This window comes from Hymenobacter nivis (assembly GCF_003149515.1).
Classification (GTDB): Bacteria; Bacteroidota; Bacteroidia; order Cytophagales; family Hymenobacteraceae; genus Hymenobacter; species Hymenobacter nivis.
On the sequence record NZ_CP029145.1, the window covers coordinates 288,358 to 346,028 of the forward strand.

Genomic DNA, 57,671 nt, shown 5'->3' on the forward strand with positions numbered 1-57,671 from the left:
CGCTCGTGGAGGGCGACCCTACTGCCCCAACCCCCAACCCATATTCGGCTGCGGCCCCATTTGCAGCACCAGCGTCCCGCCTTTTACCAAATCAGCGTGAGCAAGCAGCGGGCGCGCCAGCAGTTGGCCGTTGAGGGTGGCCGATTGAATATAAATGTTGGTTTCGGAGTTGTCCTTGGCCTCGATAATGAAGGTGCGGCCGCCGTAATACTTCTTGTCGAGGTGTAGCACTATGCGGTTGAAGAGCGGGCTGCTGAGGTCGTAGGTGGGGCGCACGGCGGTGCCGCCGTCCATCTCGAACAGGCCCATCGCAAACAGTACGTAGAGGGACGACAGTTGGCCCTCGTCTTCCTCACCCACCCAGCCGCTCAGGGGCGAGGTGTTGTAGAACTTGCTCATCACGTAGCGGCTGTATTTCTGCGTGAGCCAGGGCTTGCCTGAGTAATTGAACAGGAACGGGGCCTGCATATTGGGCTGGTTGCTCAGGTCCACGTAGCCCCTGGCGAAGCCTTCTTCCAGACGCTGGTTGAAGCGCTTCTGGCCTACCATGCGCACCAGCTCAGGCACGTCCTGGGGTACGAAGAAGGAGTAAATCCAGGCAGTGCCCTCCATCCAGCCCGAGGAGTTCCAGTCGCCCACGGTGCCGAATTTATGGATGTTGACCGGCGATACCCAACTGCCGTCGCGCTTGCGGCGGCGCATGTAGCCGGTTTGCGGGTCGAACTGATTTTTATAGGACAGCGCCCGCTTGGCAAAGTAGGCCTGGTCGTCGGTTTTGCCCAGGGCCTGCGCAAACTGGCTGGCCACGTAGTCGTCGTAGGCGTATTCGAGGGTGTTGGACGAGGCCCCGTCCTCATCGGGCACGTAGCCATATTGCAGGTACGGGCCGAGCTGGCGGTTGCCCACGTAGCCCCCGCACGGCCCGGCCTGGCCGGGCGTGGTGAGGTCGTGCTTGGTGGCAGCCCAGGCTTTGTTCACGTCGAAACCCCGAATTCCTTTCTGATAGCTGCTTACTATCAAGGATTTGTGGTGCTGCGCGCCCATCACGGCCGAGTATTCCAGGCCCACCGGTGCGTCGGGAATCCAGCCGCCCGAGTCGTAGAGTGCCAGGAAGGAATTGACCCAGGAATTGGCCTTAGCGGGCGTAAGCAGCGTCATAAGTGGCGTCAGGTTCCACTGAGTGCCCCAGAATGAGTCGCTGCTGTACGTGGCATCGGCGGGGGCAGATAATTGCTGGGTTTTTTCGCAGGCATCGGTGTACTGCCCGTTCACGTCGCTCATAATGGCGCGGCCGGTATAGGCGCGGTAGAGGTTGGTGTAGAAGGTTTCCTTGTGGGCTTCGCTCCAGCCCGTGACTTCCACCCGGCCTAATAGCTCGCTCCACTCGCGGCGGCCGGCGGCGGCTACCGCGTCGAAATTGAAGCCGTAGGGCTTGGTTTCGGTTTCCAGGTTGAGCCGCGCCTGGGCCACGCTCACGAAGGAAATGCCCGACTTCATCACTACCTGCTCGCCCGCCTTGGTGTGAAACGAGAGCCATACGCCGCAGTCGTTCTTGCCCTCAAACTCCTTGATGTTGTTGCGGATAGTAGCTGGGTTGCGAAACGCGGTGCCATAAGTGGTAGCCGTGCCCGTGTAGGGCGGCGTCTGCCAGCTGCTGAGGCTGTCGGCGGCCTTGCTCAGTTGCGTCACGAAGTACACCGTATACTGGTCGGGGTAGCTACTTTTCTGCTGAATGGAACCTTCTAATTCCGTGGGGCTTACCTGACGCACCTGCACCTTCTGGATGGCCACCTGCTCCTCGGTCGGGAAGTCGAAATCGAACAGTATACGGGCCGGGCCGCTGCTGTTTTCGTCGCCCTGGCGGTTGCCGGTTTCGGGAAAGGTGAAGCGTAGCCAGCCGGTGCGGGTGGTGGCCGTTAGCTCGGCCTTGGTACGGGCATCGGTTAATTTCACGCCGTAGTAGCCGGGCGCGGCGTGCTCGGTGCGCTTGTCGAAGCGCGAGCGGTAGCCGGCGGTCCACATCGTGCCGAAGGGGCCGTCGGGTTCGCCGGGGTAGGTTTTGGTTTGGTTGAGGTTTTCGAGGTGGCCGGTGGCGGGCATCACGCTCAGACCACTCAGGCCGAAGGCGTGCAGGTGGCTGAAGCCCGAAATGCTGCTCACGGTGTACTCGTAGCCGGCCGTCCACACCTGGCCCTGATTGTCGGGGCTGAGCTTGACCATGCCAAACGGCACCGTCGGCCCTGGAAACAGCGCCCAGCGCGAGTTAGATGTGCCCGTGAATACGTTGACGTAATCGACGGGCTGCTTGGTCACCGCTTTAGTGGCTTTGGTTGCCGGCCCCTTCCGCCGCGCCTGGGCCGAAGCCAGCCGCGGCAACAGCAGCAAAGCCAGCAGGCAAGCCAGCATCATTTTGGCGGTATAATATTGATGGCCAATAGATTGGGTGGGATAAGCGCAGGCCGGTGTAGTCATGGGAAAGGGGAGTAAGGCTAGGGGCAACCAGCTGGCTCAACCCACTTTTTAAGCTGGAAGAGTGGTCAGCTGGCCTGGCTTTTTCTACTGAGGTAGTAGGATTAGGACAAAATAAGCTTCTTTTTAAGCCAAATAAAAATTATTTTGCTCGGTTTAATGATAAACAAACATTTTTAACATCAATATTTGCAGTAGCTAGCCAGTGTGGCCCTGCCTTGACTCTATGCGTTCCTCCAATTACGATAAATATCCCTTCGTGCCGGTAGCCACGGCGGCCGATGCCTGCCACCTCGGTTGGGCGGCCATTGGAGCGGTGTTGCAAGCGGCCCTCCCCGCGGCGGCCCCCGCGGTGCTGGCTATCGAGTGCTACCCCGGCACCGACCTGGCGCGCCTGCGCCAAGAGTTGAAGCCCGCCCTGCCGCCCGCCCGCTGGGTGGTGGCCGATGCGCTGTACCGCCCCCTCGCCGAGATTGACGCGATGGTAGCCGGCCCCCTCACCGACGACCCCGTATTTGGCCGGCTCAATGGGCTGACGGTAGCTGATTTCTTTGACTCCACTGAGCTGCAAGCAGCTCAGCAGCAGCTAAAAGCTGATAGTGGCTTGGTGGTAGTGCTGGGAACCGGGGCCACGCTGGTGTGCCCGAATCCTGACGTGCTGGTGTATGCCGACCTGGCCCGCTGGGAAATCCAATTGCGGCAGCGGCGCGGCGAAATCGCTAATCTGGGCAGTGAGAATTTTGCCGAAAAAGCTAGTTTGAAGTATAAGCGGGCCTATTTCGTGGATTGGCGGGCCGCCGACCGGCTCAAAAAGCAGGCTCTGCCCCGCGCCGATTTTCTGCTTGACACCCACGACCTCGCCCAACCCAAACTCATCACGGGGGCCGACTTGCGGGCCGGCCTGGCGGCGGCCGCACGGCGGCCGTTCCGGGTGGTGCCGTTTTTCGACCCCGGCCCCTGGGGCGGGCAGTGGATGCGCGAGGTGTGCGACCTGCCCGACGGCCCGGCCAACTACGCCTGGTGCTTCGACTGCGTGCCCGAGGAAAACAGCCTGTTGCTGGGTTTCGGCGCGGTGCGGGTCGAAATTCCGAGTATTGACCTCGTATTTGCCCACCCCCGCGAATTGCTGGGCGAGGCCGTGCACGCCCGCTTCGGTACCGAGTTTCCCATCCGCTTCGACCTGCTCGACACCGTGGGCGGCGGCAACCTCTCACTGCAAGTTCACCCGCTTACCGAGTACGCCTTCGACCACTTTGGCCTGCCTTATACCCAGGACGAAAGCTATTATATGCTGGATGCCGAGCCGGATGCCACGGTGTATCTGGGCTTGAAGGAAGATGCTGATTACCGTAACATGCTGACTGACTTGGAACAGGCCCAGCAGGACCCCGCCAAACCCTTTCCGGCCGAGCGCTACGCGCAGCAGTTTCCGGCCCGTAAGCATGACCACTTTCTGATTCCGGCCGGTACTATTCACTGCTCCGGGGCGGGCAGCATGGTGCTGGAAATTTCGGCTACCCCCTTCATTTTCACCTTTAAGCTTTGGGATTGGAACCGCCTGGGCCTGGATGGCCGGCCCCGCCCCATTCACCTCGCCCACGGCGCGGCCAACATTCAGCCCGAGCGCACCACCGCCTGGGTAGCGCGCCACCTGGTGAATGCAGTGGAGCCCGAGGCCCAGGGCGCGGGCTGGCGCGAGGAGCGCACCGGCCTGCACGGGCGCGAATTTATCGAAACGCGCCGCCACTGGTTTACCGGCCCCGTGCCGCACCATACCCACGGCGGCGTCAACGTGCTCAATCTGGTGCAGGGCGCGGAAGCCGTGGTGGAAAGCCCAACCGGCGCGTTTGAGCCGTTCGTCGTGCACTACGCCGAAACGTTTATCGTGCCGGCGGCGGTCGGGGCTTATACTGTTCGGCCTCATGGGCTCGCGGAGGGTACCGAGTGCGCCACGATGAAGGCGTATGTTCGGACCTAATGGGTGAGGCGCCCGCCAGAACAAATAATTAACTGATTATGAGTAATTTAACTCCCTCCGAAAATCCCGCCGCCACTCGCGCCCAAACCATCGTCGAAAAGCTGCTGCACACCGGTACCGTCACCGTGGATGAGCTAGCCGAGCAGTTCGATGTGTCGGTAGCCACCGTGCGGCGCGACCTCGTAGAGCTGGAGCAGCGCGGCCGCCTGCGGCGCACCCACGGCGGAGCCGTGCCCATCGAGCCGCTACTGTACGAGCCATTCCGCTACAACTCCAGCTTTCACGAGCAGATGGACCGTAACCTGGCCGAAAAGCGCCGTATCGGGCTGGCCGCGGCGGCGCTCATTGAGCCCGGTGAAACCATCTCGCTTACCGCCGGCACTACTACCACGCAGGTAACTCGCAGCCTGCGGCCGGGGGCCAACGTGACGGTGGTTACCAACACCGTGAACGTAGCGATGGAACTGAGCCAGCGCGACGACGTGCGGGTATTCGTGGCCGGAGGCTTCCTCACCGGGGGCTGGTTTTCGCTGGTAGGCGCGGCCACCGCGCAGGCGTTGAGCCAGTTTTTCGTGGATAAAGTCTTCATAGGCGTCAATGGTATTGACGCGCAAAAGGGCCTGACCTCGCTGCATCCTGAAGAAGCGGCTGTCATTCAGGTGATGCTGCGGCAGGCCCGGCGGCGCATCGTGGTGGCCGACCACACCAAGCTCGGCACCGTTGCCACCGCCCTCATCTGCCCCACCGCCGAGGTCCACCAACTCATCACCGACTCGGGTGCCACGGTGGCGCAGCTCGCGCCTTTTCGGGCAATGGGTATTGAGGTACTGGTAGTTTAATGGGGTTTCGAGATAACAAAAAGAACGGTCATGCTCATCTGGCGTCCGCTTGTCGAAGCATCTCTACCGCTCCATCCGCACCGTTCAACGAAGCGGTAGAGATGCTTCGACTGCGCTCCGCTTCGCTCAGCATGACCGTTCACTCAATCACTTAATCACTAACTCACCCATGCCCGCTCCTCATTCACCCGGCCCCCTGTTCCGCGAGCCTGCCTCGGCGGGGGGCCTTACAGCCGCGGCCGGCTCTACCCGCTACGTGTACCTGATTGCGGCGGTGGCGGCGCTGGGCGGGCTGCTGTTCGGCTTCGATACGGCCATCATCAACGGCGCACTGGTGTTTTTGAAGAAAGACTTTCACCTTAATGATGGGCAGACTGAGCTGGCGGCCAGCAGCATTCTGTTTGGAGCGGTGGCGGGAGCGGCCGCGGCCGGCTGGCTCACCGACCGCTACGGGCGGCGGCGGCTGCTGTTTGGCGCGGCGCTGCTATTCACGCTGTCCTCGCTGGCGGCAGCGGTGCCGCGTACGCTTACCGAGTTTGTATTGGCCCGGCTGGTGGGCGGCCTCGCCATTGGCGTGGCCTCGCTGCTGGCCCCGCTTTACATTGCCGAAGTCGCGCCCGCGCCAATTCGCGGCAAGCTAGTGACGCTCAATCAACTGGCTATCGTAACGGGAATTCTGCTGGCCTACGTCACCAGCTACTACCTGGCCGACCTGGGGCTGGCAGCGTGGCGCTGGATGTTCGCCTCGGCGGCGTTGCCCTCGGCGCTATTCATGTTTGCGCTGCTGCTCGTGCCCGAAAGCCCGCGCTGGCTGCTGGGCCAGGGCCGCGAAGCCGAAGCCCTGCGCACCCTCACCCGGCTCAACGGCCCGGTAGCCGCCGCCGCCGAGGCCACCGAAATTCACGCTGCGCTGGCCGCCGAGCGCGACGAAGCCACCAGCCTGTTTCAGCCGCGCCTGCGGCGGCCGTTGCGTATTGCGGTGGTACTGGCTGTTTTGCAGCAGGTTACGGGTATCAATACCATTCTGTACTACGGCTCTATCATTTTCACTGAGCACAGCGGGATGAGCGGGGCCTCGGCCATTGGAGCCAACGCTCTGATTGGCGGTATCAACTTCGCGGGCACCGTCGTGGCCCTGTTCGTGATTGATAAGGTCGGGCGCAAGCCGCTGCTGCTGCTGGCCTCGGGCGGCATGGCGCTGGCGCTGGGGGCGCTGGTAGTGGCCCTGCAATTGCACGCGCCGGGGCCGTGGCTGTTAGGATTGATTATGCTCTACGTGGCCTGCTTCGCCGTGGGGTTGGGGCCGGGCGTGTGGGTGGTCATCACCGAGATTTTCCCTACCGCCGTGCGCGGCCGGGCAGCCTCCGTGGCGACGGTGGCACTGTGGGTGGCCTGCACGGTCATTTCCTTCACCTTCCTGTCGCTGGTAAAAGCCGCCGGACTATCCGGCGCGTTCGGGCTCTACGCGGTGTTGTCGGTGCTAACGTTCGTGTTCGTGTGGCGCGGCGTGCCCGAAACCAAAGGCCGTACCTTGGAGGAGATTGAGCGCACCTGGCAGGGGGCGGGCTACGCCCTCAAATCATCTTCCTGATGTTACGCGCCATCCGAGCTAATTCGTTAGAAAGGGTGATTTTATCGACTGTAAGGGCCTGTTTCCAGTAAATCTATGATAAATCGTCTGCTGTTTATCGGGCTTTGGAGCCTACTGCTTAGCCGGGCCGGGGGGCTGAGCGGGGCCCCGCTGCCAGGGCCCCCCGCCGTATATGATATCCGGGATTATGGGGCCCAGCCCAGTCGGACGGGCAACGCGCAGGCCGCTATTCAGCGGGCCATTGAGGCATGCGCGGCGGCGGGCGGTGGGCAGGTGCTGGTGCCGGCCGGCGTGTTTGGCACGGCCACCATCTACCTGCGCAATAACGTGGAGCTGCGGCTGGCCAGCGGAGCAACCTTGCTCGCGCTCTCCGATTCGACCCTCTACCGCAACGACAAGGCCGGCCTGCTCGATGCGGGCGACAGCTTCATTCCGGCTCTGATTGTGGCTAAAAACGTGTCGAATGTCAGCCTGACCGGGCCGGGCACGGTGCTGGGCGAGCCCCGCTTTACTGCCTTCATCGTTAGCCCGCCGGATGCCTACCCCGGCTGGACGGCCAATGCCCTGGCCGCCGGCGTGGACATGCACGCCCTGCGGGTGCGCGACCCCAAGGTGTCGCTGGTCTACATTTCGGGCTGCCGCAACGTGGCCCTACGCGACATCCACATCGAAAATTCGCCCAACTGGAGCTGCCACCTGCAATGGAGCCAGGACGTGACCATTCGCGGCGTGCACATCAGCTCCAGTCTGGAACGGGGCGTGAACTCCGACGGACTCGACATCGACGGCTGCAAGCGGGTACTGGTGGCCGATTGCATCATCCGCACCGGCGACGACGCCATTTGCCTGAAAACCACCCGCCAGGGTGGCCGTTCCGAAACCTGCGAAGACATTAGCGTAACCAACTGCGTCCTGTCGTCGAGTTCCTGCGCCCTGAAAATCGGCACCGAAACCAACTCGGATTTTCGCCGCATTCTGTTCACCAACTGCACCATCAGCGACACTAATCGGGGGATGGGCATCATCGTGCGCGACGGGGCCGTGGTGTCCGACGTGGTATTCAGCAACATCGTGCTAGCCTGCCATCGTCGGCCCTTTTTCTGGTGGGGCAATGGCGAGGCTTTTCACCTCACCGTGCTCAAGCGCAACGATGGCTCGAAGGTGGGCCGCATCGAAAACGTGCGTATTCAGGGCATCTCGGGTAGGGTAGAGGGTACGAGTACCATCACCGGGTTTGCGGGGGTGGGGGAGGAGGCGTACACCTCCATCCACAACGTGACGCTAGCCGATATCGGCCTTACGATGCAGCCGGAGTCGGAGCGCGACAAGCGCGCAACCGACGGCCTGACAATCCGCAACGCCGAAGGGCTCGACCTACGCAATATCAGGGTGAGCTGGCAGGCGCAAGCCCCCGAAGCGAAGTGGGCGCACGGCCTGGCCCTGCACACCGTCCGGGATTTCCAAATCGCGCAATTCGACAGCCCACCATTTTCGCAAAGCCCCCAAGCTGCCGTATTGCTGGCCGATACGCAGCGGGGCGCCCTGGCGTGGCCCCTGCTGGCACCCATCGGGCCGTTCTATTGCCAGGTCACGGGCAGCCAGACGAAGGAGTTGCACGTTCAGACGCCGGACGCCAAAAAGATGCCGCAGCTCGTGGTGGAGCCGGCCGCCCGGAAAGCAGTTATTATAACAAACTGATATTAATGACTTTAACTAATCAATTGCGCCGCTCAATGCGAAATATGCTACGGCTGGTGCTGCTGGCGGTCGGCCTGCTGAGCAGCCTAGCGAGCGTCGCCCAACGCAAACCGATTAACCCCAAAGCCACTCCCGAGGCGCGGCAGCTCCTGAAATATTTGTACAAGCTGCGGGGCAAAAAGACGCTCTCGGGGATGCACAACGTGCTGGGCCGAATGTCAATCAACACCGACCGGGTGCAGCAGCTTACGGGCAAGTACCCGGCCATCTGGGGGGGCGATTTTGGTTTCGCCGACTCCACCCACGACATCGACAACATCAAGTACCGGCCGCTGCTGGTGCCCGAAATCAAGCGGCAGCACGCGCGCGGGGCCATCATCGTGATGAGCTACCACCAGGCCAACCCGGTCATCGGCGAGCCCTGCGATTTTAAGGGCGGCATCATCAGCAAGCTCACCGATGCACAGTGGCAGGAACTGCTCACGCCCGGCACGCCCCTCTACCAGAAATGGGCCACCCAGATGGACCTGCTGGCCGGCTACTTAACGCAATTGCAGGCGGCGCGCATTCCGGTCATTTTTCGGCCCTACCACGAAATGAACGGCGACTGGTTTTGGTGGGGTGGCCGGCCCGGTGCCACGGGCTACCTGGCCCTGTGGCAGCAGCTCTACGCCTACTACACCGAGCACCACCACCTCAACAATCTGCTCTGGGCCTGGACACCCGACAAGCCCAACCCAGGCGTGGAAACCTACTTCCCCGGCCGCGATAAAGTCGATTTACTTGGCACCGATATCTACCCGCGCAAGGACAGCGCCACCTACCCGCAGCGCTGGTACGATACCATGCACCGGCTGGCGGGCCGCAAGCCCGTGGGTCTTTCGGAGCACAGCCAGCTGGTGCCACCCGAGCAGCTGAAGCAGCAGCCCTACGTCTGGTTTATGTCGTGGGGCGAGATGCTGTTTAATGCCAATAGCGCGGAAGAAATAAAGCGCGTCTACGATTCGCCCCGCGTGCTGAGTGTTGAAGACGTGCCGAAGCGGCTATCGAAATGAGCCAAGTGTCCAGCTTATAAGAAGGTTGTCATGCTTAGACTGCGCGGACGCCAGATGAGCATGACGGATTATCTATGCCAACGCCTACTTCCCATGCTCATCACCTGCCTGCTTAGTCTTTTTACCTTCCTGGCTCCGCCCAAAAACCTGCTCACGGCGCTGTCGTCGCCAGTACTGTTTCGGGGTGATGAGCGCACGGCGTACCGCGATCCAGCCGTGCTCTATCAGAAGGATTCGCTCTTCGTATTCTTCACGCTGGTACGCACCGAGGCCGACAATAAGGTGTATTCCTACACGGCCATGAGCCAGACCAAGGACTTACAGCATTGGTCGCCGGTCCGTATCCTCACGCCCCGCGACCAGCGTCTCGACTACAGCAGCCCCGGCAATGTGGTGCGCTTCGGTAACGAGTGGGTACTGTGCCTGCAAACCTACCCGCGCCCCGACTACACCGCCGACCAGATGCCCCGCTTCGGTACCGGCGACGCCCGCCTATTCACTATGCGCAGCCGCGACCTGCATCATTGGGCGGCCCCCGAACTGCTGCGCGTGAAGGGCCCTGACGTGGACGAAAAGAGCCTGGGCCGCATGATTGACCCATATTTGCTCGAAGACAAAGACGAGCCCGGCAAGTGGTGGTGCTTCTACAAGCAGAACGGCGTGAGCATGTCCTTCTCGCGCGACCTGCGCAATTGGACCTACGCTGGCCACACCGAATCGGGCGAAAATGCCTGCGTGCTGGTCGAAAACAACGAATACGTGCTCCTGCATTCGCCCAAAAATGGCGTGGCCCTCAAGCGCTCCACCGATCTGCGCACCTGGCGCGACTGGGGCAGCCTCATCACCCTAGGCCAGGCAGAGTGGCCCTGGGCACAGGGTCGCCTCAGCGCCGGCGCTGTGCTCAACCTGAAGCAGAATCCCCGCTTTAGTAAGTATGTGATGCTCTTTCACGGCTCGGGGCCTAAGACGGAAGAAGCCGGCGACTTCGACAAAAATGCCTCTATTGGCATTGCCTGGAGTGATGACTTACTAACGTGGAGTTGGCCTGGCAAAGTACTAAAATAGCCGTAGTTTCCCGTGGTCGGCGCTGCGTCTTTCTTACCCTTTTTCTTTAATAGACATACTATTGTTTGGTAGACAGTAACTTGTGTGTTTTAAAGTTTGCGAGGCTTGCACATAACTCCATTGCCTCGTCTAATCGTTGTTTATTTGGCGGTGATCCAAAGTGGGGTGATATTCTATTTTCAGTTATTAGCGCGTTCTAATGGGAACCACTTGAATGGAGTCAGAAAAGCGGAAAATAGTGTGTCAAGAAGCAGAATTAAACGCTGGAATCACCCCGCTTTGGACCACCGCCAAAAATTTGATAGTGAGATTTTTAATTTATCATTTTTAATTCTGTGCATGAGTGCGGAAACTATTTTAGGCGCGTGAAGCGGTCCATTCAGCAAGGGCATTGACGAGCAGTTGGTTATCGGCCGGGCGGCGGGTGCACAGCCGGAAGTGGGCTGGCGTGAGGCCCCGGAAGTTGGCCGCGTCGCGGATGAGCAGGCCGTAGCGGTCCAGCAGCCCGCGCTTCAGGGCGGCGGCGGTGCCGTGGCGCAGGGCCCCCAGGAAGTAGTGCGTGTGGCTGGGGAAGATTTCCAGGCCCAGGTTTTCGGCCAGCTGGGCGGCGAAGGTGGCGCGGTCGGCCAGTAGCCGGGCGGTGGGTGGCTGCACGACGGCGAAGTGCTCAAAGATGAAGTGGCCGGCGGCGGCGGCCAGCGCGTTCACCGTCCAGGGGGCCCGGGCCCGGGTGAGCCGGGCAATAAGGGGCGCTGACGCCACCACGTAGCCCAGGCGCAGCCCCGGAATGGCGTAAGCCTTGGTCATCGAGCGCATAACCAGCAGGTTATCAAATCGCGCCAGCAGCGGCACGGCCGTTTCGGCGCTGGCAGTGAACTCGATAAACGCCTCGTCGAGCACGAACACCGTGCGCGGGTTGTTCGCCAGCAAGGTTTCGAGCACCCGGGGCCCCAGCACGCTGCCCGTAGGGTTATTAGGGCTGCACACGAACACCAAGTCGCTGTTTATCAGCGTATCCACGCGCAGGTCGTCCCAGGCCAGGAAGTCCTGCTGGTGGTCGTGCAGCCGGCCGGCGTCTTCGTACTCGGCGAAGGCAGGCGTGACGACCGTGCTGCGCCGCCGGGCCCAGGCCTGTGCCACGAGGTAGATGGTTTCGGTAGTGCCGCTGCTCATCAGCACCTGGCCGGGGGCCACGCCGTGGTGCGCCGCCGCGCGCGCGGCCAAGCTTTCGGCCAGCACTTCGGGGTAGCGGTTCACGCGGGGCCACTGGCTGAAAACGTACTCCTTCAGGCCCGCCGGCTCGCCGCCGTACCACACGTTAGTGCTGAAATCGGCTACGATTTCGGAAGGGTGACGGTAGCCGTCGTCGCCGTGGCCGTGCAGCATAGTGGGGGGAGTTTAGGGGAGAATTTTATGATCTCAGAACATCATGCAGCGCGCAGCAGGGTGCAGGGCTTGCCCCCGTCCATAGCTGCACGGAATCGTTGAAACGAGGCGAACGGCGGGCGGGGGCAAGCCCCGTACCCTACTGCGCGACGAGTATTAAACGAACCCGTTACGAACTCACATTTGCAGCGCTTTATATATCTGCGCCATGTCTACGTTTTCGCGGATGAGGGCGGCCAGGCGGTCGTACTGCTCGTTTTTGAACGCCGCAAAATCGAGCGGGACGGCGGCGGTTTCGGTGGTATGGGGCCCCAGCAGCGCGTCGATGACGGCTGGGTTGTCGAGGATGCCGTGCAGGTAGGTGCCCCAGCAGCGCGGGCCGGCGTAGTAGCCGTCGGGCGTGCCGTCGGCCAGGGTGGCCACGGGCTGCGGGGGCCCCTCGGCCACGGTGCGACCCATGTGGATTTCGTAGCCCTGGCAGTCGGCTGCGCCGCCGCCCAGAAATGCGAACCGGCGCTGCTGGGTGGTTTTTTCGCCTTCCAGCACGGTGCGTACGGGCAGCAGGCCCAGGCCGGCGGTGGCGGCCACGCGGCTCTCCACGCCGGCGGGGTCCTCCACCGAGCGGCCCAGCATCTGGTAGCCGCCACAGATGCCGACCACGGTTTTGCCGGCGCGGTGGGCCTGCACGATGGCGGCGGCCAGACCGTTATCTTTCAGCGCAATGAGGTCGTCAATCGTGTTCTTGCTACCGGGCAGGATGATGACGTCGGCCGCCTGGATTTCGGCCGCGTCGTGGGTGTAGAACAGGTGCGCCCGAGGGTCGTGGCCCAGGGCGTCGAAGTCGGTGAAGTTCGACATGCGGCCCAGCAGCACTACCGCTACCTGCACCCGGCCGGGGGCCCCGGGGGCCCGCTGCTTGCGGGCCAGCGCCACGGAATCTTCCTCCTCCACAAAAATGTCGCGGAAGTACGGCAACACCCCCACTACCGGCACGCCGGTCAGCGCCGCCAGTTGCCGGCGGCCGTCCTCAAACAGTCGCGCATCGCCCCGGAACTTATTGATAATAATGCCCTTGATGCACGCTTTCTCCTCAGGCTCCAACAAAGCCAGCGTGCCGTACACGCTCCCGAACACGCCGCCCTTGTCAATGTCGGCAATCAGGTACGTGGCGGTACCGGCGTGCCGGGCCATGCATAGGTTGGTGATGTCGCGGGCCTTCAGGTTCAGCTCCGAAATGCTGCCGGCGCCCTCCAGCACCACGGGCGAGTGGCGGGCGGCCAGTCGGTCGTAGGCCGCGGTGGCGGCCTCGAACAGGGCGTGGCGGTCGTTAGTGCGGAAGTATTCATAGGCCGACTGCGTGCCGATGGGCCGGCCGTTGACTACTACCTGCGCGGCTTGGTCGGAGGTGGGCTTGAGCAGCACGGGGTTCATGTCGACGTGGCACGGGATACCGGCGGCCTCGGCCTGCACCGCCTGGGCCCGGCCAATTTCGAGGCCCTCGGGCGTGGCGTAGCTGTTCAGGCTCATGTTCTGGGCCTTGAACGGGGCGGGCCGGTGGCCGTCCTGCAAAAAAATGCGGCAAAAACCGGCCGTGACGACGCTCTTGCCCACGTCGGACGCGGTGCCGACGAACATAATGGAACGGAGCATGGGGGAGAAAAAAGAGGGTCCGGGGCCCCAAAAGTATTCTCCGATTGACGGTGGCTGGTGGCAACCCCCGGCCTCGCGCCTGGCCAGCACGGAGCGCGGCCAACACCAGCGCCGGCTGCAAGCGGCAAATGAATAACTTGCCGCGCCGCGCGCATCACCAATTCGCTCTACTCCACCCCAAAAGCTTTTCAAAAAATGCAACCGAAAGTTTTACCTAATCAGCGAAATTCCACTATTGATATGTTCAGGCTGCTGGCCTGCTTTGGTGTTGTCGCCATTCACGTGCACAGCAGTACAGCGGCTGCCGAAAATACCGGGCGCTTTCTCAGCCTTTTTTGCGTCTCGTTTTTTTTCATCACCGCCCTAACCTATTTCGTTGCTAATTTAAATGAGAGCGCCGATGTCAACGGCATCGCCCTGAAAATCTGGAAAAGAATTGGGCGGCCCTTGCTGGCTTGGTCGGTTATTTACGCCGGATTACTCTTAGCAAAAAACATACTCACGCACGGCAACAGGACGTTTGATCTGGTGAAAATTTTCCTCTACGCCGACAGTGCCGAACACCTCTACTATTTGCCACAACTAATTGTAATGCAAGTAATTGCGTTGAGCGTTTTTTTATTGATTAACAACACGAAACACTTATTGGCCGTGGGGTTATTCGCCGGGGCCCTTGGCTACCTGGCCTGGGGCAGCTGGCACGATTGCTACGGCATCACAGACTACCGGGCCATTGCCGTTTACGTGGCCACGGCGTTTGGCTTCGCCCGCGTCCTGAAAAGCCCAGGCCGTGACTGGAGGTATTTAGTTCTGGGCCTCGTTTTAGCCGGACTGGCAGTTTCCGGGTTGCTGGTAGTGTACCCGGAGCCGGCCAGGAGTTTTGTGCTGGTACTGCCCATTGGTGGCCTTGGCTTGCTTTTGATTGCCCTGAGCCTGCCCAGTCTTGTGGTTCCCAAATGGCTGGCCACCTTGGCTGCCACGACCTACGGCGTTTATTTAAGCCACGTACTTTTTCTGGAGGCGCTGGAGTTTTTGCTTGAGAAAAAACACTACACGCTCCAGTACAACTTGCCAGCGAAACTGTTGGTCACGACGCTGATTTTTGCAATAAGCGTGGTTTTCACGTTGGTCGCGCGACGCATTCCGTTATTGCGGGCGCTGCTGCTGGGCGAAAAATAAACTGAGTCGTTTCAAAGCCAGTGGCATCGGTTGCCGCCCCCAAGCTGGTTGGCAACACCTGGCCCGAATCCGCGTTGGCAATAACGCGCTTCCGCTTAGCGGCCCCAAATTTGCGCAGCCGCTGCGCTACCAACACCAGCCACTATGCCCGCCCCCAACGTCCATCGCCTGCTGCGCCCGCTGCTGGTGTGGCGGGTCCGCCATATCAGCGAGCGGATGTACTTACTCATCCTCAGCGTATTGGTAGGCGCGGGCGCGGGCCTGGCGGCGGTGCTGCTCAAAACCAGCGTGCGCACCATGTCGCGGCTGCTGCAAGAAGCCGTGCCGGAGCCCCAGCGGGTGTTTGCGCTCTCGCTCTACCCCATTATCGGCATCACGCTCACGGCGCTGGTTACCAAATACTTCCTGCACGGCCACTTGGGCCGCGGCATCGCGCCCATCATCTACAACACGGCCCGCGAGGGCAGCGTGGTGCCGCGCTCCAAGCTATACTCGCAGCTGATTACGGCCTTTCTCACGGTGAGCTTCGGGGGCTCGGCAGGCACGGAAGCCCCAATTACCGTCACGGGCTCGGCCCTGGGCTCCAACGCCGGCCGGGTACTGCACCTGGACCGGCGGCGGCGGCGCTTGCTGACGGGCTGCGGGGCAGCGGCGGGCCTGGCGGCCATCTTCAACTCGCCCATCGCGGGGGTGTTGTTCGCGGTCGAAACCATTTTGCTGGAGCTGCCGGCGCAGTATTTTATTCCGCTGCTCATTTCCTCGGCTACGGCCACGGTGGTGTCGAAGGCGCTGTACGCGGGCCAGCCGTTCGTGCTCATCACCACGAGCTGGCCCGTGAACGCGGTGCCGTTTTACGTGCTGCTGGGCCTATTTACGGCGTTTTTCTCGGTCTACATGATTCGGACCTACTACTGGTTCGACCGCTTTTTTGCCCGCTGGCCCGGCCTTAACTGGCGCAAGGTGCTGCTGGGCGGCATGGCGCTGGGGGCCCTCATTTTCCTATTTCCGACGCTCTACGGCGAGGGCTACAACACGGTGGAGTTGCTGCTGGCCGGCAGGTCGAGCCACCTCACCGACGGCAGTATTTTCTCGGTATACGGCGACCAGAGCCCCTGGCTGCTGCTGGTACTGGTGGTATTCAGCCTACTGCTGAAGGTGGTGGCCACGAGCATTACGGTGGGGGCGGGCGGCAACGGCGGCATGTTCGGCTCGTCGCTATTCTCGGGGGCCCTGGTGGGGTTTCTCTTCGCCCGGCTGCTGAACATGAGCGGCCTGGTGCAGATTCCGGAAGTGCACTTCATTGTGCTGGGCATGGCCGGCACGCTGGCGGGCGTGGTGCACGCGCCGCTGACGGCCATATTCCTCATCGCCGAAATCACGGGCGGTTACGCGCTGTTCGTGCCGCTGATGGTGGTGAGCAGCTCGTCGTACCTGATTACCAAATACTTCGAGCCGTACTCGGTGTACACTAAAAAGCTCGTGCACCAGGGCGTGGACGTGTACGCCAACCGCGACCAGGGCCTGCTGGCCCAGCTCGACCCGCGCAAGCTGCTCGAAACCGATTTCGTGCCGGTGCGCCCCACCACCACGCTGGGCGAGCTGGTGGACATTTTCCGGCAAGCCTCGCGCAACCTGTTTCCGGTGGTGGCGGCCGGCGGGCGGCTGCTGGGCATCATCAGCCTCGACGCAGTGCGCGACGCGCTCTTCGACGAAAGCCACTACGCCACCACCCTGGCCCGCGACCTAATGGCCCCGCCCCTGGCCGTGGTGGGCCCCGCCGACGACCTTGAGCACACCCTGGCCCAGTTTGACCGCCACGGCGCCTATGCCCTGCCCGTGTGCGAGGAGGATGGCCGCTACCTGGGCTTCATTCTGAAATCGGCCATCCTCGCCCGCTACCGCCGGCAATTGATTCAGGACAGCCAAGTGTAGCGCAGACTTTATAGTCCGCGGCGCTCAGAGCCACTGGCCGCAGTTTAGCGCGGCACGCGCAACTGCTGGCTACCCAACGGGGTGAGTCTGCGACTCACGGCCGCGCAGCGGCCCGGCGGGTTGCGCCAATTGGCCGTTCTGCTTTGCGAGTTACGAACTCGCCCCGTTTATCGGCTAGCAGTTGCACGTGCCGTGCTAAACTGCGGCCAGCGGGACCGTTCAGCCGCACGGACTCGCAGCGCCCACGCTACACCTCTGCTTCGAGCGGCACACCTTTGGGCACAAGCTCTAGGCCCACCAGCATCAGCATGCCGGTGAGCGGGATGATGAGGAACATGAGGGTTTGGCTGACTTCGCTGACGGGCAGCGGGGCCGGGATGCTATAGAACAACAGCACGGAAATCAGACCTTTGGGCGCGATGAATAGCTCGGGCAGCAAATCGGCGCGGGCCACGAGGCGCAGGTATGGGTAGCGGATGAAGGTAAGCACGGCCACCACCAGCAGGCCCTACCACAGTAGGTGGCTGTTGAGCAGGTTAGTGAGGTCGATGGAAAACCCGAAGGCCGGTAAGAAGAACGTGCGCACCAGAAACGCCGACTCGGCGGTGAGGCTCTTGAGCTGGCCCAACTCGGAGGCCAGCTGGTCGGGGTGCAGCCAGCGTTGCAGGCGGGGGCCCCGCAGGAACAGGTCGGCGTTATTGACGGCCAGCCCGAACACCAGCACCAGCGAGGAAAGGTGCAGTTGCTTGGCCAGGCTGTACATCAGTACCAAAAAGGCGAAGAGCAGGAAAAACCTGATGTGCCCGCGCAGCCGCGCCAGCAAAAACGCCAACACCGCCGTGCTTAGCATCGCCGCCACCAGCACGGCCAGAATATCCACCCCAGACGTGACCAGCGACACACCCTGGGCAAAGTTTTCCTGCAAGGCGAAGCTGAAGAGCATGATACCCAGGATGTCGGAAAACGTGCTTTCGTAGACGATGAGCCCCTTTTTTCGACCGTGAGGCCCGCCACGCTGGAGATGGCCACCGCGCTGCTCACCACTGAGAGGACTACGGCGTTGGCCAAGCAGCTCTGCCAGCCGGCGCCGGTGTAGAAGTGCAGCAGCGCGGCAATGGCCGCGGACGCCGCCACCAAAACGGCCGCCGCCGCCAAAAACGAGCGCCGAATCAAGGGGCCCTTGTCGCGGGTCAGGCGCGGGTCGAGCGAGCCTTCGAGCACGATGAGGATGAAGCCCACGATGCCCAGAATCTGGAGTAGCACCGGCGGGAAGCGCACCGGCCACTGCCCGTAGGTGGTGGCCTACCCGAAGGCGATACCGGCCAGTAGCAGCAGCACCGACGGCACTTTGGTGCCCTTGGCGGCGAGGTCGAACAGGTACGACAGCACCACGGCTAGGCTCAGGCCAATCAGGATGGTTACGGGCTCATGGCCGGGCTTAACGGGCGGCTGCGGGCGCGGGTTGGGCCCCCGGGGCGGGGCGGGGCGTAGTTTTGGGCTTTGATTCCTAAGGCTGTAGCCGTAATGAGCGCCGATAATTCTTCGTTTGTGGCCGTGGTGGGCGGCGGCCCGGCCGGCCTGCTAGCCGCTCAGCGCCTGGCCGAGGCCGGCCACCGGGTGCGCGTATTCGAGGCCCAGGCCACGGTGGGGCGCAAGTTTCTGGTGGCCGGGCACGGCGGCTTCAACCTGAGCAATGCCGCCCCCGGCGCCGCCCGCTTCGCCACCCAGTACGGGCCCGCGGCGGGGCACTTTGGGAACCTACTGGCCCGTTTCGGGCCCGCCGAGCTGCGCGCCTGGGCCGCCGCGCTGGGCATCGAAACCTTCGTGGGCACCAGTGGGCGCATTTTCCCCGTGCCCGCCCACACGCCCGCCGATGTGCTGCGCGCCTGGCTGGCCCGCCTGGGGGCCCTGGGCGTGGAAATCCACACCCGCCACCGCTGGCTGGGCTTCGCGGGGCCCTGCGGCCTGCGCCTGCGCCGCGCGGCCACCGGCGAGGAGTTTGCTCTTGAGCCCGCCGCCACGGTACTGGCCCTGGGCGGGGCCAGCTGGGCCAAAACCGGCTCCGACGGCGCCTGGGCCCCGCTGCTGCGCGAAATCGGCGTGGAGGTGGTGCCGTTTGCGCCGGCCAACTGCGGGGCGGAAGTGGCGTGGTCGGCGTTTTTCCGGGATAAGGTGGGCCGCCAGCCACTCAAAAACATTGCCCTGCGCATGAACGAGGGCCCCGAAGTGCGCGGCGAAGTCATGCTGACAGATTACGGCCTGGAGGGTACGCCCGTGTACGCCCTTACGCCACAGGTGCGGGCCGCGCTGGCCGCCGGGGGCCCCGCCGTGTTCCACTTAAACCTGAAGCCTGACCTGCCCGCCGCCGCCCTGCTGCACAAGCTGGGGGCCCCGCGCGGCAAGGCCTCGTGGGCCGATTTCCTCAAGAAAACCCTCCACCTGGGGGCCCTCATCCCCACCCTGCTGCGCGAGGCCCGGCCCGACGCGGCCGCCCTGCCGCCCGATGGTTTAGCGCAACTCATCAGCCACTTGCCGCTGCCCGTGGCCGGCCTGCGCCCGCTCGACGAGGCCATTTCGACGGCCGGCGGCGTAGCCTGGGCCGAACTCGATGCGCACCTGATGCTACGCCGCCGCCCCGGCACCTACTTGGCTGGCGAAATGCTGGACTGGGAGGCCCCCACCGGCGGCTACCTGCTGCAAGGCTGCCTGGCCAGCGGGGCCGGCGCGGCGGCGGGCATCATCGCCGCTGGGGCCCCAGGTGGCGGCGTGTAGCGCGATGGCGGGGCCTTTGGCGATCATTAAAAGGCTATTCAGCAAACCTATTGAACGTCATGCTGAGCTTGTCGAAGCATCTCTGCTGCGCAAGTAATCCAGCCGATTGAATTAGTTACGCGGGAGAGATGCTTCGACAAGCTCAGCGTGACGTTCTGGTTATTTCCTGGCCAACTACACAGCGGCACCCACGGGCCCCGGAAACCGCCCTGACGCCCGCCCTGGGGCCCCTAAACCCCGGGAAAGGCCTGCGCCAACGACGCCATGACCTCAGCTGTGACCGCCGTGACCTCGCCCACGAGCCAGGCGGCGCGGTCTGGCGCGGGGGGCGTGGCCTCGCAGGCCTCCAGCTCGCGGATGGCCTCGAAGAGGGGCGCCACGCCCATGCCGTGAAGCGAACTTTTGAGGTGATGGGCCGCGTCGGCCAGGGCCGGCCAGTCGGCCTGCGTCAGGGCCTGCCGCAGGGCGGTAAGGATGGGCGGCGTGCTGGTGCAAAATACGCCCACCAGGTGGCGCACAAACAGTTCGTTATCGCCTACCATCCGGCGCACGGCGCTCAGGTCGTAGAGCGGACCGGGCTGGGCCTGGCGGGCCTGGCGGGCTACGGCCAGCGCCTGCCGCAGGGCAGCGGTGTCGAAGGGCTTGGCCAGGTAGGCGTCGAAGCCATTGGCGCGCAGGGCGGCGGCGTCGAGCTGGGCGTGGGCCGTGACGGCGAGCACGGGCGTGGCGGCCCGGGCCGGATCGGGGTGCTGGCGCAGGCGGGCGGTCACAGCCATGCCATCGAGGCCGGGCAGGCGCAGGTCCATCAGCACTACGTCGTAGCGATGTTGCTCGAACAGGGCTACCGCAGCGGGGCCGGTGGCGGCCGCATCCACGGCCCAGCCCCAGCCCCGCAGCAGGCTTTCGGCCAGCAGGCTACTCACGGGGTTGTCTTCCACCAGCAGGGCCCGGCCGGTGCTGCCGGGCACGGCCTTCTTCGCCGGGGCGGGGGCCCCGGGCGGCGGCGCGGCGGTGCGGTCGGCGGTGTCGAATTCGAGCACAAAATAGAATGTGCTGCCCGCTCCCGGCTCGCTAGTGGCGTGCAGCGTACCGCCGAGCACTTCCACCAGGCTGCGCGAAATGCTCAGGCCCAGGCCCGTGCCGCCGTAGTGCCGGCCGGTGGTTTCGCCGGCCTGCACGAAGGGCTCGAACACGACGTCGAGCTCGGCGGGCGCAATGCCGATGCCCGAGTCGTTCACGCTGAACGCCACCCGCACCCGGCCCGGCCCGGCCCCGGGCGGGCACTGCGCGCGCAACTCCACCCCGCCGCGCTCGGTGAACTTGAGTGCGTTGCCGAGCAGATTGAGTAGCACCTGGCGCAGGCGGTGGGCGTCGCCCACTACGCGGGGCAGCGCGGCGGGCGCGTCGAGGCGCAGGGCCAGGCCCCGGGCTTCGGCCTCGGGGGCAAACAGGGCTGTGCAGTCGCGCAGCAGGGCCCCAAGGTCGAAGGCTTCGGCGGCGGCGTGCAGGCGGCCGGCCCCGAGGCGGGCGGTGGTCAGCACATCGTTGAGCACGGCCAGCAGGTGCTGGGCGGAGGTGTGCAGCAGGCGCAGGTGCTCGGCCTGGGCGGGGGCCAGGGCCGAGGCAGCTAACATCTCGGCCAAGCCCAGGATGCCGTGCAGCGGCGTACGAATTTCGTGGCTCATATTGGCCAGGAATTCCTGCTTGGCCCGCACGTTAGCCTCGGCCGCATCAGTAGCGGCGCGCAGGTGGGCTTCGAGCTGCTTGGAGGCCGTCACGTCGAGCAGCAAGCCGCTGTAGGCTACACCGCGGGCGTCGCGGGTGGTGACGACCGCCGTGCCGCGGCACCAGCGCAGCGGCTGGCCCGGCACCACCACCCGCCCCTCGAACACCCAGGGCCCCTGGGCCTGCCCGGCCGCCGCCAGCGAGAGGCGAAACGGCAGCACATCGGCCGGGTGCAGGAACGTTTCGGCCTGGTTAATGTCGGCCGGGGCCACCCCGAAGCACTCTTGCACCCGGGGACTGATGTAAGTGACGTAGTACGCCCCGTCGCGCTCGACGCGCCCTTCAAACAGCACGCCCGGCACGTTTTCGGCCAGCATCTGGAAGCGGGCCTCGCTGGTAGCCAGTGCATTGGCAGCTTCGCGCCGGGCGCTGGTGTCGAGCAGGGCCAGGCGACAGCCGGGGCCCTGGGGCGGGGCCACCTCCTCGCGCACGGCCTCCAGCTGGGCATGAAACGCGGTACCGTCGGCGCGGCGCAGCTCCGTTTCGGTATGCTGGGGCCCCGGCGTGGCCAGCACCCGCGCCAGGAAACCGGCAAAGTCGGCGCGGTGCGCCGGGGCTACGAACAGCACGAACGGCCAGCCAGCCAGCGCCCCCCCCGCCGCGCCCAGCAGCTGGCTGGCCGTGCGGTTGAGCTGCACAATGCCCCCGTTAGGCCCCAGCGTGACGTAGCCCACGGGGGCCTGTTCATAGAGGTCTTCATACTGGGCGCGGTTGACTTCGGCGTCGGCCTGGGCCAGCAGCAGCGACTCGTACTGCATTTGCAGCTCGAGCTGGTGGGTTTGCAGCCCCTGCACCAGGTTTTGCAGCTGGTCGGGGGACGTGTTTTCGGCGGCTTGCGCGAGCAGTTGGTGGCGCGAGCCGGCCGGGTTAGGAGGTAGAGATTCAGCGGCGTTCATGGGGCACACGTAGCGTATTGCCTAGCAAGTTACTGGCTGCTCCCGCAACTTGCCCCCGGGGGCCCCACAACGGTGTTTATTCCTGGCCCTGCGCGGCGGCCCTGGCCTGTTCGGCGTCGCGCAAAATCAGGCGCGCATCGGCCAGCAGGCGGCGGCCGGGGTCGAGCTGCTCGCGCAGGATGAGGGCGGTAAGCAGAAAAAACGAGGCCAGCGGCAGCACCCAGCCCAGCACAAACCATAGCCAAAACGAGCGCCCGTAGTTGTAGGCGCAGTAGCCGGTGAGGATGGGAATGAACGAAATGGCCACCGCCATCACGAAGAGCATGTCGACGAAGAGCATAGGCGCGGGGGTGGAGGTAGCGTAGGGCGGGCCGTTCCAACCGGGGGGCCTCGGGTACCCCGAAGGTACGAAAAATCCTTGACTTTGGGCGCCCCCCGGCAGTTATTTTGCCGGGCTCGCCACCGCCGGGGCCAGTTTCCCGTACGAGTAAGCATAGCGCCGCCACCGCCCCGGCCCCTTTTTCTGCCCATGTGGGAACACCAAAGTTTATTCCGGGTTTCAGCCCAGTTGTTTGCCGAAGGCGTTTTTAACTTGTTGGACCGCAACCTGCGGCCGGAGGTTTTTTTGCTCGGCTTGGCCTCGGCCCGCGAAGCCGATGAGCCGGCGGGCGTCGTGCTCGAACCCCAGAGCACCCGCTACGGAGCCCACAGCTTTGCCGGCATTAAGGCCCGCGCCGCTGTCCTGGAGGCCGACGCGGGGCCCCGCGACGTAGTGTATCACCTGCACCCCAACGACCATGACCGCTACGAAAAGCAGCGCTGGTACGAGCTGGTGTGCCAGGCTACCGAAAGCACTTTGCGCGAACTCACCACCGAGCGCCAGGAAAACCGCCACTCGTTTTGCTCGGCGCCAGTGAACCTCCAGGGCTACCTTGTGACGGTAGTGCTACAAGTGGCCAGCGACTGCTACGACAGCTACTATGCCATTCCCAAGTCGGGAGGGCAGCGGCCGGCCAACTTGCCGCACGCCACGGTGCTGGAGTTTTTGCACGACTGCACCCGGGCCCTGCGCGAGGCCGACACTGCCGATAATGAGCGACCGGCCCTCGACCGCGACTACAATGAAGTGCTGCGCAGCGCCGGCCGCCGCCTGATGCTGCGCGCCGCCCCCGCCGGCACCCAGGGCCTGTATGACGCCTGCAACGGCGTGGCTGCCCTGCGCCACGAGGGCAGCGAAGGCGTGGGCACGCTGCTGGTGGCCCGCCGCCAGCACCCGGCCATCGTGCCGGTGCTCACCCTCGAAACGCCCGTGACCCTTCGCGACCACCGCTCCATCCGCAAGCTGCTGGAGCTGAGCGAGGACGCCACGGCCCTGGTGTCGGATGCCTCGCACGTGTTTGGGCTGGGCCAGCTAGTGAGCGAAAACGACCCGCGCTACGAAGCCCTGGTCACCGTCAACTTCACCCACCACTACAGCTGGGAGATGAGCCACGCTGGCCACGTGCTCATGCGCGTAGTGAGCAATACGCCGCGCCTGCCTCAGGGCCGCGTAGCTGCCGACAACTTCGGCCGCACAGTGCGCCGCGTGTTCCCGTCGCTCGACGCCGACAGCGTGGATTACCTCTGGGCCCTGACGGCCAGCGCCAGCACCCAGCCCACGGGCACCATCCTGGTGTTCAGCACCGGCGCCGCCCAGGAGGCCCAGCGCCTGAGCCGCCAGAGCTTCCGGGTGGCCCCGCGCATCATCACGCCCACGGTGCTGCGCCTGGTCACCAACATCGACGGGGCCGTGTTCATCGAGCCCACCGGCATGTGCCACTCCATCGGAGCCATCCTCGACGGCCTGGCCACCGAAAAAGGCGACCCGGCGCGCGGCTCGCGCTACAACTCAGCTGTGCGCTACGTCAATAGCAGCCAGTATCCGTGCCTGGTCGTCGTCGTCAGCGAAGACGGCTGGATTGACCTGCTGCCCACGCAGTAGGTCATTTAACAGTTATCATTTAACAGCAAGTCAGTTGGCTTAATCAAGAAGCTGTTTGAGTTAATAAAACGGTCATGCTGAGCGCAGTCGAAGCATCTCTACCGCTGAGTAATCCATGGTTAGTAAGCGGTAGAGATGCTTCGACTGCGCTCAGCATGACCGTCGTAAGAGCTTCTTAGTTAGGTCAAATACTTTCTAAGACTAATTAGTGTTAGTGCGGCAAATTTAGCTGCACTAATGCGTGCGGCGAGGTCGTATTTTGCGGCACGGATTACTTAGCTCTGCGCGAGCGGCCGACGCAGTTTTTGGCCTTGACCAGTCTGCTGCCCACCGAATTTGACGCGTTGCGCACCGATTTTACCCCCCGCTGGGAACGCTACCACCGCTACCACACCCTCGATGGCGAACGGCGGCGCATCCCGGCGCACGGGGAGCGTGCCAACGCCACCTTGCCCGGCACCGACACGAAGCTTTTCTTCTTGCTCACCTACCCCAAAACCAATTCCCTGCAGCAGCCCCAGGCCGCCAGCTTCGGCCTCTCGCCGACCCGCGTCAGCCGCCTGGCGGGTCCGTTGCTCGGCGTACTCAACCAGGCACTGGCCGCCCGGCACCTGTTGCCTGTGCGCGACGGGGCCCCGCTAGCCCAGCGCCTGGCCGCGTACCCCGACCAGGTTTTCACCTGCGACGGGGTGGCGCGCGGTATTCCCCGCAACGTGGATCGGGCCGGCCAGGAAGCGGAATACAGCGCCAAAAAAAAGTCCACGCCCTGAACAACACCTTGTGCGACGACACGCAGTACCCGCACTACCTCTCGCCCACCGAATCCGGGCGGACGCACGACAAAAAAATAGCCGCCGAGCACCCCTTGCACTTGCCGGTGGGCAGTGTGCTGCGGCAGGATTTGGGCTTTCCGGGCCCCGCCCCGGCCGGGGTCGTGGTGGGAATGCCCCACAAGAAGCCCCCGAAAGGGGGGTTGACGTTTTCACAACTTATTTACAACCAAATGTTAAGCCCCTTGCGGATGGTCATTGAACACGTTCACAGCGGCATCAAGCGCTTGCGCATGGTCCGCGACAAAGTGCGGGTGCGCGGCGACTGGTTTCGTGATACGGTCGTGGTGGTGGCCTGCGGCCTGCACAACCTGCGCGTGCGCAGCCCGTACCGGGCTCACCTCGCGCACGAGCGCACGAACCTTGAAAAGTAATCCGCACAAGCTTTAATAGAAGATATTTAAACGGGTGTAATTCAAAACTACGCGGTTGGTTTTTTTAAACAGGTCGGTGAGCAAGTGCCTTTGCGGGCTTTTGAGGGCAGAGCGTAAGCGTACGAGTCGGTCGAGTCCGTCGTTGGACCAGCGCTGGCCGCTGCGCTTGAGGCGTACCTGAAGCAAGGTGCGGTGGGCCGTCTCGACGGGTCCGCTGCCGCAGCGCAGCCCGCGTTGGCGGAACTGGTCATAGCGCAGGCGGAGGCGGTTGGTGCGCAGATAGGCGACGAGTTGCGTGGCCAGCAGGGCGGGCAGGCCCGGCAAGCGCATTAGGGCCTGTTCTCCGGCCGGGCTGTGCCCGGCCCAGAGGCGGGCGTACTGGGCCGGCAGCCACGCGGCGGGGGTGGCAGCGGCCTGAGCGGCGGCGGCCAGCTTTTCGGCCACGTGGTAGAAGTCGAGGATGTGCGTGGCGTGGGGGTAGCTTTTTTGCAGCCAGTGGTGAATCCACGGGGCTCCGTCCGTCACAAAGACCTGTTGGGCGTGCGTACCGGGCGGCAGCACCTGCTCGAAGCGCCGGGTGAAGGGGGCAAAGGGGCCGCGCTGGGCCACGTACGGCGACGGCCCCACCAGGCCAGCCGCTGAGCCAGCCGCTGGCGGGATGGCTTGGAACGCGCGCCCGACTTTGACTTCCTGCCAGCCCGCATCGGTGAAGATCATCGAGCCGTCGACCATGCCGTAGACGGGCCCCTGCCCGGCGCTCACCGCCGGGCAGGGGGCATCCAGCGCCGCGGCGGGCAGGGCCTGGGCCGCGGCCTGGGTGCGGCGGTAGACCTGGCTGGTGCTCACGCGAATGCCCAGCAGGGATTCGACCAGCGGCGGCACGGCCGCGAACACGTGCCCGGCCCCGAGCAGCACCAACTTGGCCTGCAAATAGGGGCTGGTGCGCGCACCCAGCACCGGGGCGCTGAACGGATTGGTTTTGGCGATGGCTACGCGCCCAAACCGAGTCTGGACGCTGTTTTTTTGCTTGTTGGCCGGCACCGGCCCCAGCGTCTGTTCCAGCACGGAGCGCCCCAAGGCGGTTCACAACTGGTCAAACTGCTCTTCCAGCGTGTAGAAGTCCGGCTCCTGGCCGATACGGCGCAACTCCTCGTACTGGGCGGCGGCTAACGCCAAGTAGGCTTCTTTGGTCATGGCCAGGGAAATAAGGAAGTACCCAAGTTACAACCTGCCGCGTAGTTTTGAATTACACCCGATATTATTTTAGCTTAAGCTAAGCTTACTTTGCCGCTGTTGAGAACTTGCGCAAGCGGATGCGCAACGACTACTCGGAGGTAATACTTCTGATTAGATGGCGGCTCCTGGCAATGGAACCTGCTGTTATAGTACAGCAGCAGTAGCAACCGGGTGGCTGCCGCGCAGTCCGTACCACAGAATGTAGGCGTAGCACAGCGCAGGTAGCACCAGGGCCCAGCGTAGGCCCGGACCGTCGGCTACGGCCCCGAATAGTAGCGGCACCACGGCCCCGCCCACAATGGCGGTGCAGAGCAGCCCGGAGGCCTCCTCAGTGTGCCGGCCCAGCCCAGCCACGGCCAGCGTGAAAATGGTTGAGAACATCAACGAATTCATCAGGCCCACGGCCAGCAGGCTCCACATGGCCAGCGCCCCGGTGCTGCTTACGGATATGAGTATTAGAACTATCGCACCCACGGCATTAAAGGCCAGCAGCTTGCCCGGAGAGAACTTATTGAGCAGGTAGGCCCCGGCGAAGCGGCCCACCATGGCCGCGCCCCAGTAGAAAGCCACTTTTTCGCCGGCTGCCTGCGGGGCCAGCCCCAGCACGCTAGGTAGCGCGAAGTAGCTGACCAGATGCGAGCCAATGGCTACTTCGGCCCCCACGTAGGCAAAGATGCCGAGGATGCCCAGGACTAGATGCCGGTAGTGCCAGGCCTGACTACGACTGGCAGCCGAAGTTTCGTCTTCGGCGGGCACGATTTGCGGCAGGTGCACCCGGCTCAGCAGTAGGCTGATGAGTAGCAGCGCCCCACCAATGGCCAGGTAGGGCAGCTGCAAGGCGCGGATATCGATGCTGGCCGCTGTGGTGGCATTATCAAGCTTGGGTAGCCGGCTCAGCAAAAACACACTACCCAGTAGCGGCCCCAACGTGGTGCCTACCGAATTGAAGGCCTGCGTGAGTGTGAGGCGCGACGAAGCCGATTGTGGTGGCCCGAGAATGGCCACGTAAGGGTTGGCGGCTACTTGCAGCAGCGTGATGCCCGAGGCCAGTACGAACAGTGCCCCTAGAAACAGGCCGTATGACCGCTGCTCGGCCGCCGGGTAGAACACGAAGGCCCCTAGCGCCGCCACCACGAAGCCCAGGAGCATCCCGCGCTTATAGCCCACCCGCGCTACCAACTTGCCCGCCGGGATGCTCATTAGGAAATACGCCCCAAAAAAGCACAGGTTAATGAGGTTGGCCTGGGTGTAGGTGAGCTGAAAAATAGCCTTCAGGTATGGAATCAGAATGTCGTTGAGGCTTGTGATAAAGCCCCACAGAAAGAACAGCGTAGTCACGGCGCTCAGGGCCGAAGTATAGCGTGGGGTAGGGGTGCCGTCGAGGAGCGTACTGGCCCCAGCGGCGGGCGAAACAGCGGAAAATGCCATGAGTAGGAAGGGGAATATCAAGGATTAAGATCCCAAGGTACCCAAATCTATAGATGCCGGTACTGAAATGTAGATCTTTAGGTTTTTGGTACGTGACTTTGATAAAATAATACCAGTTTTATTGGTCGACTTGCCCCGATCTTCGCTGGGATTTTTTACCTCTCCCTTTCCATCGTCATGGCTGCCCATTTCCGTCTGTCGCTTCTGTTGCTGCTAGCGTGCCTGACGGGCCACGTAGCGCGGGCTACTGTGCGCCTACCGGCGCTTGTGGGCTCCCACATGGTATTGAAGCGCGACCAGCCGCTGCGCCTGTGGGGCTGGGCCGGGCCGAGCGAGGCCGTACGTCTCACGTTTCGGGGCCGTAGCTATGCGGCGTCGGTCCCGGATGCCGGTGGGCGCTGGCAGGCCACGTTGCCAGCTATGCCCGCCGGCGGACCCTATATTCTCACGGTTGTCGGACAAAATACCATCGTTCTGAATGACGTTTTGGTAGGCGACGTCTGGCTGGCGGCCGGGCAGTCCAATATGCAGCTTCAGGTGAAGGATAGCAACCCGCGCGGCTACCAGCCCGTGCAGGATGCCGACCAGGAAATCGCTGCTGCTAATTACCCCGCCATTCGCCTGTTTACTGTGCGCCAATCAGCGGCCTCGCGCCCGGCCGCTGACGCGGCAGGCTCGGGCTGGCAGGTATGCAGCCCGGCCACGGTGGCCGGTTTTTCGGCAGTGGCCTACTTTTTCGGGCGGGAAATTCACCAGCGCTACCAGGTGCCCGTGGGCCTACTGGTGAGCAGTTGGGGCGGCACGCCCGCCGAGGCCTGGGTGAGTGCGGAGGGCCTGCGGGCTCTCCCCGAATTCGGGCCCCGAATTACCGGGTTTTCCCGGCGCGATTCCATCCGCCGCGATGACCACTGGCAACCCACGGCCCTATACAACAGCATGATTGCGCCGTTGCGGCCGGTGGCCCTCAAAGGCATCATCTGGTATCAGGGCGAATCCAACGCAAACCGGGCTGAGCAGTACTGCACCCTCTTCCCGGCCCTGATTGCGGACTGGCGGGCGCAGTGGGGTACGCCGCTGCCCTTCCTGTTCGTGCAGTTGGCCAACTACCAGGCAGCTAAGGCTGAGCCCGCCGAATCGGAGTGGGCCGAGCTACGCGAAGCTCAGGCCGGGGCGCTGGCGCTGCCCGGCACTGGCATGGCCACCGCCATTGACGTGGGCGATGCCGCCGATATTCATCCTCATAACAAGCAGGCAGTGGGCTACCGCTTAGCGCTGGTAGCCCGCCGCGTGGCATACGGCGAGAAGAAGCTCGTAACCAGCGGTCCCACCTACGCGGATATGGCCGTGACCGGCGCATCGGTTCGACTAATATTTACCAGCGTAGGGGGGCTGGTGGCTAAAAATGGCCTGCCGTTACAAGGCTTCGCGGTGGCCGGTGCCGACCGGGTATTTTATTGGGCCACGGCTCGCCTCGCTGGCGATAAAGTACTGGTGGAAAGTCCGCAGGTGCCCGCCCCGGTAGCCGTGCGTTACGACTGGGCCGATAACCCCGCCGGCAACCTGACCAATAAGGAGGACCTGCCGGCCGTGCCGTTCCGAACGGATACGTGGCCGGGCCTGACGGCTGGCCGAAAGTAAGCGAGTCAATATAAAAGTCTATCAACCAAATGCTTACTCTTGCTCAATGTCGGTGAAAAAGCTCCTCTGGGTTGTGCTGCTGGCGGCATGCATTAGCCAGCCGGCTGAAAGCCGTGCTATTCTCAAAACCAGGTTTTTCGCGGCCGATGATGCCCGCATTCAGTTCGCGGGCCGTATCGACTTCGCCGATGCGAAAAGGCCACGCTTCTGGGCGGCGGGCGTGTACCTCACGGTGCGCTTTCAGGGGCCGTCGTGCGAAGTGGATATGGCCGATGAAGTAAAGGATGGGACCAGCCATAACTACCTGGAAATCGTACTGGACGGCGTACGCGCGCGGCAGCAGCTGATCGGCAAAGCTAACACGCTGGTAGTGGCGAAGGGCCTGGGCAAGGGCCCACACATCCTCGTGATTTGCAAGGACACGGAAGCCCTGATTGGCTACCTCGAATTTACGGGTCTGCGCTGCGCCAACCTACTGCCGCCGCTGCCGCGGCCGGCCCGCCGCATCGAGTTTATCGGCAATTCCATTACCTCCGCGATGGGGGCCGACATGGCGGCCATTCCCTGCCACACCGGGCTATGGTACGACCAGCACAATGCCTACATGGGCTACGGACCGCGCACCGCCCGCGCTCTAAATACCGAGTGGCAGCTCACCTCCGAATCCGGTATCGGCCTGATGCACAGCTGCTGCGACAAGACTAACCTAATGCCGCAGGAGTTTGGCACCTTGGATTTGCGCATTGGCAAGCAGCCCTGGAATTTCAGTCGCTACCAGCCCGACGTAGTCACTATTTGTCTGGGGCAGAACGACGGTGTGCAGGACTCGGTGCAGTTTTGCGGCGCGTATCTGGATTTCCTGAAAACCCTGCGCACTGATTACCCCCGCGCCCGCCTCATGTGCCTGACCAGCCCGATGGCTGATGACCGCCTCACGGCCGTGCTACGCCGCTACCTGAGCGGCGTGGTAGCAGCCGCGAAGGCCGGCGGGGAGGCCAATGTCAGTTCGTTCTTCTTTGCCCGCCGGTATACCGGCGGCTGCGACGCGCGCCCCAGCCTGGCTGAGCAAGGGCTGATTGCCGACGAGCTAACGGCTTATTTGAAAACGACGCTGCACTGGTGAGTTGTTTGGTCTATCTTTTTTAACTACCAGAATCAGAACGTCATGCTGAGCGCAGTCGAAGTATCTCTACCGCAGGAGTAACCAAACCGCTGCAACGAAGCAGTAGAGATGCTCCGACTGCGCTCAGTATGACGTTCTTAATTCTGGCAATCAAATAAATAGCTATGTCCCAATTCTGCCCGTGGTTCCTCGCCCTGCTGCTGCTCACCGCAACTGTAGCCCCGGCCCAGCAATTGGAGCCGGCCGATTTGGTGAACCCGCTGGTGGGCACCGACTCGAAGCCGAGCTACTCGAACGGCAATACCTACCCCGCTATTACGCGGCCCTGGGGCATGAACTGCTGGATGCCCCAAACTGGCAAAATGGGCGACGGCTGGGCCTACCAGTACGGGGCCGACCGCATTCGGGGCTTCAAGCAAACCCACCAGCCCTCGCCCTGGATGAACGACTACGGGCAGTTTGCGCTGATGCCCGGCACCGGAAAAATCAAGCTGAATGAGGATGAGCGGGCCAGCTGGTTTTCGCACAAAAGCGAGGAGGCGCGGCCTTACTACTACCGCGTGTACCTGGCCGATTTCGACGTGACTACCGAACTGGCTCCCACCGAGCGAGCGGCGCGCTTCCGTTTCACCTTCCCCCAAACCGACAGTGCCTACGTGGTGCTCGACGCACTCGACAAGGGTTCTTATGTGAAAATTCTGCCGGCCGAGGGCAAAATCATTGGCTACACCATGAAGAACAACGGCGGCGTACCGGTCAACTTCAAGAACTATTTCGTGGTGGTGTTCGACCAGCCATTTACCGCCAGCAATGTGTACGACGACGGCAAGGAGGCAGCCGGCGTGCAGGAGCTGGCCGCCGGGCACGCCGGGGCGGCCGTCACGTTTCGCACCCGCCGGGGCGAGGCGGTACAGGCCCGCGTGGCCTCGTCGTTCATCAGCCCAGAGCAGGCCGAGCGCAACTTGCTGGAGATTAGCACGGCAGACTTTGAAACCGTGAAGCAGCAGGGCCGCGCGGCTTGGAATGCAGCCCTGGGCCGGATCGAAATCACAGGGGGCAGCGAGGCCCAGCAGCGCACGTTTTATTCATGCCTGTACCGCTCGCTGCTGTTTCCGCGCAGGTTTTACGAGCTGGACGCGGCCGGGCAGCCGGTGCACTACAGCCCCTACAATGGCCAGACAGTGCCCGGTTTTATGTATACTGACACTGGGTTCTGGGACACGTTTCGGGCGCAGTTTCCGCTGCTCGCGCTGCTTTATCCCACCGAAAACGCCCAAATGCAGGCCGGCTTGGCCAACGCCTACCGCGAAGGCGGCTGGCTGCCCGAATGGGCCAGCCCCGGCTACCGAAACGTGATGGTGGGCAATAATTCGGCCGCCGTGGTGGCCGATGCCTACCTCAAAGGCCTGAGCGGGGCCGATGCCAACACGCTCTACGAAGCCCTGCTGCACGGGGCCAATAATGTCGGCCCGCTCACGGCCGTGGGCCGCGCCGGGGTGGACTTCTACAACAAGCTGGGCTACGTGCCTGCCGATGTGAAGCTGAACGAAAGCGCTGCCCGCACCCTCGAATACGCCTACGACGACTTCGCTATCTACCAGATGGGCAAGCAGCTGGGCCGACCAAAAAAAGAAACCGACCTCTACGCCCGACGCAGCCAGAACTACCGCAAGCTCTTCGACAAGCAGGTGGGCCTGATGCGCGGGCGCAACCAGGATGGCTCCTGGCACTCACCCTATAACCCCTTTAAGTGGGGCGGCGACTTCACCGAGGGCAACGCCTGGCACTACACCTGGTCGGTGTTTCACGATGTGCAGGGCCTGATGAACCTGATGGGCGGCCCCGCCCGGTTTACAGCCACGCTGGACTCAGTTTTCACCCTGCCGCCGGTGTTCGATGCCTCCTATTACGGTGAGGTCATCCACGAAATCAAGGAGATGCAGGTGGCCGATATGGGGCAGTACGCCCACGGCAACCAACCGGCCCAGCACATCCCCTACCTCTACGCCTACGCCGGCCAGCCCTGGAAAACTCAGTACTGGGTGCGCGAAGTCCTCAACCGCCTTTATCTGCCTACGCCCGACGGCTACTGCGGTGACGAAGACAACGGCCAGACCTCGGCTTGGTACGTGTTTTCGGCCCTGGGCTTCTACCCCGTGTGCCCCGCCACCGACCAGTACGTGCTGGGTGCGCCACTCTTCCCCAAAGCCGTGCTGCACCTCGAAAACGGCCATGATGTGGTGCTGAACGCGCCCACCAACAGCGCCGCAAACCGCTACCTAAATAAGTTGACCCTGAACGGGCAGCCCGACGGCCGCAACTGGCTCAGCTACCCGGAGCTGCTGAAGGGCGCGACGCTGGATTTCGAGATGAGCGCCACGCCGAACAAAGCCCGTGGCAACAGCGCAGCGGATGCGCCTTTTTCAATGTCGAAGCCGGGAAAGCACTAAAACGAACAAGGTGATTGGCTCAATGTCAATATAAAAACATCAGCTTATGACTTTCAAGCCGTTATTCTTCACCCTGACGTTGGCCGCCGCTGCCCTGGCGCCCGCCCAAGGCCAGACGCTGCGCCCGCCAGCCTACCCGCTCATCACCCACAGCCCGTATTTCAGCGTGTGGTCGTTCAACGATGACCTCGCCGCCGGCTCCACCCGGCACTGGACCGGCGAGCCGCAGGCGCTGGAAGGCGTGGTGCGCGTCGATGGCAAAGCTTACCAATTTCTGGGCCGGCCCGCGCCGCGCTACCGCACCGTCATTCCCACGGCGGCCGAAGCGCCCTACTCGGCCCGTTATACTTTCACGGCCCCGGCCTCGGGCTGGGAAGACCCGAACTTTGCGCCCTCCACCGGCTGGCAAACCGGCCCCGCGCCCTTTACCAACTACAAGGAGAAACCCGGTACCCGCTGGCTTACCCGCAACCTATGGGTGCGCCGCACCCTCACTCTTACCGAGCCGCTGCCCACCGGCGAGCTGGTGCTGCTGCTGCTGCACGACGACGATGCCGAGGTGTATCTCAACGGTACCCTACTCCTCAAGCAAAGCGGGGCCAATGGCCTGTACGACAAGTTTCCGCTGGCCGCCACGGCCCGCGCCGCCCTGCGGCCGGGTAAGAACCTGCTGGCCATGCACTGCGCCAATCCCTACGGCGGGGCCGACCTCGATGCCGGTATGGCCGAGATAACGCCCCCGGTTGCCCCGCTGCTGCCTGCCCGCCAGACGGCCGCCACCGTTACGGCTACCCAAACGGCCTATGCATTTGAGGCCGGCCCGGTGCGCTTCACGGCTACGTTCTGCTCGCCGCTGCTGCTCGATGAGCTGGAAACCCTGGCCCGGCCCGTGAGCTACGTGAGCTTCCGGGCGTCGGCGGCCGATGGCAAAACCCATCAGGTGCAGGTATTTATGTCGGCGAGCGGGGCGCTGGCCACTAATACGCCAGTGCAGACGGTGACCACGCAGGCCGGCCGGGCGGGTACCATGGCCTGGCAGGCCGTGGGCACCACCGACCAAAAACTCCTGGGCCGGTCCGGCGACAACGTGCGCATCGATTGGGGCCACGCCTACCTGGCCGCGCCCGGCGGGGCCGCTCTCGCTACCGGCGTGCCCGCCGACCTCAAAACCGCGTTTGCCCGCACCGGTACCCTGCCCGTTACGGCTAAACTCCTCAGCGGTCCGGCCCAGCGCGTGGCCCTGGCCGCCGTACTGAACCTGGGTGCGGTGAGCAGCAGCGCCACCGAAAAGCACCTGCTGCTGGGCTACGACGAGGAATTCGCCGTGCAGTATTTCGGCCAGAACCTGCGGCCCTGGTGGCGCCGCGACCCCGACATGACCATGCCCAAGCTGCTCCAGGCCGCTGAGGCCGACTACACCCGCGTGCGCCAGAAGTGCGCGGCCTTCGACAAAACCCTTTATGACGATGCCCAGGCGGCCGGCGGCAAGGAATACGCCGACCTCTGCCAGCTGGCTTACCGCCAGGCCATTTCCGCCCATTCCATCGCGGCTAGCCCGAAAGGAGAAGTGCTGTTCATGTCGAAGGAGAATTTTTCTAACGGCTCCATTGGCACCGTGGACGTGACCTACCCCTCGGAGCCACTGTTTTTGCTGTATAACAACGAGCTGGCTAAGGGAATGCTGCGCTTTATTTTCGAATATAGCGAGTCGGGCCGCTGGACGAAAGACTTCCCGGCCCACGACGTGGGCACCTTCCCGCTGGCCAATGGCCAGACCTACGGCGAAGACATGCCGGTGGAAGAAGCCGGCAACATGCTCATCCTCACCGCCGCTGTCGTGAAGATGGACGGCAACACCGACTTCGCCCGCGCTCACTGGCCGGTACTTACCAAGTGGGTGGGCTTCTTGAAGCGCGACGGCCTGGACCCGGCCAACCAGCTCTGCACTGATGACTTTGCCGGCCACCTGGCCCGCAACGCCAACCTCTCGCTCAAGGCCATCATGGGCATTGCCTGCTACGGCCAGATGGCTCGGCAGCTCGGCGACACCAAAACCGCCGACGAATACACCGCCCTGGCCCGCGACTACGCCCAGCGCTGGATGCAAATGGCCAAGGACGGCGACCACTACGCCCTGACCTTCGACAAAACTCCTGGCTCGTGGAGCCAGAAATACAACCTGGTCTGGGACCAGCTACTGGGCCTGAACATCTTCCCCAAAGAGGTAGCGCAGCAGGAAATTGCTTTCTACCTCCAGCACCAGCAGCGCTACGGCCTGCCGCTCGACAGCCGCAAAACGTACACTAAATCGGATTGGACTCTTTGGACCGCCACGCTAGCTGAGCGCGAGGCCGACTTCCAGGCCTTGGTGCATCCCATCTGGCTGTTTGCTAACGAAACGCCCACCCGCGTGCCCCTCACCGACTGGCACGAAACCACCGATGCCCGCCAAGTCGGCTTCCAGGCCCGCTCGGTAGTAGGTGGGTACTTCATCAAAATGCTAGCGAAAAAGATGCTGGTGAAGTAGATGAGTATATGGAAAAGGTGGTCATGCTGAGCTTGTCGAAGTATCCCTACCGCTTCGTTGCACGAGCCAGACGAAGCGGTAGGGATGCTTCGACAAGCTCAGCATGACCGTCTAAATAGCCTGAATAATTCTGTCATTCCACCCAAGTACCCTTAATCCCACGCTTTCACCAAGGAAACTTATGAAAAAGCTTTTCCCCGCCGCCCTGCTGTCCGTGGGCATCCTGGCCGCCACCGTTACTCAGGCCCAAAAGGCCTCGACGGCATATCAAACCCAAGGCCAGACCGTCCGCATCAAGACCAAAGCGGCCGACTTGCAAATCCAGGTGTTCAGCCCGAATACCGTGCGTGTCCTGCGGTTTCCGGTGGGTAGTAAGGCCACTAAAACCAGTTTATCGGTGAACAAAGCGCCGGACAAAACCCCGTTTGAAACGGCTGAAGCGGGCGGGGTAATTACCGTGAAAACGGCCCTGCTGACGGTTAGTCTGAACCGACAAACCGGCCTCGTCAGCTTCGCCACCCGGGGCGGAAAATCTCTATTGCAGGAAGGGGCGCAGGATTCCCTGTTTGTCCCGACGACCGACAATGGCCAGCCGGCCTACCGCGTGCAACAGCGATTCAAGCTGAGTGCGCCGGAGGGGATTTATGGCCTGGGGCAATTCCAGGACGGTATTATGAACTGGCGCAACCACGCAGTGAAGCTGCGGCAGCTCAACCAGTATGTGGCCAACCCCTTCCTGGTATCGACGGCAGGCTACGGCATTTTGTGGGATAACTACTCGGCCACGGTATTCCGCGACAACGCGGCGGGGGCCTCGTTTTCAGCGGCTCTCGGCGATTGCAGCGACTATTATTTCGTGTACGGCCAGACCATGGATGGCACCGTGGCCGGCTACCGCACCCTCACCGGTGCGGCCCCCATGTTCGGCAAATGGGTGTTTGGCTTCTGGCAGAGCCGGGAGCGCTATAAGAGCCAGGACGAGCTGCTGGATGTGGTGAAAAAATACCGCGCCCTGCGCGTGCCGCTCGATAACATTGTGCAGGACTGGCAGTACTGGGGCACCGACAACCACTACTGGAACTCGACCGAGTTTGGCAATCCCAACTTCCCGCATCCTCAGGCGATGGTCGATGCCGTGCACGCCCTGAACGCCCACCTCATGATTTCAGTCTGGCCTTCGTTTGGCGATAAAACGGCCATTTTTAAGGATTTGAACCAGGCTGGTCTGCTCTACGATTTCAAGAACTGGCCCACTGACGGCGGCGTGCGCGTGTACGATGCCTTCAGCCCCAAGGCCCGCGATATTCTCTGGGGCTACATGGATAAAAACCTGTTTTCATTAGGCATGGATGCCTGGTGGCTGGATGCGTCGGAGCCGGAACAGTTCGACCGGGAGGGCAAGATGGATTCGACCCAGACCGCCCTGGGCACCTACCGGCGGGTGCGCAACGCCTTCCCGCTACAACACAACAAGGGCGTGTTTGAGCACCAGCGGGCGGCTTCAAGCGCAAAGCGGGTGTTCATTCTGACGCGCTCGGCCTTCGCGGGGCAGCAGCGCTATGGCGCGGCCACCTGGTCGGGCGACATTCAGGGTAGCTGGGAGGTATTGCGCAAGCAGATTTCAGGCGGCCTGAACTTCAGCCTGGCCGGCATCCCGTACTGGACCACGGACATCGGCGGCTTCTTTACCGGCAAAACCTACCCGCTGGGCGTGGCCGACCCCGCGTTTCAGGAGCTGTACGTACGCTGGTTCCAGTTTGGGGCCTTTTCGCCGCTGTTCCGCTCGCACGGTACCGACACGCCCCGCGAGATTTACCAGTTCGGCAACAAGGGCGACTGGGCTTTCGATGCGCAGGTCAAATTCATAGACCTGCGCTACCGACTGCTACCCTATATTTACTCGCTTTCCTCGAAAGTCACGCGCCAGGGTTACACCCTCATGCGCGGCCTACCGATGGATTTTAACGCCGACCCCAAGGTTTTCAGTATCGACAACCAGTTCATGTTTGGTCCCTCGGTGCTGGTGAGCCCGGTTACCACCGCCCAATACAGCACGAAAGGCGCCGACGCCACCCAAAAAGGCAGCACCGATTTCAGCACCATCAAAAGCCAGTCGTTGTACCTGCCGCAAAGCGCCGGCTGGTACGATTTCTGGACCGGCGAAAAGCTCACTGGCGGCCAAACTATCAGCCGCCCCACACCCATCGACGTAATGCCGCTGCACATCCGGGCCGGGGCCATTCTGCCGCTGGGCCCGGTAGTGCAATACGCTGCCGAGAAATTCACCGCCCCCTTGGAACTGCGCGTGTACCCCGGTGCCAATGCCGAATTCACGCTTTACGAGGACGAAAACGACTCTTACAACTACGAAAAAGGCGCTTTTGCTACCATCCCGCTGCGTTGGAACGAGAAAACCCAGCAGCTCAGCATCGGTAAGCGCACGGGCACCTTCCCCGGCATGGCCGCTACCCGTTCTTTCCATGTGGTGTTCGTGAAAGGCACGCACGGCGCGGGCCTAGGTACTACCATCAAGGCCGACCGTGTGGTGCAGTATAATGGCAGTGCGTTGACCGTGAGTAAGTAGCGCCGATTTTTAGTCCGCGAGTGAGTGGGGCGAAAACCAGTTCACTTGTGGACTGTAAGTCCGCGCTACGGCGCTTCCGCGTAGCTGGGCGGCGCAGCTGATGCTGCCGTACCCCAGCTTTTGTTCGGCGTGGGGCCCATCTCGAAATCCAGCGTGCCGCCCTCGTGCTGGGCGGGCCAGTCGGGCTAGAGACGGGTGTGCGGCTGGCCGTTCACCCGCAAGCTTTGGATGTAGGGCGCGCCGGACGTGGCCCCTTTGCCGTTGATGATGAGTAGCTTGCCGTTGGGCCGGCGCAGAGCCACTTTCTCAAATAGTGGGCCGGTGGGGGTGAAGCCGCTTTCGCCCGGCACGAAGGGGTAGAGGCCGAGGGCCGAAAATACGTAGAGCGCCGACATGGCCCCGCCGTCGTCGTCGCCGGGCAGGCCGTCGGGCGTGTTGTTGAAGTAGTCGTGGGCAATGCGGCGGGTGTGGAACTGCGCTTTCCAGGGTGCTTGCAAGTAGTTGTAGGCGCACACCGCGCCTAAGCAGGGCTCGTTGCCGAGCCAGTAGCGCGGCTGCTCGGGGGCCCAGCCGGTGGCAATGGTGGTCAGAAACCGGTCGAGGCGCTTTTCCACGGCGGCGCGGCCCCCGGCCAGGCCCACCAGCCGGGGGAAGCTGTGCGGCACGCTCCAGAAATACTGCGTGGCATTGCCCTCGTTGTAGCCCTTAGTGGTGGTGCTGTCGAAGGATGCGGAGAAGCTGCCGTCGGCATTTTTGCTCTGCAGAAACCCGGTTTGGGGGTTGAATAAGCTGAACACGTTCTGCGACCGGTGCCGGTAGAAGGCCGCGCCGGGCGCGTCGCCGGCCGCCTGGCAGAGTTGGGCGATGCTGTAGTCATCGACGCCGTATTCCAGCGTCATGGAGGTACCCAGGCCATTTTTATCGACTGGCACGTAGCCCAGGCGCTGGTATTCGTCGAGGTTTAGCCAGCCGTGCCGGCCCTGGCAGCCAATGTACTGGGTCGATACCTTTTTCATCATCGCCACCATCGCCGGCAGGTCGAAATCCGTCGCGCCCATCGCATAAAGGTTGGCGATGAAGGGAAAAGGAGAGTAGCCGTTTATCACGCCGTACTCGCGGTTGTTCATGCTCCAGTTGGGAAACGCGCCGCCTTGCTGGGCATCGAACAGTAGCGAGCGGGCCATATCGGACGCCTCGTGCGGGGCCAGCAGCGCCTGCAAGTGGGCGGTGGTGCGGTAGGTATCCCAGAGCGAGAAGTTGACGTACTTGCTGTGGCCCTTTTCGATGCGGTGGGTCTGGAAATCGAAGCCCTAGTACTCGCCGTTCATGTCCTCGAACACGTTGGGCTGCAACAGGTTGTGGTAGATGGTAATGTAGAACGTGGCGCGCTCATCGGGGATGCCGCCGGCCTGCACCGTGAGCTGGCCCAGGCGCTGCGCCTACTCGGCCTGGGCCTGGCGCATCACCTGCTTCAACTTCCAGCCCGGAATCTCGGTGCGCAGGTTCAGCCGGGCATTTGCTGCGCTCACGAACGAAATGGCCGTTCGCATGCGCACCGGGCTGCCTTTGGTGGGGCCAAAGGTGAGGTAGGCCCCAAAATCCTTGCCCGAAACGGTGTCCGCGTCCGGTCGTTTCAGCGCGTCTTTCCACACGCCATGCGCGGTAATCGGCGTATCAAACTCCACCACAAAATACACCGTGTAGGGCAGGTAGGCCGGGTCGCGCCAGCAGAAGCCGCCGGTGGTTATCTGCCCGCTGAGCGTGCGGCGGGCGGCGTCAATCCGCACCCGGCCGGCGCTGATGCCGTTGGCGCTGTTGGTGGGCTCGAACACGAAGCTGGACGGCCCACCGCCGGCAAATTGCAGTTCGCCCAGCGCCGCCCGGGTCCGCGCTGCAAACCGGGCCGTTACGTGCTGCGCCGGCAGGGCCACCTCGTAGAAGCCCGGTTCGGCCCGTTCCTGGGCGTGCGAAAACGTGCTCACGTACGCCTCGCGTGCCCCACCGGCGAAGCGTCCAGCGTCCCGCTCACCGGCATAAACAGCAAATCCTGCATGGCGTGGCAGCCCACGCCGCTGAAGTGCGTGAGGCCGAAGCCCCGGATTTTCGTTCCGGCGTACTTGTAGCCGGGCCGCGCCACCGCATCATCGTAGTCTTTGAACGTGGTGTTGGGGCTGACGGAAACCATGCCGAACGGGGCCTGTGCGCCGGGATAGGTATTTCCCTCCCGGCCCGTGCCGATGAAGGGGTTGACGCAGGCGATGGGGGCTTGCTGTGCTACGCTGGCTAAACCAGGAAAAAGTAGCGTGGCCAGGGTAAGAAGCGCTTGGCAGTAGTTTCGACGCATCAGCTTGGTAAATAGGGTCGGCAGGACTTGATTTTCTGGCAGGGATGACCTTATTCTCTGCAAAATGCCGCGCCTGCTGCCGGACTAAATAAAAATGCGAGTGCCTGAGAAATTCTGCCGAAACTCCTTGGGCGTACAGTTTTTCTTCTTTTTGAAGATGCGATTGAAATTGGACAGATTGTTGAAACCGCATTTGTAAGCCACTTCGGCCACTTTGTGGGTGGTATCGATGAGCAAGCGGGTGGCGTGGCCGAGGCGGATTTCGTTCAGGCTGTCGATAAACGTGCTGCCGCTGCGCTTTTTAATAAAGCGGCTGAACGAAACCTCCGGCATATTAGCAATTTTGGCTACTTCGGCCAGCGTGATCTGTCGGCCGTAGTTGGCATTCAGGTACTCAAACACCTTCTCGACGCGGCGGCTGTTGTAGTTGAACTTCTCGTTGTTGAATGTAGAGTCGGAGAGGACGCGCAAGTTGCGTGAGGTTGAGAGGTCGTGCAGGATGGATAGCAACTCCAGCACCGAATCGAAGCCCGTTTTTTGCTCCAGCGACAAGAGGCGACCGCGCAGGCGCTCCGTGGTTTCGCGGGAGAACAGGATGCCGCGCTGCGCATTGTCAAACATTTTGCGGATAAAGCTGAGCTGATTGCGCCGCAGAAACCGGTCCTCCAGCAAGTCCCGATGAAATTGGATGGTGACTTCCCGTATTTCCTTGCTCTCGCACTGATGCGTGAACCAAGCGTGGCTTAGGTTGGGCCCCACCAGCACCAGTTCTAAATTCTCAATCGTTTCGATATGGTCGCCGACGATGCGCTTAGCTCCTGGGGCATTGATAATCAGGTTCAACTCATATTCCTCGTGGTAATGCAGGGGAAAATTGAATTCTTTCTTAGAGCGCGAAAAGAGCGTGAAGCAGTCGCTTTGGGTTAGCGGGGTAATTTCCCGCATCAGGTTCTGTTGCATTGTGAAGAATAGAGGGAATATGGCGAAAGTTACGCTTTTTTGCTAAAAAAGTATTGCTTGGGCGCCGGTAAATTATAGTACTTGAAATAACTTGCATATCACTGAGAACGAGTTTTCGCTTGCATAAATGGCTTTCCCGCTAAATTAATACAAAAAAAAGTTAAGATAACATTACTATTTGGCATACGTGTCGGGTACTTTTGGGTGTCAGATTCCCATCTAAAAAGCCCAGGCAGTATGAGTCTAACTATATTCCCAGTCAGACTGAGCCGAGCGGTGCTCTGCCTAAGTTGGTCGGCCTGTGGAGCCGTGGCCTTGCCGCTGGCAGGCGGGCTGCTGTTGCCAACGCGTACCCTGGCCCAGGCCAGCCAAATCATAACGCCGATAAACGAGATTTCGGCCAGCCCCGCCATTGTGCAAAACCCAGGGTATTAAGGCCGGAGTTGGGCCGGGCCACGACATCGCCGCTCGGCCCAGCTAAGTATCTCAAAGGATTCTTGGGCCGCCATGCGCTTGGTTGCTGGTGGGACAATACCCAGGCCCGGGCGGCCCCTGAACTCCTTTAAATGTGCTCATTCTAATTCTGTCAACGGCTTGTCGTCGGCACTTCTATCTGGTAGGGCTCGCCGCTTCACCGATGCCTATTGCTCTTATGAAACACTTCCTTTTGTTTTTATTTTTCCTGCTTGCGCTGCCCGGCTTTTCCCAGTCGGGCTTCGTGCGGCGGCAGGGCACCGGCTTCACCCTCCAGGGCAAGCCCTACCGCTACATCGGGGTCAACTATTGGTACGGGGGCTTGCTGGCTACCCAGGGTAAGGCTGGCAAAGCGCGACTAATCAAAGAGCTGGATTTTTTGAAGAAGCAGGGTGTTACCAACCTGCGCGTGATGGTGGGAGCCGAGGGCCTGAACCACGGCTACAAGTACCGCGTGCCGCAGCCCCTGCAAACCGAGCCGGGTAAGTTTGACGAGAATATGGCCGTGGGGCTCGACTACCTGCTGGCCGAGCTGGACAAACGCAACATGAAGGCAGTGCTGCACTTTACCAATACCTGGGAGTGGAGCGGCGGCCTTACCCAGTACCTAGAGTGGAATGGCTACCCCGCCACGCCGCTGCCCAAAGATCCGGATTTTGTTTGGAATAAGTTTCAGGAGTACGTCGCGCAGTTTTTCACCTGCGAGCCCTGCAAGCAGCAGGTAGATACCTATATCCGCTACGTGCTAGCCCGCACCAACACCATCACCAAAAAGCCTTACTTGCAGGACCCGGCCATCATGGCTTGGGAAATCATGAACGAGCCCCGGCCCATGACCCTGGCCGCTACCCCCGCCTTCGAAAATTGGATGCGGCATACCTCGGCCCTCATTAAGTCTTTGGATAAAAGCCACCTGGTAACCACTGGTAGCGAGGGCGACGCCGCTTCGGATAGAAAAATGGACGTGTTCGAGCGCGTCCACTCCGACCCCAACATTGACTACCTTACCATTCACATCTGGCCCAAGAACTGGGGCTGGTTCCGCGACACGGCCACGGCTAAGGGCATGCCCGTTGTGATTGCCAAAGCCAAAGCCTATGTAGATAGCCACGTGGCCGTAGCCCAAAAGCTGGGCAAGCCGCTGGTGATAGAGGAGTTTGGCCTGCCGCGCGACGGGCAGGTATTTACGCTATCCTCCAGCACCAAGATGCGCGACGAGTACTTCGCTGCCCTGTTCGGGATGATGAAGGACCACCCCATTATTGCGGGCTATAACTTCTGGGCCTTTGGCGGCACGGCGCGGCCGGTGCCGGGCCAGGTGTTCTGGAAGAAGGGCGATGCCTACATGGGCGACCCCGGCGGCGAGGAGCAGGGCCTGAACTCGGTATTTGATGCTGACAAGTCGACATGGGCCGTGATTGGTAAGTGCCTAAAAACTATTAAGTAAGCTATGAATTTTCGTAACCTCACGCTGGGCCTGACGCTGGCCGCCGCCCTGCTGGCCGGTCGCGCCCAAGCTCAGTCGGCCCCCGCCGACCCCGCCGCCACCCCCGAAACCAAGCGCCTGCTCAGCAACCTGCACAAGCTGCTTGATAAAGGCGTAATGTTTGGCCACCAGGACGATATGGCCTACGGCCTCACGCCCGAAGGCCAGCGCTGGATAGGGGAGCCCGGCCGCTCCGACGTGAAATCGGTCACGGGTTCCTACCCCGCCGTATTCGGCTGGGAGCTGGGCCACGTGGAGCTGGACAGCGCCCGCAGCCTCGACGCGGTGCCGTTTGCCAAAATCCGCGAGTACATCAAGCAGGTATACGCGCAGGGCGGCGTCAACACTATCAGCTGGCACCTCGACAACCCGCACGACGGCAAAAGTGCCTGGGACACCACGCGTACCGTGTCGTATATCTTGCCCGGCGGCGAGGACCACGCCAAGTACGTGACCTATCTCGACCGGCTGGGTACCTTCCTGGCTACGCTCAAAGGGACGAAAGGGGAGGCTATTCCGGTTATTTTTCGGCCTTTCCACGAGCACACTGGCTCGTGGTTCTGGTGGGGCGAGAAGAACTGCACCCCAGCCCAGTATAAGCAGCTCTACGAGTTCACTATTAACTACCTGCGCGATACCAAGAAGCTGCACAACCTGCTCATTGCCTACTCGCCCTCCGACGTTGAAACCCCGGCGCATTACCTGGAGCGATACCCCGGCGACGGCTACGTGGACGTGCTGGGCTTCGATGTCTACTACCACGGTGATGGCTCGGCCTTTAAAAAGACGATGGCGACCAACCTGACCATCCTGACCGAGGTGGCCCGCGAGCACCACAAGCTGCCCGCCCTCACCGAAACCGGCCTAGAGCGCCTACCCGACGCCAATTGGTGGACTAAAACCCTGCTGCCCACCATCGCGGGCTACAAGCTGAGCTACGTGCTGGTGTGGCGCAACGGCCGCCCCGACCACTACTACGCGCCCTACCCCGGCCAGGCCAGCGCAGCCGACTTTAAAACCTTTGCTAAGGATAAAAAGGTGCTGCTGGAAAAGCAGTTAGCACCCCTGAAAATCTATTCTAAGACGTTATAGTAATCGTTCTCCGCGTCGCCTTACGGGTCGCCTCACAAGACCCCTTTGGGGCCGGTCCCCTCTCCGAAAAGGATACGGAGAGGCTGACGAGTAACGCCGTTTGATTGAATTATATAGTCTGTCTACGCCGCCGTGGCTCCCCTCTCCTTTTTGGAGAGGGGACCGGCCCCAAAGGGGGCTCGTGAAGTGACCCGTAAGCCATTCCCTACCCCCCGCATGAAGCTTCACCCCATAGACTTTCTCATTATTGCCACCTACCTACTGGCAACAGTGGGCATTGGCCTATATTACCGCAAAAAATCGAGTCAGGACAAGGATAGCTACATGCTGGGCGGTCGCACGCTGCCTTGGTACAAGCTCGGGCTGAGCGACGCCTCCGACATGTTCGACATCAGCGGCACCATGTGGATGGTGAGCCTCTGCTTCGTGTATGGTATGAAAAGCATCTGGATTCCCTGGCTCTGGCCGGTTTTCAACCAGGTGTTCTTGATGATGTACCTCTCGCGCTGGCTGCGGCGCTCAGGCGCCAGCACCGGGGCCGAGTGGCTGGCCACGCGCTTTGGGCAGAAGGGACCGGGTGTGTGGGCCTCGCACCAGGTCGTCATCGCGTTTGCGCTGCTGAGCTGCCTGGGTTTCCTGGCCTATGGCTTCGTAGGGCTGGGCAAGTTCATTGAGATATTCATTCCCTGGAACCTTGTAAGCGGCTACATTCCCTTCCACGTGGCGCCGCAATACGTGCCGCACGTCTACGGCATCGTGTTCACGCTCTTCGCCATGTTCTACTCCATCATTGGCGGCATGCACAGCATTGTGCTGGGCGATATTATCAAGTATTGCATCATGACGGTGGCCTGCATTGCCATTGCCATCATCGCCTACATCAATCTGCAAGGCCACGAGCTGGCGGTGCCGAAGGACTGGTTCAACCCGTTTTTTGGTTGGCGACTGGGGCTCGACTGGTCTAAACTCATTCCCGAGGTCAATAGTAAAATCTCCAGCGATGGGTATTCGCTGTTCGGTATTTTCTTCATGATGATGGCCTTCAAGGGCATTTTTGCCTCGCTGGCCGGCCCCGCGCCGAACTACGACATGCAGAAAATTCTGAGCACCCGCTCGCCCGAGGAAGCCAGCAAGATGAGCGGCTTCGTTTCGATTATTCTGCTGCCCATCCGCTACGCGCTCATCATCGGCCTCACCATTCTGGGCCTGCTCTACTACCACCAGATGGACTTGCGCACAGCCACCGGGTCCATCGACTTTGAGCGCATTCTGCCCGCGACTATCAACAACTTTCTGCCGGCCGGGCTGGCCGGGCTGGTGCTTACCGGCCTGCTGGGTGCATTTATGGGCACTTTCAGTGGCACCGTGAACGCGGCGCAGGCTTACGTGGTGAATGACATCTATCTCAAATACGTGAATCCGCAGGCCAGCACCAGCCGCATCATGTCCATGAACTACGTGGTGGGGGTATTGGTCGTGGCTACCGGGGTAGTGCTGGGTTTCCTGGCCAAGGACGTGAACACAGTGTTGCAATTCATTGTGTCAGCGCTCTACGGCGGCTACATCGCCTCCAACGTGCTCAAGTGGCATTGGTGGCGTTTCAACGCCACGGGTTTTTTTGTGGGTATGACCACGGGCATCGTAGCGGCGGGGTTTTTCGGCTTTTTCATCGAGTCGGGTAATCTGCTCTATTGGTTTCCGCTGCTGTTCGGCATCTCGCTGGCGGGGTCCATCATCGGCACCTACCTCTCGCCGCCCACCGAGGCGGCGGTGCTTCACAACTTCTACCGCACGGTGCGGCCCTGGGGCTTTTGGGGCCCGGTGCTGGCCGAGGTGCAGGCCCAGGACCCCACGTTTCAGCCCAACCGTAACTTCAAGCGCAATATGTTCAACATTGTACTGGGCATTATTGCACAGCTCTGCCTCACCATCCTGCCCATGTACCTGCTGCTGAGCCAGCACGCGCCGCTGGCCGTGGTGGTGGTCATTCTGCTTATCGTGGGCTTCATCCTCAAGAAAACCTGGTGGAACCGGCTTAGCGATGACTAACCGCTTAGCCGTTAGCTACCAGCGTTTTGCTCAACAGTCCCTTATCCCTTTGTATTACCCTAAAAAGCTAATGGCTAGCAGCCACCAGCTAGCAGCTAAAACTATGGCTTCTGTATTTCATCACCGCCTGCACCTGCTGCAAACCAAACACGACCAGCTGCTTCACCTACCCAACGAAAAGGAAGAGGTTGGCAACGGTATTTTCGACCGCTATGCGCGCCCGGTGCTCACGGCCGCCCATGCCCCGCTGGCCTGGAAATATGACCTCAACCCCGCCACCAATCCCTTTCTGATGGAGCGCATTGGCGTCAATGCCACGCTTAACGCCGGGGCCATCAAGTGGCAGGGCCGGTACGCGCTGGTGGTACGGGTGGAGGGCAACGACCGCAAGTCATTTTTTGCGGTGGCCGAAAGCGCCAATGGCATCGACGGCTTCCAGTTTCACGAGCGCCCCATTACGCTACCCGAAACCGAGGACCCCGATACCAACGTGTACGACATGCGCCTGGTGGAGCACGAAGACGGCTGGATTTACGGCCTTTTTTGCACCGAGCGCCGCGACCCCGCCGCCTCCGACGCTGACCAGTCGGCCGCGCTGGCCAAGTGCGGCATCGCCCGCACCAAGGACCTGGTGGCCTGGGAGCGCCTCGCCGACCTCACCACCGGCTCGGCCCAGCAGCGCAACGTGGTGCTTCACCCCGAGTTTGTGGATGGCCAGTACGCCTTCTACACCCGCCCGCAGGATGGCTTCATTGATGCCGGTAAAGGGGGCGGTATCGGCTTCGGCTTGTCGGAAAGCATTAACCCGGCGCAGGTTACGCAGGAAGTTATTATTGACAAAAAGCAGTACCACACGATTGCGGAAGTGAAAAACGGCCTCGGTCCTGGTCCCATCAAGACGGAGAAAGGCTGGCTGCACTTGGCCCACGGTGTGCGAAATACCGCCGCTGGCCTGCGCTATGTGCTCTACATGTTCATGACGGACCTGCACGACCTCACCAAAATAATCCATAAGCCGGCCGGCTATTTCCTGGCCCCGGAAGGGGAGGAGCGCGTAGGCGACGTGTCGAACGTAGCCTTTGGCAACGGCTGGATTGCTGACGACGACGGCAAGGTGTTCATCTACTATGCCTCGTCCGACACGCGGATGCACGTGGCCACGTCCACAATTACCCAACTGATTGATTACGTAGTAAATACGCCGGAAGATGGCCTGCGCTCGGCCGCATCGGTGCAAGCCATCAATGCGCTTATTGACCGCAACCACGCCGTGCCCGCCCCCACAGTTAGCGAGCGAGTGACTAACGGGGTGGAGCGCTAACTGAAAAACGATGCGCCCCTTCTCCTGCATCATCCTGACGATCTTGCTGTTAACGGCCGGCCTGGCCGGAGCCATCGGGCGGAAACGGCCGCCTGGCCGGCCCAACGTTGTGCTGATTCTGACCGATGACCAGGGCTGGGGCGACCTCAGCGCCAACAAAAACCCGTGGCTGAAGACGCCCAATATGGACCGGCTGGCCCAGCAAGGCACCAGCTTCGAGCATTTTTACGTGAGCCCGCTGTGCGCGCCCACGCGGGCCAGTCTGCTCACCGGGCGCTACCACCTAAGCACGGGCGTGGTGTCGGTATCGAAGGGCCTGGAGACGATGGATAGCGAAGAAACCACGCTGGCCGAGCTGTTCCGGGCCAACGGCTACCAAACCGGCATGTTTGGCAAGTGGCACAGCGGGCAGCACTATCCCAACCGGCCCAACGACCAGGGTTTCGATGAGTTCCTGGGCTTTTGCGCGGGGCACTGGTCGAACTACTTCGACACGAAACTCGACCACAACGGCGAGCTAGTGCAAACTACCGGCTACATCACGGACGTGCTGACCGACGCGGCGCTCAAGTTCATCGGTGCGAACCAGGACAAACCCTTTTTCTGCTACATCCCTTACAACGCGCCCCACAGCCCGTTTCAGGTGCCCGATGCCTACTTCAACAAGTTCAAAGCCAAGGGCCGGAGCAACGAGCTGGCCTGCGTGTACGGCATGGTGAGCAACCTCGACGACAACGTGGGCCGGGTGCTGGCTTTTCTAAAAAAGCGTAAGCTGAAGAAAAATACCATCGTCATTTTCATGACCGACAACGGCCCCAACGGTACCCGCTACAACGGCGACATGCGCGGCATCAAAGGCAGCGTGAAGGGGGCATGCGGGTACCGTTCTTCATCCGCTGGCCCAATAAAATCCCCGAGCTGCCGGGTGGGCCAAGTCGAGCATAGCGTGACCATCAGCCAACCCTTCCAGGCCGCCCAGCTACCGAGCCCCGACCGGGTGCCCCGCAAGGAAGCGTACGAAATGGCCGACTGGGGCCACCTGGTCATCGACACGTTCCGGGTGCCGGCCGGCAAAACCAGTATTCGATTGAAAGCCCTAAAAATAGCTGGCTCATCGGCGGCCGAAATCGATGGTCTGCGGCTGAGTTTTGTGGGGAACTAGCCGATTTATGACCAGCCGATTTTCCGTTTATCTTCCAGCAACTTCCTATGAACTTAGCTGATTCCTTCCAGCAAGAACTTGACCGCATCCTCACGTATTGGCGCACCCATGCGCCGGACGAAGCCCAGGGCGGTTTCCTGGGGAAAATTGACAACGACAACCGCCCCGACCCCACCGCGCCGAAGGGGGCCGTACTGCACGCCCGCATCCTGTGGACCTTCGCGGCGGCCTGCAACCAGCAGCCCAATGCCGAAAACCTGGCCGTGGCCCGACGGGCTTACGAGTACATCACGGCACATTTTCTGGATGCGGAGCACGGCGGCGTGTACTGGTCGGTGGATTACCAGGGCCGACCGCTCGATACCAAGAAGCAGATTTATGCCCTGGCCTTCACTATCTACGGGCTGGCCGAATACCACCGCGCCAGCGGCGACGCAGCGGCCTTAGCGCACGCGCAAGACCTTTTTCGCACCATCGAGGCGCATAGTTTTGACCCCGCGGCAGGCGGCTACCTAGAGGCTTTCGCCCGCGACTGGCAGCCCCTCGGCGACCTGCGCCTGAGCGCCAAGGATGCCAATGAGAAGAAGACGATGAACACGCACCTCCACATTCTGGAGGCGTATGCCAATCTCTACCGCGAGTGGCCCGACGCGCGGCTGCGCCAGCAAATCAAGGCCCTGCTGCTGGATTTTACCGACCATTTCATCGACCCCAAAACCGGCCACCTCATCCTGTTTCTGGATGAGTACTGGCAGCCCCGGCTCGATGCCATTTCCTACGGCCACGACATTGAGGCGGCTTGGCTGCTATTGGAGGCTGCCGAGGTGCTGCATGAGCCGGGGCTCGTTACCCAGTTTCAGCAAACGGCCGTGCAGCTGGCCCGCGCCGCCGCCGAGGGGCTGGCCACCGATGGGGCCCTCACCTACGAGTTGCACCCCGACGGCTACCTCGACGCTGACCGCCACTGGTGGGTGCAGGCCGAGGCCGTGGTGGGTTTCTACAACGCCTACCAGGTAAGCGGCGACGCGCAGTTTATGGCGATGGCGGAGGGTGCGTGGCGCTTCACGCAGCAGCATATTTTAGATAAGCAAAACGGCGAGTGGTTCTGGGGCGTGCATGCCGACAACTCGCTGATGGCCGGCGAAGACAAGGCTGGTTTCTGGAAATGCCCTTACCATAATGGCCGGGCCTGCCTCGAAATGCTGGCCCGGCTGGCTCAGCCGCACCCCGCAGCTTCCACCGCAGAGTAGCCCCGCCACTCCACTTTGCCCTCCCCTTATGCGCCACCAACTACTTTCCCTGCTTCGCCCCGCCAGCTTGCTTGTGCTACTGGCCCTGCTGCTGCCCACCCGTAGCCATGCCCAGAACCCGCTACTGCCCGGTTACTTCGCCGACCCCAGCATCAAGAAGTTTGGCGATACCTACTACCTCTACGTCACCACCGATGGCTACCCGCCCTATGGCAACGATGGCCTGACCTTCGTCTGGACCTCGACCAACCTCACCGACTGGCAGCCTCAGGTGCTCGACGGCATGCCGTATAAATCGGTTTGGGCCCCGGCCGTCATCAAAGGTAAAAATGGCAAATACTACCTGTATTGCCAGAATTCGGTCGATTACAAGGGCTACGTGTACGTGGCTGATTCGCCCACCGGGCACTACGCCCGGGTGGCCCACATTGGGGGCTTCGACATTGAGCCCTTCGAAGACCCGGTGTCGAAGAAGATTTACGTGGTGTCGGCGTCCCAGGAAATTTTCGAGATGGACAACGACCCGGCCTCGCCCACCTACCTCACCAAAATTGCGCGCACCATCTCCGTCAAGGGCCATTTCGATTTCACCGAAGCACCCTACCTGTTCTATCGCAAGGGCCTCTACTACCTGATGTGGGCCGGGGGGCGCTGCTGGCAGAAAAGCTACAACGTGCGCTACGCCGTGGCCAAAAGCCTCGAAGGCCCCTACGTGGACGCTAAGGCCCCGCTGCTCGAAAACGACGAGGCCCACGGCGTCATTGGTCCCGGCCATAACTCCATGCTGGAAGTCGAGGGCCGCACTTTCCTGCTCTATCACCGTCAGGACCCCGCTAAAGCGCCCACCTGCGGCTTCCGCTTCACCTGCGCCAGCGAGCTCACGTTCGGGGCCGACGGCAGCCTGAAGCTGGGGGCTTACGTCAACGACTTGGGCCAGCTGCTAGGTGCTAAAAATCCGGTCGTGAACCTGGCGCTCAACAAGCCGGTGTTCGCCAATACCGAGCTGCCCACCAACCGGGCCATCCACGCCGTGGACGGCCGCCACGACACCCGCTGGACCACCAGCCCCAATGAGAAAGGCACCCTTACCGTAGACCTGCAGCGCGAAGAACCCATCCGGCGCGTGGAAGTCGACTTCGAGTACCCTGACAAGCAGGTGACCTTTCGGGTAGAGTATTCAACGGATAACGAAAACTGGGTGACGCTGGTCGACCACAGTAACGAAGCCATTCCGGCCTACCGTGCCATGGCCATCGACAAGGATTTTCGCGCCCGCTACGTACGCCTGGCCGTTACCAATTCTGAAGACCGCAACGCCTCGGTATGGGAGCTTAAAGTGCTGGGCCCTGGGTTCGCCCGCTAACCCCTGATATCCCCAGTCTTATGCTTCTAACCCGGTTTTTCCTGCTGCTGAGCGCTCTGTGCATCGCCCGTTTCAACGGTCGTGCCCAAACATACGCCATCACCAACTACGGGGCCGTGGCCGACGGCAAAACCCTGGCCACGGCCGCCATCCAAAAGGCCGTTGACGTGTGCAACCGCACCGGCGGTGGCACCGTGGACGTGCCACCCGGCACTTTTCTTACGGGAACTATCAGCCTGAAAAGCAACGTGAATCTGCACCTGGAAAGCGGAGCCGTTCTTTTGGGCAGCCCCAACATCAACGATTACCGGGCCTATACGCTGCCCAAGTACCCCGAATACGGCACCAACCACTACGGCATCCTCTACACCGAACTGGCCGAAAACGTGGCTCTCACCGGCCTGGGTACTATCGACGGCAACGACCCGGCTTACTTCGACGTGACGCGCGCCAAGAAAATTGATACCGTCACCACCCGCTACACTCGCCAGAAAAATAACTTTCGCCACGTTGCTACCGGTATTGGCGACGGCCCGTGGGAACCCCGCGAACCCCGGCCCCGGCAGATGGTGATTTTTGCGCAGTGCCGAAACGTGCGCCTCGCCGACGTTTCGCTGTTGCGCTCTCCGTTCTGGACGCTGCATTTTTCCGACTGCGACGCCGTACGGGTGAGCGGCGTGCGAATATGGTCGTCGCTGCTGGCTCCGAACGCCGACGGCATCGACATCACGAGTTCCAGCAACGTCACTATCACGGGCTGCGACATCCGGGCAGGCGACGACGCCATCGCCATCACCGGCTACGACCACCACTTCGAGATTCCCGGGTTCAGCGGGCAGCGCCACGTTTCGGAGAACATCATCGTGAGCAACTGCAACCTGCAATCGTACTCCAGCGGCGTTCGCATTGGTTTTCTGGACCAGAACACGGTGCGCAACGTCACGGTCAGCAACGTCAATATCACCAATTCCACCCGCGGCATCGGCATCTTCCTGCGGGACGAGGGCTCGCTGGAAAACCTCACGTTTACCAACATCAACATTGACACTCACTTGCGCACCGGCGATTGGTGGGGCAACGGCGAACCCATTCACATTTCGGCCATTCGCGGCAAGGAAAACGTGAAGCTGGGTCGCATCAAAAACGTGCGTTTCGAGAACATTACTTGCCGAGGCGAAAACGGTATTCTGGTCTATGGTACGCCGGAAAGCGTGATTGAAGACCTATCCTTCCGCCACGTCACCTTCGACTTTATCGATAGCCCACTCAATGGCGTGGCCGGTGGCAACGTGGATTTACGCGGCATAATGAGCGAAAAAAACCAACTATTTGCCCGCGATATTCCCGGCATTCTGGCCCAATACGTCATCGGGCTGATCATCGACGATTTTGCCTTGCGCTGGCTAAACCCGCGCAGCTCCTTCCTTTCCCATGGTATCGAAACCGACCATGTAACCGGCCTGCGGGTGAGTCATTTTCAAGGTACCGGCGCCCCCAACAACCCGAATGCGCAACGGCTATACCTGCAGAATAGTCCGGGAGCAATACTGGCCGAAGAAGAGAAAGCGGGGGCCAGTACGCCGGGCCGTGGCCGGCGCACCCGCTAGTCAAGCTAGGCCCTGATGACTTCTTGACAACTAATTCCTTCCGTCTGGCTTTCTGTGCCAACTACCCCAACATACTTATCATGCATTCATTAGAAGCCAAAAAGCCGCAGCTTTTTACTCATACGGCCGCGCAGCTACAGGCCGCCGGCCTCCGCATCGAGCGGTAGGATGCCACCCGCCCCTGGGGCGGTTTTTTCGTCATCGACGAAAGCCAGGCGCAGCAGTTTGCCAACCAGTATTTTGATGGGCTGCCGATAGACCAGCTTATGATTTCGGGTAAGCTGACCCCGAAAATCCTGTTGGTTGCCCTGCATTAGCTGCTGTCGTGGCAGTACCACCATCGGCGGGCCGAGGTTTAGCGCGTGGTGCAGGGGCCAGTGGGCGTCGCCGTTAGCGCTTCCGACGAATAGGGCGAAGTAGTGGCTTATAATGTGGGTAACTAGACTGCCCTGCAACAGGGGGAGCGGCACCGCCTAGTGGGGCTTGGGGGCTGCTGGCCGAAACATGGCAGCATACCAGTGCCGTGCAGCCCTCCGATGAAGAAGATATTGTGCGGGTGCAGGACGATTTCAGGCGCTAAACAACCATAACATGGCCTTAATGGATGTGCATTATTCGAACCGCCTGAACGGACTGTGGCTCCGGTGGCTTACGCTGGGCTTGGCCGCCTTGCTCGGCACCGCCGGTTGCGGGCCGGCCCGCCGCCTCACAGTGGGCCGGCAGGGGGTGCACTGGGCACCGCGCTTCCGCGAGCCAATAACTATTGTGGCGGTGGTCCAAAGCAGGATGATACCGGACCTTTAGTTTGTTAATTAAGTCAGCTTAAAAACACGTCAGGAAAGCTGGAAGGACGAATATTCAGACATCATAAATTGAGTGAAATACCGAAATCATCTCGCTTTGGACCACCGCCCTTTTTTTAATTGCTCCACGAGCGTATTCCCATCCTTTTCCTTTCGTGAAACACCTGTTTCTTTTCGTACTGCTCCTGCTGGCTTCGGGCAGTGGCTACGCCCAAAAAACCAAAACCACCGGTGGCGCTGCCACCAGCGCCGCGATGGCGGGCCAGCGCTGGCCGATCGGCAAAGCCAAAGCCAATGCTTGGTACAAAGCCCATTCCTGGATGTCAGGGGCCAATTTTATTCCCAGTACGGCCATCAACCAGCTCGAAATGTGGCAGGCCGCCACGTTCGACCTCACCACCATCGACCGGGAACTGGGCTACGCCGAGGGCATTGGGTTCAATACCATGCGCGTGTTTCTGCACAGCTTGGCGTATCAGGAAGACCCGGCGGGCTTCAAAAAGCGCGTCGACCAGTACCTGGGCCTGGCCGTCAAGCACCACATTCAGACGCTGTTTGTGTTTTTGGACGACTGCTGGAACAAGGAGGCCAAGCCCAGCCCCCAGCCGGCCCCCAAAACGGGCGTACATAATTCGGGCTGGGCACAGGGCCCCGGCGACCCGGCCTCGCGCGACTCGGCCACCTTCAGCAAGCTCCAACCGTATGTGACCGACGTACTCCGTACGTTTGCCCACGACAAGCGCGGCCTGCTCTGGGACTTATCGGACTTACGCACAGGGCGTAATTTGGGCTAAAAACGACCTTTTATGCTAACCCAAAGGACCTGCATTGATTTTTTGCTCAACACCCCGCGCAATTATATAGGGGCGCATTTGGCCGTCCACCTGCCAGAGATGAGCCACGATCAGGTATATCGCTTTTTGCGCAATAACACGTTTTCGGCGGGTCAGTTACGGGAGTTGGTACAGCCTTTGGTAGCCGACTCACCCGAAGCATTTCTGCTGGTGGATGATAGTGTGCAGGATAAGCGCTACAGTCGCTTCATTGAAGTAGCGCAGCGACAATATTCGGGCAATGTGCACGGGTTGGTCACGGGCATTGGGCTGGTTAATCTATTCCACAGCAGCGGCGAAAGCGGTGATTTTCTGTCGCTAGACTTCCGCATATACGCTCCTGCTCAGGACGGGCTGACGAAAAACGACCACTTCCAGGCCATGTTCAAACAAGTGGTGGAAGAGGGAAAAATTCAGGCCCGCACCCTGCTCTTTGATAGTTGGTATGCCAACAGCGAGAACCTGAAAGTGATTGAGCAAGCCGGTTGGACGTTTTTCACCACCCTGAAAAGCAATCGGTTAGTGAGTTTAGGGAAGGAAACGGGCTATCAGTCCCTGAACACGCTCGACCCGCCGGCGGGGGGCTGGAGCCGGGGCGTGGAAGTGCGCCTGCAACAAGTACCGTTTGGGGTCAAACTTTTCAAGCTGGTTACCATAGACGGCAGCATTGAATGGGTGATAACCAATTACTTGGCAGCTCATCTCAATCGGGAAATGGTTATTGAGGCGGTGCAGGTACGCTGGCAGGTGGAGGAGTTTCACCGGAGTTTCAAGCAATTAACGGGTTCCGAGAAATGCCAGTGCCGCAAGGCGCAGGCGCAGCGCAATCATTTGACTTGTTGCTATTTAGTCTGGGTAACGTTGCGGCAATACGCCCGCGCCATCGGCCGCACCATCTACCAGGCCGCCTGCCTACCCTGGGCTGAATGGCTGCGGCAGCAATTGCAGAATTCATCTATTCCTGTTCTTGTACTTGAGGCTGCGTAAGTTTTATTAAATATTGAAAAAGTGATTCTTATTTAGGAAAGAGGTCTAATGGTTATCTAGTTGTATGATTGAGCCTTTGTAATTGAGCGTAATAATAAAAATGCCCCTTTACGTCATCTCCGGGGGGCCCGGGGCCGGTAAAACTACGCTGCTGGGGGCCCTGCGAGCCGCTGGCTTCGCGGGGGCTGATGAAGTGTCGCGCCAGCTCATCCAGGAGCAGGTGGCGCTGGGTAGCGGCCGGGTGCCGTGGCTCGATTTGGCAGGCTTTGCCGAACTGGCGATGGCCCGCATGGTGGCCGACCACGCGGCGGCGTCGCGGCGCGGCGGCGTCACATTTTTTGACCGCGGGCTACCTGATGTCGTTGCCTACCTAGAGGTTGCGGGGCTACTCGTGCCGGCTGCGTGCTACGCCGCAGTGGCGGCGCACCCATACCAGCCGGTGGTGTTTTTGGCGCCGCCGTGGGCTGATATTTACGTGAACGACGCCGAGCGCTGGCAGACGTTTGCCGAGGCCACGGTGCTGCACGGGGCCCTGCGGCGCACCTACCAGCGGTTGGGTTTTGCGGTGCTGGAATTGCCTAAAACCACGGTGGCGGCGCGCGTGGCCTTCGTGCGGGCGGCGGCTGGACTGTAGCCAAATTTGGGGCTCCAGCGCACGGCGGCCAATAATTCAGCCTACCTTTGCACCAACAAATGGTAATCGTTTCCGCGGTGCGGAACGATTTTAAAAGGGAAGCCGGTGTAATTCCGGGACAGTCTCCGCTGCTGTAACCCCCTCACCAACCGACCGATACACGGCGCCACTGTCCTCTTGGGGATGGGAAGGCCATCGGCCGGCGGGGGAAGTCAGAAGACCTGCCGCTTGCTCCATACAGTCACAGCTTTCGGCAGAAAGGCTCGTTGTACCATGCCCAACCCCCCGCTTCCCGCTGGCTGTGCCGGCGGCAAACCCCCTTTTTTTGCTGTTTGGCGCACCCTCACGCTATCGGCTCTGCTGCTGGTGGGGCCCCGGCCCGGCGTTGGCCAAACGACAATTTCCCCGGCGGCTACCCCTCGGGCAGCGGTCGCCGGGGCGCCGCGTGGGCGCACTGCGGTGCAGTACGCCAAGGGCTTCACCATCAGCTACGTAGCGGGCGGCAAGCTGGTCACCATCCTGAGCCCGTTCGAGCAGAAAACCACGGCTACACGCTACCTGCTGGTGCCCCGCGGGGCGGGGCGGCCAGCGGGCTACGCCGATGCCCACGTCATCGAAACGCCGCTGCGGAGCCTTGTGGCCCTATCGTCGATGCACGTAGCGCTGGCCGATTTCCTGGGGGCCGCCGACCTGGTAGTGGGCTTGGGTAGCTTCAAGTACGCCTCGGCCGCGCCGGTGCGGCAGCGCATCGCCGCCGGCAAGATTTACGAGGTAGGCCAGGGCAAAGAGCTTAACAACGAAGAGCTTATTGCCCATCACCCCGACCTGGTGATGGCCACC

The 57,671-nt window shown here is 61.7% G+C and carries 42 protein-coding genes, 1 pseudogene and 1 riboswitch (1 of these 44 running past the window's edge); of the genes and pseudogenes, 29 read left to right on the forward strand and 14 right to left on the reverse strand.

Translation table 11 applies throughout. The features are described from left to right. Positions 1–18: 18 nt before the first annotated feature. Positions 19–2,472, reverse strand: a complete 2,454-nt coding sequence (locus tag DDQ68_RS01185; RefSeq protein WP_109652239.1) for a GH92 family glycosyl hydrolase — start codon at positions 2,470–2,472, stop codon at positions 19–21. 223 nt (positions 2,473–2,695) lie between these two features. Here DDQ68_RS01185 and DDQ68_RS01190 point away from each other — a divergent pair, with 223 nt between their 5' ends. From DDQ68_RS01190 to DDQ68_RS01215, 6 genes are all read left to right on the forward strand, one after another. Continuing rightward, a complete protein-coding gene (locus tag DDQ68_RS01190; RefSeq protein ID WP_109652242.1) occupies positions 2,696–4,447 on the forward strand; it encodes a class I mannose-6-phosphate isomerase in 1,752 nt (583 codons plus the stop codon). A gap of 38 nt (positions 4,448–4,485) precedes the next feature. Then, positions 4,486–5,286, forward strand: coding sequence for a DeoR/GlpR family DNA-binding transcription regulator (locus DDQ68_RS01195; RefSeq protein ID WP_109652245.1), 801 nt, complete (start codon positions 4,486–4,488; stop codon positions 5,284–5,286). Between the two features lie 169 nt (positions 5,287–5,455). After that, entirely contained in the window at positions 5,456–6,877 is a 1,422-nt protein-coding gene (locus DDQ68_RS01200; RefSeq protein ID WP_109652249.1) for a sugar porter family MFS transporter, read from the forward strand. A gap of 75 nt (positions 6,878–6,952) precedes the next feature. Continuing rightward, entirely contained in the window at positions 6,953–8,575 is a 1,623-nt protein-coding gene (locus DDQ68_RS01205) for a glycoside hydrolase family 28 protein (RefSeq protein WP_109652252.1), read from the forward strand. 35 nt (positions 8,576–8,610) lie between these two features. Continuing rightward, positions 8,611–9,630, forward strand: a complete 1,020-nt coding sequence (locus tag DDQ68_RS01210; protein ID WP_162549703.1) for a glycosyl hydrolase — start codon at positions 8,611–8,613, stop codon at positions 9,628–9,630. A 93-nt stretch (positions 9,631–9,723) separates the two neighbouring features. Beyond that, positions 9,724–10,695, forward strand: coding sequence for a glycoside hydrolase family protein (locus tag DDQ68_RS01215; RefSeq protein WP_109652258.1), 972 nt, complete (start codon positions 9,724–9,726; stop codon positions 10,693–10,695). Positions 10,696–11,052: 357 nt separating this feature from the next. Here DDQ68_RS01215 and DDQ68_RS01220 read toward each other — a convergent pair whose 3' ends face one another. Further along, complete coding sequence (locus DDQ68_RS01220) at positions 11,053–12,081, reverse strand: pyridoxal phosphate-dependent aminotransferase (protein ID WP_109652260.1); 1,029 nt, start codon at positions 12,079–12,081, stop codon at positions 11,053–11,055. Positions 12,082–12,258: 177 nt separating this feature from the next. Further along, the gene (locus tag DDQ68_RS01225; RefSeq protein WP_211320213.1) at positions 12,259–13,731 is read right to left on the reverse strand and encodes a cobyric acid synthase; all 1,473 of its coding nucleotides are present in this window, start codon (positions 13,729–13,731) and stop codon (positions 12,259–12,261) included. A 240-nt stretch (positions 13,732–13,971) separates the two neighbouring features. Here DDQ68_RS01225 and DDQ68_RS01230 point away from each other — a divergent pair, with 240 nt between their 5' ends. Next, a complete protein-coding gene (locus DDQ68_RS01230; RefSeq protein WP_162549704.1) occupies positions 13,972–14,910 on the forward strand; it encodes an acyltransferase family protein in 939 nt (312 codons plus the stop codon). A 144-nt stretch (positions 14,911–15,054) separates the two neighbouring features. Beyond that, positions 15,055–16,842, forward strand: coding sequence for a chloride channel protein (locus DDQ68_RS01235; RefSeq protein ID WP_109652269.1), 1,788 nt, complete (start codon positions 15,055–15,057; stop codon positions 16,840–16,842). A gap of 247 nt (positions 16,843–17,089) precedes the next feature. On the opposite strand, the gene DDQ68_RS01240 is transcribed toward DDQ68_RS01235, so the two are convergent. After that, positions 17,090–17,341 carry a hypothetical protein gene (locus DDQ68_RS01240; protein WP_109652272.1) on the reverse strand — a complete coding sequence of 84 codons (252 nt, stop codon included), beginning with the start codon at positions 17,339–17,341 and terminating at the stop codon, positions 17,090–17,092. 9 nt (positions 17,342–17,350) lie between these two features. Beyond that, positions 17,351–17,785, reverse strand: coding sequence for a hypothetical protein (locus DDQ68_RS01245; protein WP_109652275.1), 435 nt, complete (start codon positions 17,783–17,785; stop codon positions 17,351–17,353). A 557-nt stretch (positions 17,786–18,342) separates the two neighbouring features. On the opposite strand from DDQ68_RS01245, the gene DDQ68_RS01250 reads away from it, so the two are divergent. Next, positions 18,343–19,614, forward strand: coding sequence for a BaiN/RdsA family NAD(P)/FAD-dependent oxidoreductase (locus DDQ68_RS01250; RefSeq protein WP_211320214.1), 1,272 nt, complete (start codon positions 18,343–18,345; stop codon positions 19,612–19,614). A gap of 230 nt (positions 19,615–19,844) precedes the next feature. Here DDQ68_RS01250 and DDQ68_RS01255 read toward each other — a convergent pair whose 3' ends face one another. After that, a complete protein-coding gene (locus DDQ68_RS01255) occupies positions 19,845–22,295 on the reverse strand; it encodes a hybrid sensor histidine kinase/response regulator (protein WP_109652281.1) in 2,451 nt (816 codons plus the stop codon). A 76-nt stretch (positions 22,296–22,371) separates the two neighbouring features. After that, entirely contained in the window at positions 22,372–22,635 is a 264-nt protein-coding gene (locus DDQ68_RS01260; RefSeq protein ID WP_162549705.1) for a hypothetical protein, read from the reverse strand. A 189-nt stretch (positions 22,636–22,824) separates the two neighbouring features. Here DDQ68_RS01260 and DDQ68_RS01265 point away from each other — a divergent pair, with 189 nt between their 5' ends. The 3 genes from DDQ68_RS01265 to DDQ68_RS22355 all read left to right on the forward strand — a co-directional run bounded on the left by DDQ68_RS01265 (position 22,825) and on the right by DDQ68_RS22355 (position 25,480). Further along, positions 22,825–24,276 carry a diadenylate cyclase gene (locus tag DDQ68_RS01265; RefSeq protein ID WP_109652288.1) on the forward strand — a complete coding sequence of 484 codons (1,452 nt, stop codon included), beginning with the start codon at positions 22,825–22,827 and terminating at the stop codon, positions 24,274–24,276. A gap of 305 nt (positions 24,277–24,581) precedes the next feature. Next, the gene (locus DDQ68_RS22350) at positions 24,582–25,046 is read left to right on the forward strand and encodes a hypothetical protein (protein ID WP_162549706.1); all 465 of its coding nucleotides are present in this window, start codon (positions 24,582–24,584) and stop codon (positions 25,044–25,046) included. A gap of 8 nt (positions 25,047–25,054) precedes the next feature. Beyond that, the gene (locus DDQ68_RS22355) at positions 25,055–25,480 is read left to right on the forward strand and encodes a transposase family protein (protein WP_162549707.1); all 426 of its coding nucleotides are present in this window, start codon (positions 25,055–25,057) and stop codon (positions 25,478–25,480) included. Between the two features lie 12 nt (positions 25,481–25,492). Here DDQ68_RS22355 and DDQ68_RS01275 read toward each other — a convergent pair whose 3' ends face one another. Both DDQ68_RS01275 and DDQ68_RS01280 read right to left on the reverse strand, forming a co-directional pair. After that, positions 25,493–26,545, reverse strand: a complete 1,053-nt coding sequence (locus tag DDQ68_RS01275) for a hypothetical protein (RefSeq protein ID WP_162549708.1) — start codon at positions 26,543–26,545, stop codon at positions 25,493–25,495. A gap of 315 nt (positions 26,546–26,860) precedes the next feature. Further along, positions 26,861–28,144, reverse strand: a complete 1,284-nt coding sequence (locus DDQ68_RS01280) for a sugar MFS transporter (RefSeq protein ID WP_109652297.1) — start codon at positions 28,142–28,144, stop codon at positions 26,861–26,863. A 177-nt stretch (positions 28,145–28,321) separates the two neighbouring features. Here DDQ68_RS01280 and DDQ68_RS01285 point away from each other — a divergent pair, with 177 nt between their 5' ends. The 5 genes from DDQ68_RS01285 to DDQ68_RS01305 all read left to right on the forward strand — a co-directional run bounded on the left by DDQ68_RS01285 (position 28,322) and on the right by DDQ68_RS01305 (position 38,466). Next, a complete protein-coding gene (locus tag DDQ68_RS01285; protein ID WP_109652299.1) occupies positions 28,322–29,782 on the forward strand; it encodes a sialate O-acetylesterase in 1,461 nt (486 codons plus the stop codon). A 52-nt stretch (positions 29,783–29,834) separates the two neighbouring features. Then, entirely contained in the window at positions 29,835–30,905 is a 1,071-nt protein-coding gene (locus tag DDQ68_RS01290; RefSeq protein WP_211320215.1) for a GDSL-type esterase/lipase family protein, read from the forward strand. A gap of 164 nt (positions 30,906–31,069) precedes the next feature. Then, positions 31,070–33,355, forward strand: a complete 2,286-nt coding sequence (locus tag DDQ68_RS01295) for a GH92 family glycosyl hydrolase (protein ID WP_109652313.1) — start codon at positions 31,070–31,072, stop codon at positions 33,353–33,355. A gap of 46 nt (positions 33,356–33,401) precedes the next feature. After that, complete coding sequence (locus DDQ68_RS01300) at positions 33,402–35,882, forward strand: glutaminase family protein (protein WP_109652316.1); 2,481 nt, start codon at positions 33,402–33,404, stop codon at positions 35,880–35,882. A 181-nt stretch (positions 35,883–36,063) separates the two neighbouring features. Then, complete coding sequence (locus DDQ68_RS01305) at positions 36,064–38,466, forward strand: glycoside hydrolase family 31 protein (protein ID WP_109652319.1); 2,403 nt, start codon at positions 36,064–36,066, stop codon at positions 38,464–38,466. Positions 38,467–38,651: 185 nt separating this feature from the next. Here DDQ68_RS01305 and DDQ68_RS01310 read toward each other — a convergent pair. The 4 genes and pseudogenes from DDQ68_RS01310 to DDQ68_RS01325 all read right to left on the reverse strand — a co-directional run bounded on the left by DDQ68_RS01310 (position 38,652) and on the right by DDQ68_RS01325 (position 41,770). After that, positions 38,652–39,881: pseudogene (locus DDQ68_RS01310) on the reverse strand (GH92 family glycosyl hydrolase). A 24-nt stretch (positions 39,882–39,905) separates the two neighbouring features. Continuing rightward, the gene (locus tag DDQ68_RS24175) at positions 39,906–40,448 is read right to left on the reverse strand and encodes a hypothetical protein (protein ID WP_109652336.1); all 543 of its coding nucleotides are present in this window, start codon (positions 40,446–40,448) and stop codon (positions 39,906–39,908) included. Continuing rightward, positions 40,445–40,810, reverse strand: a complete 366-nt coding sequence (locus tag DDQ68_RS24180) for a hypothetical protein (protein WP_109652340.1) — start codon at positions 40,808–40,810, stop codon at positions 40,445–40,447. Before DDQ68_RS24180 ends, DDQ68_RS24175 begins: the two co-directional genes overlap by 4 nt. A gap of 84 nt (positions 40,811–40,894) precedes the next feature. Then, positions 40,895–41,770, reverse strand: coding sequence for an AraC family transcriptional regulator (locus DDQ68_RS01325; RefSeq protein ID WP_109652343.1), 876 nt, complete (start codon positions 41,768–41,770; stop codon positions 40,895–40,897). A 652-nt stretch (positions 41,771–42,422) separates the two neighbouring features. On the opposite strand from DDQ68_RS01325, the gene DDQ68_RS01330 reads away from it, so the two are divergent. The 8 genes from DDQ68_RS01330 to DDQ68_RS01370 all read left to right on the forward strand — a co-directional run bounded on the left by DDQ68_RS01330 (position 42,423) and on the right by DDQ68_RS01370 (position 53,574). Continuing rightward, on the forward strand, positions 42,423–43,691 hold the full coding sequence (locus tag DDQ68_RS01330; RefSeq protein WP_162549710.1) for a glycoside hydrolase 5 family protein: 1,269 nt from the start codon (positions 42,423–42,425) through the stop codon (positions 43,689–43,691). 3 nt (positions 43,692–43,694) lie between these two features. Then, positions 43,695–44,822, forward strand: coding sequence for a glycoside hydrolase family 26 protein (locus DDQ68_RS01335; protein WP_109652348.1), 1,128 nt, complete (start codon positions 43,695–43,697; stop codon positions 44,820–44,822). 216 nt (positions 44,823–45,038) lie between these two features. After that, positions 45,039–46,871 (forward strand): sodium:solute symporter family protein, encoded by a 1,833-nt coding sequence (locus DDQ68_RS01340; RefSeq protein ID WP_109652351.1) that lies wholly within the window; start codon positions 45,039–45,041, stop codon positions 46,869–46,871. Between the two features lie 103 nt (positions 46,872–46,974). Beyond that, entirely contained in the window at positions 46,975–48,192 is a 1,218-nt protein-coding gene (locus tag DDQ68_RS01345) for a glycoside hydrolase family 130 protein (protein ID WP_109658278.1), read from the forward strand. Between the two features lie 10 nt (positions 48,193–48,202). Continuing rightward, on the forward strand, positions 48,203–49,354 hold the full coding sequence (locus DDQ68_RS01350; RefSeq protein WP_245897232.1) for a sulfatase-like hydrolase/transferase: 1,152 nt from the start codon (positions 48,203–48,205) through the stop codon (positions 49,352–49,354). 47 nt (positions 49,355–49,401) lie between these two features. Then, positions 49,402–50,604, forward strand: coding sequence for an AGE family epimerase/isomerase (locus tag DDQ68_RS01360; RefSeq protein WP_109652358.1), 1,203 nt, complete (start codon positions 49,402–49,404; stop codon positions 50,602–50,604). A 28-nt stretch (positions 50,605–50,632) separates the two neighbouring features. Next, entirely contained in the window at positions 50,633–51,967 is a 1,335-nt protein-coding gene (locus tag DDQ68_RS01365; protein ID WP_162549711.1) for a family 43 glycosylhydrolase, read from the forward strand. 20 nt (positions 51,968–51,987) lie between these two features. Further along, the gene (locus tag DDQ68_RS01370) at positions 51,988–53,574 is read left to right on the forward strand and encodes a glycoside hydrolase family 28 protein (RefSeq protein ID WP_109652363.1); all 1,587 of its coding nucleotides are present in this window, start codon (positions 51,988–51,990) and stop codon (positions 53,572–53,574) included. 134 nt (positions 53,575–53,708) lie between these two features. Here DDQ68_RS01370 and DDQ68_RS24370 read toward each other — a convergent pair whose 3' ends face one another. Continuing rightward, positions 53,709–54,044, reverse strand: coding sequence for a hypothetical protein (locus DDQ68_RS24370; RefSeq protein WP_162549712.1), 336 nt, complete (start codon positions 54,042–54,044; stop codon positions 53,709–53,711). Positions 54,045–54,532: 488 nt separating this feature from the next. Between DDQ68_RS24370 and DDQ68_RS01385 the strand changes: the two genes are divergently transcribed. From DDQ68_RS01385 to DDQ68_RS01400, 4 genes are all read left to right on the forward strand, one after another. Next, positions 54,533–55,171 (forward strand): hypothetical protein, encoded by a 639-nt coding sequence (locus tag DDQ68_RS01385; protein ID WP_109652369.1) that lies wholly within the window; start codon positions 54,533–54,535, stop codon positions 55,169–55,171. Positions 55,172–55,183: 12 nt separating this feature from the next. After that, positions 55,184–56,197, forward strand: a complete 1,014-nt coding sequence (locus DDQ68_RS01390; RefSeq protein WP_438830716.1) for an IS701 family transposase — start codon at positions 55,184–55,186, stop codon at positions 56,195–56,197. 100 nt (positions 56,198–56,297) lie between these two features. After that, complete coding sequence (locus tag DDQ68_RS01395; protein ID WP_109652372.1) at positions 56,298–56,831, forward strand: AAA family ATPase; 534 nt, start codon at positions 56,298–56,300, stop codon at positions 56,829–56,831. Positions 56,832–56,874: 43 nt separating this feature from the next. Continuing rightward, positions 56,875–57,074: riboswitch (cobalamin riboswitch) on the forward strand. Positions 57,075–57,290: 216 nt separating this feature from the next. Then, a protein-coding gene (locus DDQ68_RS01400) for an ABC transporter substrate-binding protein (protein WP_162549714.1) crosses the window boundary here: on the forward strand, positions 57,291–57,671 show its 5' portion. 657 nt of this gene lie beyond the right edge of the window; the window shows 381 of its 1,038 coding nt (coding positions 1–381); it begins with the start codon at positions 57,291–57,293; its stop codon lies off the right edge, out of view.

Bases quoted from the DNA above. Each gene is read 5' to 3' on its own strand.
- DDQ68_RS01330 (WP_162549710.1), top strand. From the start codon at position 42,423: ATGAAACACTTCCTTTTGTTTTTATTTTTCCTGCTTGCGCTGCCCGGC.
- DDQ68_RS01335 (WP_109652348.1), top strand. From the start codon at position 43,695: ATGAATTTTCGTAACCTCACGCTGGGCCTGACGCTGGCCGCCGCCCTG.
- DDQ68_RS01190 (WP_109652242.1), top strand. From the start codon at position 2,696: ATGCGTTCCTCCAATTACGATAAATATCCCTTCGTGCCGGTAGCCACG.
- DDQ68_RS01365 (WP_162549711.1), top strand. From the start codon at position 50,633: ATGCGCCACCAACTACTTTCCCTGCTTCGCCCCGCCAGCTTGCTTGTG.
- DDQ68_RS01325 (WP_109652343.1), bottom strand. From the start codon at position 41,770: ATGCAACAGAACCTGATGCGGGAAATTACCCCGCTAACCCAAAGCGAC.
- DDQ68_RS01395 (WP_109652372.1), top strand. From the start codon at position 56,298: ATGCCCCTTTACGTCATCTCCGGGGGGCCCGGGGCCGGTAAAACTACG.
- DDQ68_RS01305 (WP_109652319.1), top strand. From the start codon at position 36,064: ATGAAAAAGCTTTTCCCCGCCGCCCTGCTGTCCGTGGGCATCCTGGCC.
- DDQ68_RS01370 (WP_109652363.1), top strand. From the start codon at position 51,988: ATGCTTCTAACCCGGTTTTTCCTGCTGCTGAGCGCTCTGTGCATCGCC.
- DDQ68_RS01285 (WP_109652299.1), top strand. From the start codon at position 28,322: ATGGCTGCCCATTTCCGTCTGTCGCTTCTGTTGCTGCTAGCGTGCCTG.
- DDQ68_RS24180 (WP_109652340.1), bottom strand. From the start codon at position 40,810: ATGCGTCGAAACTACTGCCAAGCGCTTCTTACCCTGGCCACGCTACTT.
- DDQ68_RS01390 (WP_438830716.1), top strand. From the start codon at position 55,184: ATGCTAACCCAAAGGACCTGCATTGATTTTTTGCTCAACACCCCGCGC.
- DDQ68_RS01340 (WP_109652351.1), top strand. From the start codon at position 45,039: ATGAAGCTTCACCCCATAGACTTTCTCATTATTGCCACCTACCTACTG.
- DDQ68_RS01230 (WP_162549704.1), top strand. From the start codon at position 13,972: ATGTTCAGGCTGCTGGCCTGCTTTGGTGTTGTCGCCATTCACGTGCAC.
- DDQ68_RS01260 (WP_162549705.1), bottom strand. From the start codon at position 22,635: ATGCTCTTCGTCGACATGCTCTTCGTGATGGCGGTGGCCATTTCGTTC.
- DDQ68_RS01185 (WP_109652239.1), bottom strand. From the start codon at position 2,472: ATGACTACACCGGCCTGCGCTTATCCCACCCAATCTATTGGCCATCAA.
- DDQ68_RS01265 (WP_109652288.1), top strand. From the start codon at position 22,825: ATGTGGGAACACCAAAGTTTATTCCGGGTTTCAGCCCAGTTGTTTGCC.
- DDQ68_RS01300 (WP_109652316.1), top strand. From the start codon at position 33,402: ATGACTTTCAAGCCGTTATTCTTCACCCTGACGTTGGCCGCCGCTGCC.
- DDQ68_RS01225 (WP_211320213.1), bottom strand. From the start codon at position 13,731: ATGCTCCGTTCCATTATGTTCGTCGGCACCGCGTCCGACGTGGGCAAG.
- DDQ68_RS01205 (WP_109652252.1), top strand. From the start codon at position 6,953: ATGATAAATCGTCTGCTGTTTATCGGGCTTTGGAGCCTACTGCTTAGC.
- DDQ68_RS01255 (WP_109652281.1), bottom strand. From the start codon at position 22,295: ATGAACGCCGCTGAATCTCTACCTCCTAACCCGGCCGGCTCGCGCCAC.
- DDQ68_RS01295 (WP_109652313.1), top strand. From the start codon at position 31,070: ATGTCCCAATTCTGCCCGTGGTTCCTCGCCCTGCTGCTGCTCACCGCA.
- DDQ68_RS01215 (WP_109652258.1), top strand. From the start codon at position 9,724: ATGCTCATCACCTGCCTGCTTAGTCTTTTTACCTTCCTGGCTCCGCCC.
- DDQ68_RS01200 (WP_109652249.1), top strand. From the start codon at position 5,456: ATGCCCGCTCCTCATTCACCCGGCCCCCTGTTCCGCGAGCCTGCCTCG.
- DDQ68_RS01245 (WP_109652275.1), bottom strand. From the start codon at position 17,785: ATGCTCTTCAGCTTCGCCTTGCAGGAAAACTTTGCCCAGGGTGTGTCG.
- DDQ68_RS01360 (WP_109652358.1), top strand. From the start codon at position 49,402: ATGAACTTAGCTGATTCCTTCCAGCAAGAACTTGACCGCATCCTCACG.
- DDQ68_RS01235 (WP_109652269.1), top strand. From the start codon at position 15,055: ATGCCCGCCCCCAACGTCCATCGCCTGCTGCGCCCGCTGCTGGTGTGG.
- DDQ68_RS01210 (WP_162549703.1), top strand. From the start codon at position 8,611: ATGCGAAATATGCTACGGCTGGTGCTGCTGGCGGTCGGCCTGCTGAGC.
- DDQ68_RS01350 (WP_245897232.1), top strand. From the start codon at position 48,203: ATGCGCCCCTTCTCCTGCATCATCCTGACGATCTTGCTGTTAACGGCC.
- DDQ68_RS01280 (WP_109652297.1), bottom strand. From the start codon at position 28,144: ATGGCATTTTCCGCTGTTTCGCCCGCCGCTGGGGCCAGTACGCTCCTC.
- DDQ68_RS01195 (WP_109652245.1), top strand. From the start codon at position 4,486: ATGAGTAATTTAACTCCCTCCGAAAATCCCGCCGCCACTCGCGCCCAA.
- DDQ68_RS01345 (WP_109658278.1), top strand. From the start codon at position 46,975: ATGGCTTCTGTATTTCATCACCGCCTGCACCTGCTGCAAACCAAACAC.
- DDQ68_RS01220 (WP_109652260.1), bottom strand. From the start codon at position 12,081: ATGCTGCACGGCCACGGCGACGACGGCTACCGTCACCCTTCCGAAATC.